The organism is Citrobacter sp. Cpo142, assembly GCF_030332425.1.
Taxonomy (GTDB): Bacteria; Pseudomonadota; Gammaproteobacteria; order Enterobacterales; family Enterobacteriaceae; genus Citrobacter; species Citrobacter portucalensis.
In genome coordinates, this window is record NZ_JAOWHW010000109.1 from 1 (window position 1) to 57671 (window position 57671).

At 51.2% G+C, this 57671-nt stretch carries 55 protein-coding genes, 1 other RNA gene and 1 other annotated feature (1 of these 57 running past the window's edge); of the genes, 28 read left to right on the plus strand and 28 right to left on the minus strand.

What is annotated here, in order from left to right:
- Positions 1–28 precede the first annotated feature (28 nt).
- Together OGY18_RS06695 and OGY18_RS06700 are read right to left on the minus strand one after the other, a co-directional pair.
- Positions 29–922, minus strand: a complete 894-nt coding sequence (locus OGY18_RS06695) for a glycosyltransferase family 2 protein (RefSeq protein ID WP_286552338.1) — start codon at positions 920–922, stop codon at positions 29–31.
- On the minus strand, positions 919–1281 hold the full coding sequence (locus OGY18_RS06700) for a GtrA family protein (RefSeq protein ID WP_286552340.1): 363 nt from the start codon (positions 1279–1281) through the stop codon (positions 919–921). Before OGY18_RS06700 ends, OGY18_RS06695 begins: the two co-directional genes overlap by 4 nt.
- A gap of 384 nt (positions 1282–1665) precedes the next feature.
- Between OGY18_RS06700 and thrS the strand changes: the two genes are divergently transcribed.
- The 14 genes from thrS to selO all read left to right on the plus strand — a co-directional run bounded on the left by thrS (position 1666) and on the right by selO (position 14447).
- Complete coding sequence (gene thrS, locus OGY18_RS06705) at positions 1666–3594, plus strand: threonine--tRNA ligase (protein ID WP_003832572.1); 1929 nt, start codon at positions 1666–1668, stop codon at positions 3592–3594.
- 3 nt (positions 3595–3597) lie between these two features.
- Entirely contained in the window at positions 3598–4140 is a 543-nt protein-coding gene (gene infC, locus OGY18_RS06710; RefSeq protein ID WP_048997935.1) for a translation initiation factor IF-3, read from the plus strand.
- Between the two features lie 96 nt (positions 4141–4236).
- Positions 4237–4434: a 50S ribosomal protein L35 gene (rpmI, locus tag OGY18_RS06715; RefSeq protein WP_003030583.1), complete on the plus strand. Its 198-nt coding sequence runs from the start codon at positions 4237–4239 to the stop codon at positions 4432–4434.
- Between the two features lie 55 nt (positions 4435–4489).
- Positions 4490–4846, plus strand: coding sequence for a 50S ribosomal protein L20 (gene rplT, locus OGY18_RS06720; protein WP_003030578.1), 357 nt, complete (start codon positions 4490–4492; stop codon positions 4844–4846).
- 120 nt (positions 4847–4966) lie between these two features.
- Positions 4967–5091 (plus strand) — a sequence feature (Phe leader region).
- A complete protein-coding gene (gene pheM / locus OGY18_RS06725) occupies positions 4972–5016 on the plus strand; it encodes a pheST operon leader peptide PheM (protein ID WP_001386830.1) in 45 nt (14 codons plus the stop codon). It overlaps the preceding feature by 45 nt.
- 124 nt (positions 5092–5215) lie before the next feature.
- A complete protein-coding gene (gene pheS / locus OGY18_RS06730) occupies positions 5216–6199 on the plus strand; it encodes a phenylalanine--tRNA ligase subunit alpha (RefSeq protein WP_003832580.1) in 984 nt (327 codons plus the stop codon).
- A 15-nt stretch (positions 6200–6214) separates the two neighbouring features.
- Positions 6215–8602 carry a phenylalanine--tRNA ligase subunit beta gene (gene pheT / locus OGY18_RS06735; RefSeq protein ID WP_032943162.1) on the plus strand — a complete coding sequence of 796 codons (2388 nt, stop codon included), beginning with the start codon at positions 6215–6217 and terminating at the stop codon, positions 8600–8602.
- Positions 8603–8606: 4 nt separating this feature from the next.
- Positions 8607–8906 carry an integration host factor subunit alpha gene (ihfA, locus tag OGY18_RS06740; protein WP_003030571.1) on the plus strand — a complete coding sequence of 100 codons (300 nt, stop codon included), beginning with the start codon at positions 8607–8609 and terminating at the stop codon, positions 8904–8906.
- A gap of 121 nt (positions 8907–9027) precedes the next feature.
- Entirely contained in the window at positions 9028–10008 is a 981-nt protein-coding gene (gene btuC, locus OGY18_RS06745) for a vitamin B12 ABC transporter permease BtuC (protein WP_003832584.1), read from the plus strand.
- A 60-nt stretch (positions 10009–10068) separates the two neighbouring features.
- Complete coding sequence (locus OGY18_RS06750; RefSeq protein WP_181508700.1) at positions 10069–10620, plus strand: glutathione peroxidase; 552 nt, start codon at positions 10069–10071, stop codon at positions 10618–10620.
- Positions 10620–11369: a vitamin B12 ABC transporter ATP-binding protein BtuD gene (btuD, locus tag OGY18_RS06755; protein WP_126318325.1), complete on the plus strand. Its 750-nt coding sequence runs from the start codon at positions 10620–10622 to the stop codon at positions 11367–11369. The genes OGY18_RS06750 and btuD overlap by 1 nt, the downstream gene beginning before the upstream one ends.
- 77 nt (positions 11370–11446) lie before the next feature.
- Entirely contained in the window at positions 11447–11911 is a 465-nt protein-coding gene (locus OGY18_RS06760; RefSeq protein WP_003832591.1) for an NlpC/P60 family protein, read from the plus strand.
- Between the two features lie 318 nt (positions 11912–12229).
- Entirely contained in the window at positions 12230–12943 is a 714-nt protein-coding gene (locus OGY18_RS06765; RefSeq protein ID WP_063941497.1) for an EAL domain-containing protein, read from the plus strand.
- A 61-nt stretch (positions 12944–13004) separates the two neighbouring features.
- Positions 13005–14447 (plus strand): protein adenylyltransferase SelO, encoded by a 1443-nt coding sequence (gene selO / locus OGY18_RS06770; protein ID WP_286547105.1) that lies wholly within the window; start codon positions 13005–13007, stop codon positions 14445–14447.
- On the opposite strand, the gene OGY18_RS06775 is transcribed toward selO, so the two are convergent.
- From OGY18_RS06775 to ppsR, 8 genes are all read right to left on the minus strand, one after another.
- On the minus strand, positions 14444–15223 hold the full coding sequence (locus tag OGY18_RS06775) for a heme ABC transporter ATP-binding protein (protein ID WP_126318321.1): 780 nt from the start codon (positions 15221–15223) through the stop codon (positions 14444–14446). The two genes, selO and OGY18_RS06775, sit on opposite strands and share 4 nt — an antisense overlap.
- A complete protein-coding gene (locus tag OGY18_RS06780; RefSeq protein WP_286547107.1) occupies positions 15216–16208 on the minus strand; it encodes a FecCD family ABC transporter permease in 993 nt (330 codons plus the stop codon). Before OGY18_RS06780 ends, OGY18_RS06775 begins: the two co-directional genes overlap by 8 nt.
- Positions 16208–17029, minus strand: a complete 822-nt coding sequence (locus tag OGY18_RS06785; RefSeq protein ID WP_286552343.1) for a heme/hemin ABC transporter substrate-binding protein — start codon at positions 17027–17029, stop codon at positions 16208–16210. The genes OGY18_RS06780 and OGY18_RS06785 overlap by 1 nt, the downstream gene beginning before the upstream one ends.
- Complete coding sequence (gene chuS, locus OGY18_RS06790) at positions 17026–18057, minus strand: hematinate-forming heme oxygenase ChuS (RefSeq protein WP_126318316.1); 1032 nt, start codon at positions 18055–18057, stop codon at positions 17026–17028. The genes OGY18_RS06785 and chuS overlap by 4 nt, the downstream gene beginning before the upstream one ends.
- 47 nt (positions 18058–18104) lie before the next feature.
- Positions 18105–20087, minus strand: coding sequence for a TonB-dependent hemoglobin/transferrin/lactoferrin family receptor (locus OGY18_RS06795; protein WP_286552345.1), 1983 nt, complete (start codon positions 20085–20087; stop codon positions 18105–18107).
- 74 nt (positions 20088–20161) lie between these two features.
- Positions 20162–20350: a hemin uptake protein HemP gene (hemP, locus tag OGY18_RS06800; RefSeq protein ID WP_003832599.1), complete on the minus strand. Its 189-nt coding sequence runs from the start codon at positions 20348–20350 to the stop codon at positions 20162–20164.
- Positions 20351–20520: 170 nt separating this feature from the next.
- Complete coding sequence (gene aroH, locus OGY18_RS06805) at positions 20521–21567, minus strand: 3-deoxy-7-phosphoheptulonate synthase AroH (protein WP_286552347.1); 1047 nt, start codon at positions 21565–21567, stop codon at positions 20521–20523.
- A 126-nt stretch (positions 21568–21693) separates the two neighbouring features.
- Positions 21694–22527 (minus strand): posphoenolpyruvate synthetase regulatory kinase/phosphorylase PpsR, encoded by an 834-nt coding sequence (ppsR, locus tag OGY18_RS06810; RefSeq protein WP_003832602.1) that lies wholly within the window; start codon positions 22525–22527, stop codon positions 21694–21696.
- Positions 22528–22855: 328 nt separating this feature from the next.
- Between ppsR and ppsA the strand changes: the two genes are divergently transcribed.
- Positions 22856–25234 carry a phosphoenolpyruvate synthase gene (gene ppsA, locus OGY18_RS06815; RefSeq protein ID WP_003832604.1) on the plus strand — a complete coding sequence of 793 codons (2379 nt, stop codon included), beginning with the start codon at positions 22856–22858 and terminating at the stop codon, positions 25232–25234.
- 67 nt (positions 25235–25301) lie between these two features.
- On the opposite strand, the gene fadK is transcribed toward ppsA, so the two are convergent.
- From fadK to OGY18_RS06840, 5 genes are all read right to left on the minus strand, one after another.
- Positions 25302–26939, minus strand: a complete 1638-nt coding sequence (gene fadK / locus OGY18_RS06820) for a medium-chain fatty-acid--CoA ligase (protein ID WP_286552348.1) — start codon at positions 26937–26939, stop codon at positions 25302–25304.
- A gap of 82 nt (positions 26940–27021) precedes the next feature.
- The gene (locus tag OGY18_RS06825) at positions 27022–27315 is read right to left on the minus strand and encodes a ferredoxin family protein (RefSeq protein ID WP_286552350.1); all 294 of its coding nucleotides are present in this window, start codon (positions 27313–27315) and stop codon (positions 27022–27024) included.
- Positions 27312–28601: an FAD-dependent oxidoreductase gene (locus OGY18_RS06830; RefSeq protein WP_115454654.1), complete on the minus strand. Its 1290-nt coding sequence runs from the start codon at positions 28599–28601 to the stop codon at positions 27312–27314. Before OGY18_RS06830 ends, OGY18_RS06825 begins: the two co-directional genes overlap by 4 nt.
- A gap of 56 nt (positions 28602–28657) precedes the next feature.
- Positions 28658–29593: an electron transfer flavoprotein subunit alpha gene (locus tag OGY18_RS06835; RefSeq protein WP_286552352.1), complete on the minus strand. Its 936-nt coding sequence runs from the start codon at positions 29591–29593 to the stop codon at positions 28658–28660.
- A gap of 21 nt (positions 29594–29614) precedes the next feature.
- Positions 29615–30379 carry an electron transfer flavoprotein gene (locus OGY18_RS06840; RefSeq protein WP_003832614.1) on the minus strand — a complete coding sequence of 255 codons (765 nt, stop codon included), beginning with the start codon at positions 30377–30379 and terminating at the stop codon, positions 29615–29617.
- Between the two features lie 506 nt (positions 30380–30885).
- On the opposite strand from OGY18_RS06840, the gene OGY18_RS06845 reads away from it, so the two are divergent.
- On the plus strand, positions 30886–31776 hold the full coding sequence (locus tag OGY18_RS06845) for an AraC family transcriptional regulator (RefSeq protein WP_032943176.1): 891 nt from the start codon (positions 30886–30888) through the stop codon (positions 31774–31776).
- Positions 31777–31830: 54 nt separating this feature from the next.
- Here the strand turns inward: OGY18_RS06845 and OGY18_RS06850 are convergent, their stop codons facing one another.
- From OGY18_RS06850 to ydiK, 9 genes are all read right to left on the minus strand, one after another.
- Entirely contained in the window at positions 31831–32982 is a 1152-nt protein-coding gene (locus OGY18_RS06850) for an acyl-CoA dehydrogenase (RefSeq protein ID WP_003832619.1), read from the minus strand.
- A gap of 13 nt (positions 32983–32995) precedes the next feature.
- The gene (locus OGY18_RS06855; protein ID WP_126318305.1) at positions 32996–34591 is read right to left on the minus strand and encodes an acyl CoA:acetate/3-ketoacid CoA transferase; all 1596 of its coding nucleotides are present in this window, start codon (positions 34589–34591) and stop codon (positions 32996–32998) included.
- Between the two features lie 155 nt (positions 34592–34746).
- Positions 34747–35505, minus strand: coding sequence for a type I 3-dehydroquinate dehydratase (gene aroD / locus OGY18_RS06860; protein WP_126318303.1), 759 nt, complete (start codon positions 35503–35505; stop codon positions 34747–34749).
- 36 nt (positions 35506–35541) lie between these two features.
- The gene (gene ydiB, locus OGY18_RS06865; RefSeq protein ID WP_126318301.1) at positions 35542–36408 is read right to left on the minus strand and encodes a quinate/shikimate dehydrogenase; all 867 of its coding nucleotides are present in this window, start codon (positions 36406–36408) and stop codon (positions 35542–35544) included.
- Positions 36409–36429: 21 nt separating this feature from the next.
- Positions 36430–37665: an MFS transporter gene (locus tag OGY18_RS06870; protein WP_286552358.1), complete on the minus strand. Its 1236-nt coding sequence runs from the start codon at positions 37663–37665 to the stop codon at positions 36430–36432.
- Positions 37666–37905: 240 nt separating this feature from the next.
- Positions 37906–39126 carry an MFS transporter gene (locus OGY18_RS06875; RefSeq protein WP_191236238.1) on the minus strand — a complete coding sequence of 407 codons (1221 nt, stop codon included), beginning with the start codon at positions 39124–39126 and terminating at the stop codon, positions 37906–37908.
- A gap of 48 nt (positions 39127–39174) precedes the next feature.
- Positions 39175–39531, minus strand: coding sequence for a YdiL family protein (locus OGY18_RS06880; RefSeq protein WP_191219431.1), 357 nt, complete (start codon positions 39529–39531; stop codon positions 39175–39177).
- Positions 39532–39688: 157 nt separating this feature from the next.
- Positions 39689–39796, minus strand: an RNA gene (rprA, locus tag OGY18_RS06885) — antisense sRNA RprA.
- Between the two features lie 183 nt (positions 39797–39979).
- Positions 39980–41089, minus strand: coding sequence for an AI-2E family transporter YdiK (ydiK, locus tag OGY18_RS06890; protein ID WP_003832632.1), 1110 nt, complete (start codon positions 41087–41089; stop codon positions 39980–39982).
- Positions 41090–41302: 213 nt separating this feature from the next.
- Between ydiK and ydiJ the strand changes: the two genes are divergently transcribed.
- The 3 genes from ydiJ (at position 41303) to OGY18_RS06905 (ending at position 45032) form a co-directional block, all read left to right on the plus strand.
- Positions 41303–44359, plus strand: a complete 3057-nt coding sequence (ydiJ, locus tag OGY18_RS06895) for a D-2-hydroxyglutarate dehydrogenase YdiJ (protein WP_063941510.1) — start codon at positions 41303–41305, stop codon at positions 44357–44359.
- Positions 44356–44766 carry a 1,4-dihydroxy-2-naphthoyl-CoA hydrolase gene (menI, locus tag OGY18_RS06900; protein WP_003030541.1) on the plus strand — a complete coding sequence of 137 codons (411 nt, stop codon included), beginning with the start codon at positions 44356–44358 and terminating at the stop codon, positions 44764–44766. The genes ydiJ and menI overlap by 4 nt, the downstream gene beginning before the upstream one ends.
- 77 nt (positions 44767–44843) lie before the next feature.
- Positions 44844–45032 carry a YdiH family protein gene (locus tag OGY18_RS06905; RefSeq protein WP_003030540.1) on the plus strand — a complete coding sequence of 63 codons (189 nt, stop codon included), beginning with the start codon at positions 44844–44846 and terminating at the stop codon, positions 45030–45032.
- A gap of 67 nt (positions 45033–45099) precedes the next feature.
- On the opposite strand, the gene OGY18_RS06910 is transcribed toward OGY18_RS06905, so the two are convergent.
- The gene (locus tag OGY18_RS06910; RefSeq protein ID WP_286552362.1) at positions 45100–45951 is read right to left on the minus strand and encodes a Vmh family MBL fold metallo-hydrolase; all 852 of its coding nucleotides are present in this window, start codon (positions 45949–45951) and stop codon (positions 45100–45102) included.
- A 122-nt stretch (positions 45952–46073) separates the two neighbouring features.
- On the opposite strand from OGY18_RS06910, the gene OGY18_RS06915 reads away from it, so the two are divergent.
- From OGY18_RS06915 to ldtE, 8 genes are all read left to right on the plus strand, one after another.
- Positions 46074–46949 carry a LysR family transcriptional regulator gene (locus OGY18_RS06915; RefSeq protein WP_286552364.1) on the plus strand — a complete coding sequence of 292 codons (876 nt, stop codon included), beginning with the start codon at positions 46074–46076 and terminating at the stop codon, positions 46947–46949.
- 488 nt (positions 46950–47437) lie between these two features.
- Positions 47438–47806 carry a Fe-S cluster assembly scaffold SufA gene (gene sufA / locus OGY18_RS06920; RefSeq protein WP_003832645.1) on the plus strand — a complete coding sequence of 123 codons (369 nt, stop codon included), beginning with the start codon at positions 47438–47440 and terminating at the stop codon, positions 47804–47806.
- Between the two features lie 8 nt (positions 47807–47814).
- A complete protein-coding gene (sufB, locus tag OGY18_RS06925) occupies positions 47815–49302 on the plus strand; it encodes a Fe-S cluster assembly protein SufB (protein ID WP_286552366.1) in 1488 nt (495 codons plus the stop codon).
- A gap of 16 nt (positions 49303–49318) precedes the next feature.
- On the plus strand, positions 49319–50065 hold the full coding sequence (gene sufC, locus OGY18_RS06930; RefSeq protein WP_286552368.1) for a Fe-S cluster assembly ATPase SufC: 747 nt from the start codon (positions 49319–49321) through the stop codon (positions 50063–50065).
- Complete coding sequence (gene sufD, locus OGY18_RS06935) at positions 50040–51311, plus strand: Fe-S cluster assembly protein SufD (protein ID WP_286552370.1); 1272 nt, start codon at positions 50040–50042, stop codon at positions 51309–51311. The genes sufC and sufD overlap by 26 nt, the downstream gene beginning before the upstream one ends.
- Entirely contained in the window at positions 51308–52528 is a 1221-nt protein-coding gene (gene sufS, locus OGY18_RS06940) for a cysteine desulfurase SufS (RefSeq protein ID WP_191236242.1), read from the plus strand. The genes sufD and sufS overlap by 4 nt, the downstream gene beginning before the upstream one ends.
- Before the next feature lie 12 nt (positions 52529–52540).
- Positions 52541–52957: a cysteine desulfuration protein SufE gene (gene sufE / locus OGY18_RS06945; protein ID WP_003832654.1), complete on the plus strand. Its 417-nt coding sequence runs from the start codon at positions 52541–52543 to the stop codon at positions 52955–52957.
- Positions 52958–53080: 123 nt separating this feature from the next.
- On the plus strand, positions 53081–54085 hold the full coding sequence (ldtE, locus tag OGY18_RS06950; RefSeq protein ID WP_126319827.1) for a L,D-transpeptidase LdtE: 1005 nt from the start codon (positions 53081–53083) through the stop codon (positions 54083–54085).
- A gap of 68 nt (positions 54086–54153) precedes the next feature.
- On the opposite strand, the gene lpp is transcribed toward ldtE, so the two are convergent.
- The 3 genes from lpp to ynhH all read right to left on the minus strand — a co-directional run bounded on the left by lpp (position 54154) and on the right by ynhH (position 56314).
- Positions 54154–54390, minus strand: coding sequence for a murein lipoprotein Lpp (lpp, locus tag OGY18_RS06955; protein ID WP_003029373.1), 237 nt, complete (start codon positions 54388–54390; stop codon positions 54154–54156).
- Between the two features lie 309 nt (positions 54391–54699).
- A complete protein-coding gene (gene pykF, locus OGY18_RS06960) occupies positions 54700–56112 on the minus strand; it encodes a pyruvate kinase PykF (RefSeq protein WP_003029366.1) in 1413 nt (470 codons plus the stop codon).
- 7 nt (positions 56113–56119) lie between these two features.
- Complete coding sequence (ynhH, locus tag OGY18_RS06965) at positions 56120–56314, minus strand: protein YnhH (RefSeq protein WP_242637968.1); 195 nt, start codon at positions 56312–56314, stop codon at positions 56120–56122.
- A 375-nt stretch (positions 56315–56689) separates the two neighbouring features.
- On the opposite strand from ynhH, the gene OGY18_RS06970 reads away from it, so the two are divergent.
- On the plus strand, positions 56690–57671 hold the 5' portion of the coding sequence (locus tag OGY18_RS06970; RefSeq protein ID WP_286552373.1) for a methionine ABC transporter ATP-binding protein. The gene runs 41 nt beyond the window's last position; only the first 982 of its 1023 coding nucleotides appear in the window; the start codon lies at positions 56690–56692; the stop codon falls past the right edge of the window.

Genomic DNA, 57671 nt, shown 5'->3' on the forward strand with positions numbered 1-57671 from the left:
AAATCGGCCCAGATCCGCGAAATTTTAATCAGCGAGTCAGCTTGGGAAGAAATGACCTGCTTATTCGCACCTTCCCTAGCACACCAATCCCGATAAGTTGAATACCTCCCAAAAAAAGTATCGATACTATGATAGATGGGTACCCTCTTACTGGGTTGTCAAAAAACAAAGTATCTACAATCATCCAAAATCCATAACTTAATGAAAGAAATGCTATAAAGAAACCAATATATGTCCACATCCGTAATGGGAAAGTAGAGAAACTGGTAATCCCCTCTAAAGCTAAATTCCACAACTTCCAGCCATTGAATTTAGTGCTGCCAGCCACTCGTTCAGCGCGGGCATATTCGACCACATCAGTTTGGCCGCCCACCCAGCTCAAAACACCTTTCATGAAGAGATTGCGCTCAGGCAGTAGCTTAATGTTCTCTACCACACTTCTGGACATGAGGCGGAAGTCACCGACATTCTCCTCGATTTGAGGGTTGCTGATTTTGTTATGCAGCTTATAGAACCACTCGGCCGTTTTACGCTTTAGCCGGCCATCGGTTGAGCGATCAGAACGCTTGGCAAGTACCATGTCCGCGCCTGCCTGCCACTTCTCTATCAAATGAGGGATAACCTCAATTGGATCCTGCAGGTCGACATCAATTGGGATAATAGCTTCGCCGGTTGCATGATCAAGTCCGGCGAACAAAGCTGGCTCCTTGCCAAAGTTGCGAGTGAATGACAGTATAACCACGAGCGGATCGGATATAGCCAAAGCGTTAATAATTGATTCTGTCGCGTCTTTGCTGCCGTCATTGATAAAAACTATCTCGACTTCATGCTGCTTAAGCCTTTCATATTCCCGAACCGTTTTATAGAAAATCGGTATTGTGGCCTCTTCATTAAAGACCGGAACGACCAACGAGATTTTCATTTCGCAACCCTAAAGACAATGAATTTTGAATAGATAAAACCGCACACCAGACTGATGGCGGAGAACACTATTAACGTGATGATAGGAGCCATGCCTGACTTGTCTGCCGCCCAACCAATTGCCGTGCTCAGGGAGCCCATGAACCCGGCATAAAGCATGTATCGTATAGTCGTAGCGGATGCGTTGAATGTGAATTTAGCATTGGCATAGAAACTGAAAGAAACGGCGATGACGAAACCTGCGAAGTTCGCCAGAGCTTGATTTGTGTGCAATACGTAAATGCATACAGCAAACACAACCCAGTGAATTAATGTGTTAATAATGCCGATAGATGTATACTTAGCAAATAGCTTTAACATTATAAAAATCAGTGAATTCTTAAAGCAGAGAAGTTTAGCATCAGTAAATGGATCGATCGATACCTGATATCGGGGGGGGGGGGATAAAAATGAGACACATAAAGCTTTGCATCGGTTTGCAAGGATTTGTGTTCATCTTTTCTTAGCCGATCGCGCCCATTTCTGCAAGACAATTTGAATCAATGTGAAACAGAGTGGTGCAATCACCACTTTTTTAGTGTTACCATCGTTTTACCGGGTGAGGGGCTGAGGATGTCAGTTTTTCATTTGTGTACCAATTTAGCGATTGTTGGTTAGATGGTTGCACAACTTACTGTAAACAAATAAATTTTCTCTTTGTATGTGATCTTACGTGTGGGTCACCACTGCAAATAAGGATATAACATGCCTGTTATTACTCTTCCTGATGGCAGCCAACGCCATTACGACCACGCTGTAAGCCCCATGGATGTTGCGCTGGACATCGGTCCAGGTCTGGCGAAAGCCACTATTGCTGGCCGTGTTGACGGTGAGCTGGTAGATGCTTCCGATCTGATTGAGCATGATGCGAAGCTCTCCATCATCACCGCGAAGGATGAAGAAGGTCTGGAGATCATTCGTCACTCCTGTGCGCACCTGTTAGGGCACGCGATCAAACAACTCTGGCCGCACACCAAAATGGCGATCGGACCGGTTGTTGATAACGGTTTTTACTACGATATCGATCTTGACCGTACGTTAACCCAGGAAGACGTCGACGCGCTCGAGAAGCGGATGCACGAGCTCGCTGAGAAAAACTACGATGTCATTAAGAAGAAAGTCAGCTGGTACGAAGCGCGTGAAACCTTCGTGAAGCGTGGCGAGACCTATAAAGTCTCCATTCTTGATGAAAACATTGCCCATGATGACAAGCCCGGCTTGTACCATCATGAAGAATATGTCGATATGTGCCGTGGCCCGCACGTGCCGAACATGCGTTTCTGCCATCACTTCAAACTGATGAAGACCGCAGGGGCATACTGGCGTGGCGACAGCAATAACAAGATGCTGCAGCGTATTTATGGTACTGCATGGGCAGATAAAAAAGCCCTGAATGCCTACCTGCAACGTCTGGAAGAAGCAGCCAAACGCGATCACCGTAAAATCGGTAAACAGCTTGACCTGTATCATATGCAGGAAGAAGCACCGGGTATGGTGTTCTGGCACAACGATGGCTGGACTATCTTCCGTGAACTGGAAGTATTCGTTCGCTCAAAACTGAAAGAATACCAGTATCAGGAAGTGAAAGGTCCGTTCATGATGGACCGTGTGCTGTGGGAAAAAACAGGTCACTGGGACAACTACAAAGATGCAATGTTCACCACCTCTTCTGAGAACCGTGAATACTGCATTAAGCCAATGAACTGCCCAGGCCACGTGCAGATCTTTAATCAGGGTCTGAAATCCTATCGCGATCTGCCGCTGCGTATGGCTGAGTTTGGTAGCTGCCACCGTAATGAACCGTCAGGTGCGCTGCATGGCCTGATGCGTGTTCGTGGCTTCACTCAAGATGATGCACATATCTTCTGTACTGAAGAGCAGATTCGTGATGAAGTTAACGCGTGCATTCGTATGGTCTACGATATGTACAGCACCTTTGGCTTCGAGAAAATCGTCGTCAAACTGTCCACTCGCCCCGAAAAACGTATCGGTAGCGATGAAATGTGGGACCGTGCTGAAGCTGACCTGGCCGTTGCGCTGGAAGAAAACAACATCCCGTTTGAGTTCCAACTGGGTGAGGGCGCGTTCTACGGTCCGAAAATTGAATTTACCCTGTATGACTGCCTCGATCGTGCATGGCAGTGCGGTACTGTACAGCTGGACTTCTCCCTGCCGTCCCGTTTAAGCGCCTCTTACGTTGGCGAAAACAACGAGCGTCAGGTTCCGGTTATGATTCACCGTGCAATTCTTGGGTCGATGGAACGTTTCATCGGTATCCTGACCGAAGAGTTCGCTGGCTTCTTCCCGACCTGGCTCGCGCCGGTTCAGGTTGTGGTCATGAACATCACCGATTCTCAGTCTGAATACGTTAACGAATTAACGCAGAAACTACAAAATGCGGGTATTCGTGTAAAAGCAGACTTGAGAAATGAGAAGATTGGCTTTAAAATCCGCGAGCACACTTTACGTCGTGTCCCTTACATGTTGGTCTGTGGCGACAAAGAGGTAGAAGCAGGCAAAGTTGCCGTGCGCACCCGTCGTGGCAAAGACTTGGGCAGCCTGGACGTAAATGAAGTGATTGAGAAGCTGCAACAAGAGATTCGCAGCCGCAGTCTTCAACAACTGGAGGAATAAGGTATTAAAGGCGGAAAACGAGTTCAAACGGCACGTCCGAATCGTATCAATGGCGAGATTCGCGCCCTGGAAGTTCGCTTAACAGGTCTGGAAGGCGAAGCTTTGGGTATTGTGAGTCTGAGAGAAGCGATCGAAAAAGCTGAAGAAGCTGGAGTAGATTTAGTTGAAATCAGCCCTAACGCCGAACCGCCAGTTTGTCGTATTATGGACTACGGCAAGTTCCTTTATGAAAAGAGTAAGTCTTCTAAGGAACAGAAGAAAAAGCAAAAAGTTATCCAGGTTAAGGAAATTAAATTCCGTCCTGGCACCGACGATGGCGATTACCAGGTAAAACTCCGCAGCCTGGTACGCTTTCTGGAAGATGGCGATAAGGCTAAGATCACGCTGCGTTTTCGCGGTCGTGAGATGGCCCACCAACAGATCGGTATGGAAGTGCTCAACCGCGTCCGTGACGATCTGAGTGAACTGGCAGTAGTCGAATCCTTCCCTACGAAGATCGAAGGCCGCCAGATGATCATGGTGCTCGCTCCTAAGAAGAAACAGTAAGGCCTTCAAGTAGCAATGTCTGTGGAGCCTACGGGTTCCACAGCCGTTGTTCGCCTACGTTTCGTTTATTAACAATGCGAAGTGGAAGTTATTAAAATGCCAAAAATTAAGACCGTACGCGGTGCTGCTAAGCGTTTCAAAAAAACCGGTGGTGGTGGATTTAAGCGTAAGCACGCAAACCTGCGTCATATTCTGACCAAAAAATCTACTAAGCGTAAACGTCACCTGCGTCCAAAAGGCCTCGTGTCTAAAGGCGATCTGGGTCTGGTTATCGCGTGCCTGCCGTACGCATAAGCCGTTAACGTTTAATTCATTTTTTTACTAAGAATATAGATACAGGAGAGCACATATGGCTCGCGTAAAACGTGGTGTAGTTGCCCGTGCACGTCACAAGAAAATTTTGAAACAAGCTAAAGGCTACTACGGTGCGCGTTCTCGCGTATACCGCGTTGCCTTCCAGGCTGTTATCAAAGCTGGTCAGTACGCTTATCGTGACCGTCGTCAGAAAAAGCGTCAGTTCCGTCAACTGTGGATTGCGCGTATCAACGCAGCAGCACGTCAGAACGGTATTTCTTACAGCAAATTCATCAACGGCCTGAAAAAAGCCTCTGTTGAAATCGACCGTAAGATCCTGGCTGACATCGCAGTATTCGACAAAGTAGCGTTCACCGCTCTGGTCGAAAAAGCGAAAGCAGCTCTGGCATAAGCCGGTGAAAAGAGGGAGCCTGGCTCCCTCTCTTTTATTTGTAGAGTAATCAATTAGTTGACAATTTATCCGTAAGCCTTTTCAATAAAGGTTGTCCGGTTTTTACCACACAAGGTAACGCAAGCATGAATGCTGCTATTTTCCGCTTCTTCTTTTACTTTAGCACCTGAACTCAGGAGGCTTGCGCGTGAAAGAAGAAACGGAAAACAGCGCCTAAAAGCCTCCCTGGTGGAGGCTTTTTTTATACGCGTCATCTTTCAAGTTGTCTCTGTATTGGCTGCATTCGCTCTTTGGCCGCGTTGATACAACTTGAATGATTTTGCGTATATACGAGCGACTAGTGAATATCGCAACATAACGAGGAAAACCATGTCACATCTCGCAGAGCTGGTTGCCAGTGCAACGGCCGCCATTAACCAGGCTTCAGATGTTGCCGCGTTAGACAATGTCCGCGTCGAATATTTGGGCAAGAAAGGGCACTTGACCCTTCAGATGACAACCCTGCGCGAACTGCCGCCAGAAGAGCGCCCGGCAGCAGGTGCGGTGATTAACGAAGCTAAAGAGCAGGTACAGCAAGCGCTGAACGCACGTAAGGCCGAATTAGAAAGCGCTGCGCTGAATGCTCGTCTGGCTGAAGAAACGATCGATATCTCCCTTCCTGGGCGTCGTATCGAAAACGGCGGTCTGCATCCTGTAACGCGTACAATCGACAGGATTGAAAGTTTCTTCGGTGAGCTGGGCTTTACCGTGGCGACCGGTCCGGAAATCGAAGATGACTATCATAACTTCGATGCGCTCAACATTCCTGGCCATCACCCGGCGCGTGCTGACCACGACACTTTCTGGTTTGACGCGACGCGTCTGCTGCGCACGCAGACTTCCGGCGTGCAGATCCGCACCATGAAAGAAAAACAGCCGCCGATCCGTATTATCGCCCCGGGCCGCGTATATCGTAACGATTACGATCAGACTCACACCCCAATGTTCCACCAGATGGAAGGGCTGATTGTTGATACCAACATCAACTTCACCAACCTGAAAGGCACGCTGCACGATTTCCTGCGCAACTTCTTTGAAGAAGACCTGCAGGTTCGTTTCCGTCCTTCCTACTTCCCGTTCACTGAACCATCTGCGGAAGTTGACGTGATGGGCAAAAACGGCAAATGGCTGGAAGTGCTGGGCTGCGGGATGGTTCACCCGAACGTGTTGCGTAATGTTGGCATCGATCCGGAAATCTATTCCGGCTTTGCATTCGGTATGGGTATGGAGCGTCTGACCATGCTGCGTTACGGCGTTACCGATCTGCGTTCTTTCTTCGAAAACGATCTGCGTTTCCTCAAACAGTTTAAATAAAGGCAGGATAAAACAATGAAATTCAGTGAACTGTGGTTACGCGAATGGGTAAATCCGGCGATTGATAGCGATGCGCTGTCAAACCAAATCACGATGGCGGGTCTGGAAGTTGACGGTGTGGAACCTGTTTCCGGCGCGTTTAACGGCGTTGTGGTAGGTGAAGTGGTTGAATGCGGCCAACACCCTAACGCTGACAAACTGCGTGTCACCAAAGTGAATGTAGGCGGCGACCGCCTGCTGGATATCGTCTGCGGTGCGCCAAACTGCCGTCAGGGGTTGAAAGTGGCTGTGGCAACCGTTGGTGCCGTTCTGCCGGGCGATTTCAAAATTAAAGCCGCGAAACTGCGCGGTGAACCATCTGAAGGCATGCTGTGCTCGTTCTCCGAGCTGGGTATTTCCGACGATCATAACGGGATTATCGAACTGCCAGCCGATGCGCCAATTGGCACCGATATCCGTGAATACCTGAAGCTTGACGACAACACCATCGAAATCAGCGTCACGCCGAACCGCGCCGACTGCTTAGGCATCATCGGTGTAGCGCGTGACGTTGCTGTACTGAACAAAGCCCCGCTGGTTGAGCCGGAAATCGCGCCAGTAGCCGCGACCATTAGCGACGTCCTGCCGATTCAGGTCGAAGCCGTGGAAGCCTGCCCACGCTATCTGGGCCGCGTGGTAAAAGGCATCAATGTTAAAGCGCCGACCCCGCTGTGGATGAAAGAAAAACTGCGCCGTTGCGGTATTCGTTCTATCGATGCCGTGGTCGACGTGACTAACTATGTGCTGCTCGAACTGGGCCAGCCGATGCACGCATTCGACAAGGACCGCATTGAAGGCGGAATTGTTGTCCGTATGGCAAAAGAAGGTGAGACCCTGGTATTGCTGGACGGAAGCGAAGCGAAGCTGAATGCAGATACGCTGGTGATTGCGGACCACAACAAAGCGCTGGCGATGGGCGGCATCTTTGGTGGCGAACATTCCGGCGTGAACGATGAAACACAAAACGTCCTGCTGGAATGTGCATTCTTCAGCCCGCTGTCTATTACCGGTCGCGCGCGTCGTCACGGCCTGCACACCGATGCATCTCACCGCTATGAGCGTGGTGTCGATCCTGCGCTGCAACATAAGGCCATGGAACGTGCAACGCGCCTGCTGATTGATATCTGCGGCGGTGAAGCGGGCCCAGTCATTGACGTGACGAACGAAGCCACGCTGCCAAAACGCGCAACCATTACGCTTCGCCGTAGCAAACTGGATCGTCTGATCGGACACCATATTGCCGATGAGCAGGTGAGCGACATTCTGCGTCGTCTGGGTTGTGACGTGACGGAAGGGCAGGATGAGTGGAAAGCGGTCGCGCCGAGCTGGCGTTTCGATATGGAAATCGAAGAAGACCTGGTCGAAGAAGTCGCCCGCGTATACGGTTATGACAATATCCCGAATACGCCGATTCAGGCGGGTCTTATCATGGGTACGCATCGTGAAGCGGATTTGTCGCTGAAACGTGTAAAAACCATGCTGAATGACAAAGGCTACCAGGAAGTAATTACCTATAGCTTCGTCGACCCGAAAGTCCAGTCGCTGCTGCACCCGGGTGAAGAAGCGCTGCTGCTGCCAAGCCCAATCTCTATTGATATGTCGGCAATGCGTTTGTCCCTGTGGACCGGCTTGCTGTCTACGGTAGTGTATAACCAGAATCGTCAGCAGAACCGCGTACGTATTTTCGAAACGGGTTTACGTTTCGTGCCAGATACGCAGGCCAACCTCGGGATCCGTCAGGATCTGATGCTGGCTGGCGTGATCTGCGGTAACCGTCATGATGAACACTGGAATCTGGCAAAAGAGACCGTTGATTTCTATGATCTGAAAGGCGATCTGGAAGCAGTTCTCGACCTGACCGGAAAACTGGCGGACATTCAGTTCAAAGCTGAAGCGAATCCAGCACTGCATCCGGGTCAGTCTGCGGCGATTTATCTGAAAGGTGAACGTATTGGTTTCATTGGGGTTGTTCATCCTGAACTGGAACGTAAACTGGATCTGAACGGTCGCACTCTGGTGTTTGAACTGGAGTGGAATAAGCTCGCAGACCGCGTGGTGCCTCAGGCGCGTGAAGTTTCTCGCTTCCCAGCGAACCGTCGCGATATCGCAGTCGTTGTGGCAGAAAACGTTCCCGCTGCGGATATTTTATCCGAGTGTAAGAAAGTTGGCGTAAATCAGGTAGTTGGCGTAAACTTATTTGACGTGTACCGCGGTAAGGGTGTTGCGGAGGGCTATAAGAGCCTCGCTATCAGCCTGATCCTTCAGGATACCAGCCGTACACTTGAAGAAGAGGAGATTGCCGCTACCGTCGCCAAATGTGTAGAGGCATTAAAAGAGCGATTCCAGGCATCATTGAGGGATTGAACCTATGGCGCTTACAAAAGCTGAAATGTCAGAATATCTGTTTGATAAGCTTGGGCTTAGCAAGCGGGATGCCAAAGAACTGGTCGAGCTGTTTTTCGAAGAGATCCGTCGTGCTCTGGAAAATGGTGAGCAGGTAAAACTCTCTGGTTTTGGTAACTTCGATCTGCGTGATAAGAATCAACGTCCGGGCCGTAACCCGAAAACGGGCGAAGATATTCCCATTACAGCACGGCGCGTGGTGACCTTCAGACCCGGACAGAAGTTAAAAAGCCGGGTTGAAAACGCAACGCCCAAAGAAGAGTGATTTAACGATACGCAGAGTATGACGCGTATAACTAAAAAGGCCGCTATGCGGCCTTTTTCCTTTTCACTACCGAATCAGCACCGTAGAATCACCTCCATCTCTTTTCAGCAGAATGGAAAACATGCTGACTTTCGCCCATCAACAGCAGCGTCGAAACGTACGCTGGATACTGTCACTGTCAGTACTTATGCTACTGGCAACGATTCTAAGCTTGTGCGCAGGAGAACAATGGATCGCTCCCGGCGACTGGTTCAGCGCCCGCGGCGATCTGTTCGTCTGGCAAATTCGACTTCCCCGTACCCTTGCCGTTTTGCTGGTAGGCGCTGCATTGGCCTTATCTGGCGCAGTGATGCAAGCTCTGTTTGAAAACCCGCTCGCAGAGCCGGGATTACTGGGCGTATCTAACGGCGCGGGAGTCGGGCTTATCGCGGCGGTGCTGCTGGGGCAGGGGCAACTCCCCGGCTGGGCGTTGGGCCTTTGCGCCATTGCCGGGGCGCTGATTATCACGCTTATTTTGCTACGTTTCGCCCGTCGACATCTGTCTACCAGCCGTCTGCTGCTGGCGGGGGTGGCGCTGGGGATAATCTGTAGCGCGCTGATGACATGGGCTATCTACTTCTCTACCTCGTTTGACTTACGACAGCTGATGTACTGGATGATGGGGGGCTTCGGTGGCGTAGACTGGCATCAGGCTTGGCTCATGGTGGCGTTGATTCCGGTACTGGTGTGGATCTGCTGTCAGTCGCAGCCGATGAATATGCTGGCGTTAGGAGAAACTTCTGCGCGTCAGCTGGGACTGCCATTATGGTTCTGGCGCAACCTGCTGGTGGTTGCCACAGGCTGGATGGTTGGCGTGAGCGTGGCTCTGGCAGGGGCGATTGGTTTTATTGGGCTTGTGATCCCGCATATTTTGCGACTGTGCGGCCTCACCGATCACCGTGTTTTACTGCCAGGTTGTGCGTTGGCTGGCGCAATCGCATTATTGTTTGCTGATGTTGTCGCGCGTTTGGTGCTGGCCTCGGCTGAGTTACCTATCGGCGTGGTAACGGCCACTATGGGTGCGCCGGTATTTATCTGGCTATTGTTAAAAGCCGCGCGCTAGAACGCGTTGGTTCGGTCTATGATTAAAAACTGAAAATCCACCTGTTGTTCTGGAGATGCTATGCAAAACACTATCCTCGATACAGAAGTGACGACCATCGACGGCGAGGTTACCTCACTGCAGCCGTATTCCGGGAATGTGCTGTTAATCGTCAACGTTGCTTCAAAATGTGGGCTGACGCCGCAGTACGAGCAACTGGAGAATCTGCAGAAAGCCTGGCACCAACAGGGCTTCAGCGTTCTTGGTTTCCCTTGCAATCAGTTTCTGGGCCAGGAGCCGGGCAGCGAAGAGGAAATAAAAACGTATTGCAGTACCACCTGGGGCGTTACCTTTCCAATGTTCAGCAAAATTGATGTTAACGGCGAGGGACGCCATCCGCTGTACCAGAAACTGATTGATGCCGCGCCAAAGGCCGTTGCGCCTGCGGATAGCGGGTTCTATGAGCGAATGGCGAGCAAAGGTCGTGCGCCGCTCTACCCGGACGATATTCTGTGGAATTTTGAGAAGTTTTTAGTGGGTCGCGATGGAAAAGTGCTGCAACGATTCTCACCGGATATGACGCCTGAGGATCCCATCCTGGTGCAAACCATCAAGCAGGCGCTGGCAAACTAATGTCTCGATTGATGCAGCTACAGGATGTCGCGGAATCGACCCGTCTCGGCCCGCTTTCTGGTGAGATAAAAGCAGGAGAGATCTTGCATTTAGTGGGACCAAACGGTGCCGGAAAAAGTACGCTGTTGGCGCGTATGGCGGGTCTGACAAACGGAGAGGGCAGTATCACTTTTGGTGATATGCCGTTGGAGGAATGGCCGGCCGCCAGGCTGGCGCAATATCGCGCCTATCTTGCGCAACAGCAAAATCCGCCGTTTGCCATGCCGGTCTGGCATTTTCTGACGCTGCATCAACCCGACAAAGAACGCACCGATCTGTTACAGGAGATCGCCGATGCGCTCGGTCTGGGAGATAAACTGGGGCGCGGCGTGAACCAACTCTCCGGCGGTGAGTGGCAGCGTGTGCGCCTGGCTGCGGTTATCCTGCAGATTTGCCCACAAGCGAATCCATTAGGTCAGCTTTTACTGCTGGATGAGCCGATGAACAGTCTGGACGTCGCGCAACAAAACGCACTGGACCGACTGTTGAGTCAGCTGTGTTTGCAGGGCATAGCGATTGTGATGAGTAGCCATGACCTTAATCACACCTTACGCCATGCGCATAAAGCCTGGCTACTCAAACGCGGGAAACTGCTTGCCAGTGGTGCACGAGATACGGTACTGACGCCGGCCAATCTGTCTGCGGCCTATGGCGTCAACTTCCGACGTTTGGATATTGAAGGGCACAGAATGCTCATATCAACCACTTAAGTGAAATGGGTTCTTGAAAATCATATAATTTCCACGCTAAATTGGCATAAAAATAAAATTCAGAGGATTCGTACTGAATGCGCTTTTGGCTCCTTTTCATCACAGCATTGTTTTTGGCGGGCTGCAGCAGCCATCGTGCGCCTGCGCCAAATGCCCGCTTGTCGGATTCTATTGCCGTTATCGCCGGTCTTAATGATCAGCTCCAAACCTGGCATGGCACACCCTATCGTTATGGCGGTATGAGTCGTAGTGGGGTGGATTGTTCTGGATTTGTTTTGATGACGATGCGCGATAAATTCGACCTGCAACTTCCGCGCGATACGCGTACGCAATCAAAGATTGGTACCGAAATTGATAAAGATGATTTGCTGCCAGGCGATCTGGTTTTCTTTAAAACCGGGTCTGGGGAAAGCGGTCTGCATGTTGGTATTTACGATACCAATAATCAGTTTATTCATGCTTCAACCAGCCGTGGCGTGATGCGCTCGTCTCTGGATAACGTTTACTGGCGTAAAAACTTTTGGCAGGCACGACGTATTTAATCCCCCGTAACTCCGAGGCTGCCATCGAGTGTGCAGCCTCAACATCACCATTTGAAAGTTAACTTTTATTTCTGCTTTTGGTTAGACAATACCCCTGAACATTAAGAGCGTATCTTGCTAAAAATATGATTTATTCCGAGATATTAAAAAGTGCAAAGCTGGATATTCGCTTATAATCAGGATAAGCTAAAAAAAAGGATTCGATTTACCGGCTAAAAAGGGAAAAATGAAAGGGCCTCTACTTGCATCAGCAGTAACGTATTTCTCCATCCTTTGCTACAGGATGCCGGATAACACCCATGCAGCGGGGCTGGCACGATGATTGTTTCACTGGATAATCTTTACCATTCTGAGTTCTCTTTTCTTCCTGCGAGAAGCGAAAAAGGCGATCTTGAATTCGTCGATATCATCACCAGTTTCGCCAGTGCGCATGGAGATGTGCGTATACCCACCGAGCTGGTCCTACCTCGGATGTCAGACGACGAACAATGTCGTTTATTTGTAGAAAAACTAGAATTAATCGAAACGTGCCAACATTTTTTTATTCAGCGAAAAGTATCCGCCTGGATTAATTTAACGCCAGCAGTTGCTAATACTTTATTATCAGATACTGAACTTGCTTCACAAGTTGAACGATTTTCATTTCTGGAGCTGACTATTAATGAAAGCTATCCGGAGTTAAACAAAGGTAAAGATAATCCAATATTGGCCGCACTTGCTGCGCGATTTCCATTAGTCCTGACAAACTATGGTTCTGGTGGTATATCAACCCGGGCAATTTTTGACGGCCTGTTCAAACGCGTCGTGCTGGATAAAAACTTTGTTCAACAAAGGATTGCACATATTTCGTTTGAACCGTTTATGCGGGCTATTCTGGCGCAACTATCGCCCAGCTGTGAGTCAATAATCATTAGCGGAATTGATACACAAGAGATGCTGGAGCGCGTCTTGCCTGTGGGATTCAGTGCCATGCAGGGAGGATTGTGGCCTGCGGTGCCTCCTGCGCAGATAATTTCGCTCGCTAAGATATAACCCTTTTATTTGCTGGTGTTTAACAGACTATTAACAGTCTACACTAGAGACAGGAGGCCCTATGACCCTGTCTTTTACCACTCGCTGGCGTGATGAACTACCAGCAACCTATACCGCGCTTTCACCCACCCCTCTGAAAAACGCGCGCCTTATCTGGCATAACGATGCGCTGGCGGAGCAATTAGCAATTCCTGCGGCGCTATTTGATATTCCGACTGGTGCAGGCGTTTGGGGAGGCGAATCGTTGCTTCCCGGGATGTCGCCTTTAGCCCAGGTTTATAGTGGGCATCAGTTCGGCGTCTGGGCTGGTCAGCTTGGCGACGGACGTGGGATCCTGCTGGGCGAACAACACCTCGCGGATGGTTCAACGTTTGACTGGCACCTGAAAGGCGCCGGACTCACGCCGTATTCCCGCATGGGTGATGGGCGTGCCGTGCTGCGCTCGACCATTCGTGAAAGCCTGGCCAGTGAAGCGATGCATTACTTGGGAATACCGACCACGCGGGCATTGTCGATTGTCACCAGCGACACGCCGGTTTATCGCGAAACGGTCGAAGCGGGGGCGATGCTCATTCGCGTGGCGCAAAGCCATATGCGGTTTGGCCATTTTGAGCATTTTTACTATCGCCGAGAGCCGGAAAAAGTGCGCCAGTTGGCTGACTTTGCGATTCGCCATTACTGGCCGCAATGGCAGGAAGAAGCCGATAAGTATCAGCTGTGGTTTAACGATGTTGTCACGCGTACTGCGACGTTAATCGCTGACTGGCAGGCGGTAGGATTTGCACATGGTGTTATGAACACGGACAACATGTCGATTCTGGGTCTGACGATGGATTACGGTCCATTCGGTTTTCTTGATGATTACGTGCCCGATTATATCTGCAACCACTCTGACAACCAGGGGCGATACAGTTTCGATAATCAACCGGCCGCCGCGTTGTGGAACCTGCAACGTCTGGCGCAAACCCTGTCGCCATTTATCCCGGTCGAGGCGCTCAATGATGCGCTGGACAGTTACCAGCTGGCGCTGTTAACTCGCTACGGTCAGCGGATGCGGCAAAAGCTCGGCTTCTTTAGCGAGCAGAAAGACGATAACGAACTGCTTGGCGAACTGTTTAGCCTGATGGCGCGAGAAAGAAGCGACTATACGCGAACGTTTCGCATGCTCAGCGAAACGGAGCAGCACAGTGCGCAATCTCCGTTGCGCGATGAGTTTATCGACCGCGCAGCATTTGACGACTGGTTCACGCGGTATCGCTCGCGCCTTCAGCAAGACAATATTGCCGATGCAGTCAGACAAACACAGATGAAGGCGGCAAATCCGGCGATGGTATTACGTAACTGGCTGGCGCAACGGGCGATTAGTCAGGCAGAGCAGGGGGATTACGCGGAACTGCACCGGTTGCACCAGGCGTTGCGTACCCCGTTTGCCGATCGTGATGATGACTATGCCAGCCGTCCACCTGACTGGGGCAAACGGCTGGAAGTGAGTTGTTCAAGCTAAGGGGCCAGAAATACCTGCGGGGAGGCGTTGGCCGGATGCTGGCCAACGTGTACCTGAGCACCGTACCAGCGCTTCAGATCATCGGCCTGTAACACAGTTTCCGGTGTTCCCTGAGACACCAGCCTGCCGTTGTGCAGCAGCACTATTCTGTCTGCCCACAGTGCAGCGAGGTTCAGATCGTGAAGCACAATGCACACATGCAGCCCACCCGAAGCGGTTAGCGTTTTTAGCATGCGCAACAAATGCTGCTGGTGGTAAAGATCCAGCGCGGAGGTCGGTTCATCAAGGAATAACCAACCGCGAGGTGCACCGTCGCACCAGAGTTGCGCCAGCGCACGGGCTAACTGCACTCGCTGTTGCTCGCCGCCGGAAAGCGCGGCGTATTGCCGGCCTGCCAGAGGCGTACATCCGGTCATCTCCATTACCTGTGCAATAAGCCCAGGTTCCGGTCGTTGGCTCCAGGGCGCGCGCCCCATCGTGATGACGGCCTCTACCGGCCAGTCAAACCCCAACTGTGTTTGCTGACGCATCACCGCCCGGTGTCGTGACAGCTTCTGGGTAGGCCACTCCTCCAGCGGTTTGCCCGACAGCACGCAGCGCCCGGTAGCCGGTTTCAGAAAACCGGTCAGCAAGCGTAGCAGAGTGGATTTCCCCGCACCGTTTGGGCCGATCAGCGCCACCAGTTCACCTTTTTTAAGGGCGAGCGATACATTGTCAATTACCGCTCTGCCAGCTACGTGATAATGAAGCTCTTCAGCGATGAAATGCTCAGCCATGCGGTCCTCGCTGACGAAAAATAAGCCATAAAAACCACGGTGCGCCGAGAAGACTGGTCAACAGTCCGACCGGCATCTCCGCAGGCGCAACCGCCGTACGGGCCAGTGTGTCTGCAATCAGCAATAAAAACGCGCCCGCCAGCACGGAACCCGGAATAACGGCCCGATGGTCTGAGCCGAGCCACATACGTATTAAATGTGGGATGACCAACCCGATAAAGCCAATCACGCCGCTTACCGCCACGGCTGAGGCAACCAGTAATGCGCTACAAAGCAGCAAAATACGCTGGATTGTACGCACATCAACGCCGAGATAATGCGCCTCTTCCTCACCCAGCTGCAGAAGATTCAGCGCCGGAGCAAGTCGCCAGATGATCAGCACCGTCGGGATTGTCAGTGAAGTGACAGCCAACAGTGTGGACCACTGCGCGGCCCCCAGACTTCCCATTCCCCATAGCGACAGCTGGCGCAGTTGCGCATCATTACTGACCCACGACAAAACGCCAACCGCCGCCCCACAGAGCGCGTTAATGGCAATGCCGACCAGCAGCAGGCGTGAGAGTGAACCGTCGCGCTGTTGGCTAAGGATAAAAATCACTACGGTTGCCGCCAGAGCGCCGAAAAAAGCGGCCAGCATTGGAGCATACAACATCAGCAGCGCGGGCAAGGAGACAGGCAGCACCACCCACAGGGCCACAGCGCAGGCGGCACCACTGCTTATTCCCAGTAATCCAGGGTCTGCAAGTGGATTGCGAAACAACCCCTGCATCACGCAGCCAGCGAGCGCCAGAGAGCCGCCAATCACCAGCGCCAGCAGGACGCGGGGCAGACGAATCGTGAGCCAGATTTGACGCAGTGCCTCATCGCCATCACGCCAGAGCAGACTTACCGGCAGGCGCAACGCGCCAAAACCGGTAGCCAGAACCGTTATTACAACCAGCATCAATGCCAACATCCACAACGAACAGGTGATCCGCCGGGACATCAGGGCAATTGCTCCGCTTTAGCACGAAGCTGCAAAATAGCCTGTGGCGTGCGAACGCTGAAGCCCAACAGCGCCATATCGTCAACCTGCAATACCTGTTTATTCCTGCCGGCAGGTGTTTGCGCAAGTCCCGGTAGCGCCCACAGGTTTGCCTCGCCACCCATTGCCTTAACGCCTTCTTGTGAAATCACTACCAGATCGGGCTGGCTGGCAATGACGCCTTCTTGTGATAGCGGCTGATAGCGATTAACGCCCTGCATCGCGTTGCGTAATCCTGCGGCACGAATCGCCGCATCGGCTCCGGTTTGCTGGCCCGCCGCCATCGCGGTCATCCCGCCATGATTGAGAATAAACAGCACACGTTTATTAAGTTCAGATGACGGGAGCGTCGCCAGTTCCTGACGTAACGTTGCGCGCAGCGTTTCGCCGTCGGCCTCCCGATGAGTAGCCTCGGCGATAACCCGAACTTTTTCATCAATCGCGTTAAGATCGTTGCTTGCCGGGATCGTGACAACCCTGACATTGCTCTGCTCGATCTGTTTTAACACCAGAGAAGGCTGCGCCTGCGCGCTGGCAAGGACCAGCGTAGGGCGTGTGGCAAGGATCCCTTCGGCGTTGAGCTGGCGCAAATAACCAACATCAGGTAACGCGGTTGCCGCAGCAGGCCACTGGCTGGTGCTGTCTCTCGCCACAAGGGAGGGTTGTACTCCCAGTGCGTATACGATCTCGGTGACATCGCCACCGAGGGCAACAACCCGTTCCTCGGACGCAGCCAGCGCCGCGAGGGGCAGCAGCGCGATCAGGGTCAGCAGTTTTTTCATGCAGCCAGTCCTTTCGGCGTCAGAGCGTCAATCTGTGCGCGCCATTGCGTCTGCTCCGGCTCGCCTTCCGTACGTTGACCATACAGTTGTGCGATTTGCGTACCGTCGGCAGCAAACAGTTCCAGACTGGTGACGTGACCATCGGCGGTCGGTTTGCGCGTCACCCACGTTTCGGCCACGCTTTCTTCCAGCAGATGCAGGGTAAAGGTTGGGTTGAAGATGTTCAGCCAGCCTTTCATCGGTACCAGTTTTTCAATCACGCCGGTAAAAATCTGTACGCAGCCGCGGTTACCCACAAAAACCATAATTTCGTTGCCATCCTGACGCGCGGTGTCGAGTAACTGCGCCAGTGCACTATTAGAAACCTTACAGGCCAGATCGTCGCCCACCAGATTAAATGCCTGTTGGCGGGTGAGTTCATGGCGTTTCAGCAGACCGAAGAACTGGTGGACATCGGTCATCGCTCGCCACTCTTGATCAACGGTCTGTGCATCGACCGTGACGGCGGCAGGCGCAGAATTGTTGGCGGGTTGCAGCACCAGCGGCGGATTTTCTGCAAAGATGAAACGGGTCAGCAACGCCGCCCATTCCTCAACGAGGGTATTTTGCGTGGTATAGACCTTCAGCAGTGCGTCTCCCTGATGGTCGAAGAACTGAATGCTCTGACGCTCACCATGGGCGGTTGTTTCGCTGATATGAAAGGTGCTGGCCCACTGATTCAGGAACAGACGCAGATCGAGGGCGCGCGGATTGAGAACCAGCCCAGCATGGCCGTTGAGGTGCTGATTGGTAAAAGCACCCACCTGCTCATGTACTGCGTATTCATTGCGGCAAATACATTTGGTTTCGCCCACTGTTTCCAGTGCGCTGAGAATTTCACGCACTTCGCCACGTAAGCGCCAGGCGTCGTGACCGACACGTGCAAAGGTCAGTTCGGCTTCGCTAATATTCATCAACCCCGCAATATCACGTGCGTATTTGCCAGGATTTTCTTTCTTCAGTTCCAGCCAGCGTGTGTAATGATTCATTGTCTCTTCCTTCCAGATTGCGGCCCCGGCGAACCGGGGAAAAGTGATTACCACTGATAACTCACGAAAATTTTGCCATTACGACCATCCTGCGGAATGCCTTGCGGCGACCAGTACTCTTTGTCGAAGGCGTTGCCCAGTACCAGCGTGGTGGTCATGCCTTTCAGCGCTTGTTGGCCCTGATAGCTCACGTAGAAATCGTTTACCGCATAGCCAGGCTGTTTAGTGTAGCTGTTGCTGATATGCGTGGAACGGTCAGCAAATGTCCCTATCCAGCCGACAGAGAAACCGCTGTGCGCAACCGGCACATTCAGTTTGCTGGTGACGGTATCCGGGTTAATGCTGGAAATGTATTCACCTGTGTCAGTATCTTTTCCGCGCGTGCGGTTATAGGCCATGTCGAGGCTGAACAGGTCGGTGGAATATTTCGCCATCACGTCCCAGCCCCAGATTTTGGCGTTGGGTACGTTATAGGACGTGGTTGTCGCAGCGGCGAAATCGACGCTGGTGGAGATGTAATCTTTCGCTTTGGTGTCGAAATAGCTGGCTTTAAATTCGAGCGCGTCGCTCGCCATCAGAAGATCGTCAAAGCGCAGGCCAAATCCGTATTCCTGTGTTTCGTTGGTTTCCGGGCGCAGGTTAGGGTTAGGTACCCAGTAGTTGGTGTAAAAACGACCAATCGAGAAGTGTTTCGCATCGTTATACATCTCGCCCATAGTCGGGGCACGGAAAGCCTGAGCGTATGAACCGAACAGCATCAGCCAGTCAGTTGGCGCAACCGTTAATCCGGCGCGGGACGACCATTTATCGGCATCGACATCTTCATAACCGTCGCTGCTGCCGCGATAAGAGTCATAACGGGTACCGCCCAGCAGCGTAACCGGCAGGTCGCGCAGGGTGATTTCATCCTGGAGCCAGCCGGAGCTGAAATCGATCTTAGCCTCCGGGAAACCAGTTGTTGCTCCTCCCGGTTGTTGTTCCTGACGATAGTATTCACCGCCGTAGGTCAACAGGTGAGATGCAAAAGAGTCGGTAAACAGACGGCTGCGGTTGTCGATCTTCCCGCCTTTGGTGGTTTGCTTGCGAAATTCGCCAGTGTTATCTGCATTCTGAGCATTAATGCGCGCTTCGGACCAGTAGATACGGGCGTCAGCGTTCAGCCAGTCATTGTCCGCCGGAGCGAGCGAGTAGGTCAGTTGCGCATCACGCTGGATCGTTGAACGGTTGGTCATCGGGTTGCTGGCATCCGCCGTGCTGGTCTGCGGGTTTTTAGGTTCCCGGGCGTCATTGTTGTAGTAACGCAGCGAACCGGCCAGCGTCTGGGCGCTGTTAATTTTCCAGCTACCTTTCGCCAGCATATTGTTAATTGCTTCGTCATTCGGCGCAGTAGTACCGTCACTCTGGCGTAAATCACCGCGATCGCGACTGGACCAGGCAAGCAGTCCGTCCAGCGTATCGGTACGGCCATATGTGCTGGCGCCCATGCCGAGACTGTGATCGCCGGTCGCCGCGGTACCGAACACGCGATAACCGCTGTTTTGCCCGACTTCCAGTAGATCTTTGGCATCTGCAGTGTCATAGGCGATCACGCCGCCTAGCGCGCCGCTACCGTACAGTAGTGCGGAAGGACCACGCACAACTTCGATGCGTTTGATAAGCGCCGGGTCGAGGAAGGTACTGTTCAGGTGTCCGGTGTCGGTTCCCTGGCGAACGCCGTCAACCAGCACCAGAACGCCGCGTCGATCGTACCCGCGCAGATTCACGTCCTGGCCGTTGGTACGGCCAGTACCGTCAAGGGTCAGGCCTGGAACCTTACGTAACAGGTCGGCAGCTGAGCTGGCGGTTTGGTTTTCTGGGGCGGTGGTGTCAATGACACTGACCATCATCGGTGCTTCAAAGGCGCTACGGGCATTGCCGGTGGCGGTAACGGTCATATCCTCGGCCGCCGCATAGGCGACGGCGGGCAGGTTACTGACAATCGCCAGCGCCAACAGCGATGGGCGCAGGGAAGCGGTGTGCAGGTAAGGCATAGCAACTCTCCATTAGGAAATCGAAAAGCGCTGGCTGCCTGGGTATGACCTGGGTGGCTGGCGAAATGTGTTGTTTATTTAGTCAGAATGAGTTTTCCGGCTTGGGTCTGGCGCAGCAGGTAGTGCTGACCATCATGTTCTATGATCACGCGTCCTTCGTTACCCAGCAGGGTTTTACTGTCAATTCGTCGGTCGTTTGGCGCGACGGAAGGCGGTGTTTTGTCTTTTGCAGGCGTTGCCGTTGTGTTATCCATACGTGACATAGTGTTTAAAAATAACAATCAATGTAACAATGATAATCATTATCATCAAACTGCAAATTTGCGGCAAGCGTTTTTGTGAAATAATTGTGACGAGAACGTTTTTTGCACAACAATCAAGGGAAAAACAAGGGATTAGCGCCGGGCAAAGTGATATTGCCCGGCGAACAGCATTAAAAACGGCTATCAACCGCAGAGGCGAGTTTTTCAACCAACAGTTCAGTATCTTCCCAGTTCAGGCATGGGTCGGTAATGGACTGACCGTAAACCAGCGGCTGGCCGCTAACGATTTTTTGCGTACCTTCACGCAGGAAACTCTCCGCCATGATCCCGGCTATTGCCGTTGAACCGTTACGAATTTGCTGGCACACGTCATCACAAACCTCCAACTGACGGCGATGCTGCTTCTGGCAATTACCGTGGCTAAAATCGACCACCAGATGCTCAGGCAGAGAAAATTCGTGCAGGGTATCGCAGGCGGCAGCAATATCTTCAGCATAATAATTCGGCTTTTTACCGCCACGCATGATGATATGCCCGTAAGGGTTACCGCTGGTCTGATAAATGGTCATCTGACCGGTTTTATCCGGCGAGAGGAACATGTGACTGGCGCGGGAGGCGCGAATCGCATCGACGGCGATGCGCGTGTTGCCATCCGTTCCGTTCTTAAAGCCGACCGGACAGGAGAGCGCGGAGGCCATTTCACGATGGATCTGACTTTCGGTGGTGCGCGCGCCAATAGCTCCCCAACTGATTAAATCGGCAATAAACTGGCCGGTCACCATGTCGAGGAATTCAGTCGCCGTGGGGACGCCCAGTTCGTTGATCTGCAACAGCAGTTTTCGCGCCAGTTCAATACCGTGGTTTACACGATAACTGCCGTTCAAATCCGGGTCGGAAATCAGGCCTTTCCAGCCTACGACGGTGCGTGGTTTTTCAAAATAGGTACGCATCACGATTTCCAGACGCGCCTGGTGCTTAGTGCGCAGCGCCTGTAATCGTGTCGCGTATTCCATCGCGGCATCAAGATCGTGAATCGAGCAGGGACCTACGATCACCAGTAAACGGGGGTCTTCACCATTTAAAATTTTTTCTATCCGACGTCGGGAGTCCGTAACATGACGGGCGACGGAGGACGAAACAGGATGCCGTTGCGCAAGCTCTGCTGGAGTGACCAGGTTGTCAATACGCGCAGTACGGAGTTCATCGGTTCTGTTCATTACTTGTCTCAGAAATTTGTTGCTTCAACGGCAGGACTACCGGGAAGTGATGTACATCACAATATCACACTCATCCTGCCTGGTGGCGAGCATAATAACAAAAAATCGAACCAATGCACTAGCATTCTAGTACATGCGGCGATTCAGTCCCATGATATCGAGGATCTTGGTAGCAATCTCTTCTACCGAATAATTGGTACTGTTCAGCCAGGGGATCTGGTTTTTCCGATAAAGCGCTTCCACCTCAGCAACTTCCATACGGCACTGACGCAGCGAGGCATAACGGCTGTTCTCACGGCGTTCTTCGCGGATGGCCGCCAGGCGCTCAGGGTCGATAGTCAGACCGAACAGCTTATGCTGCAACGGCTTCAGGGAAGTGGGCAGCACCAGATTATCCATATCATCGGCAATAAAGGGGTAGTTGGCCGCGCGGATACCAAACTGCATGGCCAGATAAAGACTCGTCGGGGTTTTACCGCAACGGGAAACGCCGAGTAGGATCACCTGGGCCTGATCGAGGTTGCGCAACGAAATACCGTCGTCGTGGGCGAGGGTGTAATCAATGGCAGCAATGCGCGCGTCGTACTTGTTGAGGTTACCGGGATTCAGACCGTGCGTGCGATGGGCGATTGGCGTAGGGTCGAGCTTCATTTCGTGTTGTAGTGGGGCAACCAGCGCCTGCACAATATCCTGACAAAATCCCTCGCTTTGCAGAATGATCGAGCGAATTTCCGGCAGGACGATGGAGTAAAACACCAAAGGGCGCACGCCAGTTTGTTGGTAGATAGCGTCAATCTGGTCTTTAACCGCGCGCGCACGACTCTCATTTTCCACAAACGGCAGCGTAATACTGCTGATCGTGACAGGAAATTGCGACATCACCGCGTGACCCAATACCTCGGCGGTGATGGCCGTACCATCAGAAATATAAAATACGTGACGATCAACAGCATTATCCATTTTGCTCATCCTGGGGCAGATATAATTCTCTGAAAGCATAAATTAAAATTCGCCAGAAGCGAATATTGCTGCATCTATTTTATAAAATGAAACGGTATTTTTATATTTACTGAAAAGTACATTTCATTTTTCGGAACAAATGTTTATACCGGTCGTTTTTGTGGTGATCCCGTGTGGTTCGCGGGTTTGCGCAAATGCGGAAACAATCTGAAAAAATAAAAAATAAAGTTGCTTGAACGATTCACCGTTTTTTTCGACGGAGTAAATATGCCAAGATAATTACGCAAAATTGAGTTTCCTAACCTCGTTCATATATAAGGATTGTTCGATGTCCAACAATGGCTCGTCACCGCTGGTGCTTTGGTATAACCAACTCGGCATGAATGATGTAGACAGAGTTGGAGGCAAAAATGCCTCCCTGGGTGAAATGATTACTAACCTTTCAGGTATGGGTGTTTCCGTACCGAATGGTTTTGCAACGACCGCCGATGCGTTTAACCAGTTTCTGGACCAGAGCGGTGTAAACCAGCGCATTTATGAGCTGCTGGATAAAACGGATATCGACGATGTCACTGAGCTTGCTAAAGCCGGGGCACAGATCCGCCAGTGGATTATCGACACTCCTTTCCAGCCAGAGCTGGAAAATGCCGTCCGCGATGCCTACGCGCAGCTGTCAGCGGACGATGCCAATGCCTCTTTTGCCGTGCGTTCTTCCGCTACCGCAGAAGATATGCCAGATGCGTCATTTGCCGGTCAGCAGGAAACCTTCCTCAACGTCCAGGGATTTGATGCCGTACTGGTTGCCATCAAACACGTATTTGCCTCGCTGTTTAACGACCGCGCGATCTCTTATCGTGTTCACCAGGGCTATGACCACCGTGGCGTAGCGCTCTCTGCTGGCGTTCAGCGGATGGTGCGTTCTGACCTCGCGTCCTCAGGCGTAATGTTCTCCATCGATACCGAATCCGGTTTCGACCAGGTCGTCTTTATTACGTCTGCCTGGGGTCTGGGCGAAATGGTCGTGCAGGGCGCCGTTAACCCGGATGAATTCTACGTGCACAAACCGACCCTGGCGGCTAACCGTCCGGCGATCGTCCGTCGCACAATGGGTTCGAAAAAAATCCGCATGATTTACGCGCCGACCCAGGAACACGGTAAGCAGGTGACCATTGAAGATGTCCCGCAGGAACAACGTGACATTTTCTCCCTGACTAACGAAGAAGTGCAGGAACTGGCGAAGCAGGCGGTACAAATCGAGAAGCACTACGGTCGTCCGATGGACATCGAATGGGCGAAAGACGGTCATACCGGCAAGCTGTTCATCGTTCAGGCGCGTCCGGAAACCGTGCGTTCCCGCGGTCAGGTGATGGAGCGTTATACGCTGCATGCGCAGGGTAAAATTATTGCTGAAGGTCGCGCCATCGGTCACCGCATTGGCGCGGGCCCGGTCAAAGTCATTCATGACATCAGCGAAATGAACCGTATCGAACCAGGCGACGTACTGGTTACCGACATGACCGACCCGGACTGGGAACCGATCATGAAGAAAGCGGCGGCGATTGTCACTAACCGTGGCGGTCGTACCTGTCACGCGGCAATCATTGCCCGTGAACTGGGGATCCCCGCCGTAGTAGGCTGTGGCGATGCGACCGAGCGCATGAAAGATGGTGAAAAGGTAACCGTCTCCTGTGCCGAAGGCGACACCGGTTATGTTTACGCTGACATGCTCGACTTTAGCGTGAAGAGTTCCAGCGTGGAGACCATGCCGGATCTGCCGTTGAAGGTGATGATGAACGTCGGTAACCCGGATCGGGCTTTCGACTTCGCCTGTCTGCCAAACGAAGGCGTCGGCCTGGCGCGTCTGGAATTTATCATCAACCGTATGATTGGCGTGCACCCGCGTGCGTTGCTGGAGTTTGATGACCAAACGCCTGAGCTGCAAAATGAAATCCGCGCCATGATGAAAGGTTTCGATTCTCCGCGTGAATTCTACGTAGGTCGTCTGACGGAAGGGATCGCGACGCTGGGTGCGGCGTTTTATCCAAAACGCGTCATCGTGCGTATGTCGGACTTTAAGTCCAACGAATATGCCAACCTGGTCGGCGGTGAGCGTTATGAACCGCATGAAGAGAACCCGATGCTGGGCTTCCGTGGGGCGGGCCGTTATGTTGCCGATAGCTTCCGCGACTGCTTTGCGCTGGAATGCGACGCAGTAAAACGTGTCCGTAACGACATGGGCCTGACTAACGTTGAAGTGATGGTACCGTTTGTACGTACCGTTGCTCAGGCGAAAGCGGTGGTGGAAGAGCTGGCACGCCAGGGGCTGAAACGCGGCGAGAACGGACTGAAGATCATCATGATGTGTGAGATCCCGTCTAACGCCTTGCTGGCCGAGCAGTTCCTCGAGTACTTCGACGGCTTCTCCATCGGCTCAAACGACATGACGCAGTTAGCGCTGGGTCTGGATCGTGACTCTGGTGTGGTTTCTGAACTGTTTGATGAGCGTAACGACGCGGTGAAAGCACTGCTGTCGATGGCGATTCGTGCAGCCAAGAAACAGGGTAAATACGTGGGTATTTGCGGCCAGGGACCTTCTGACCACGAAGACTTCGCGGCCTGGCTGATGGAAGAGGGGATCGACAGCCTGTCGCTGAACCCGGACACCGTCGTACAAACCTGGCTGAGTCTGGCTGAACTGAACAAGTAATATCATGCCTTATCCGGCCTATTCAACGTAGGCCGGATAAGATGCGTTAGCATCGCCATCCGGCGCTTTATCCTGTAATACTCTCCACGCTCAAACGCTGAATGATATCCTTACGCAGCTGGTATTTTTGTACTTTACCGGACGCCGTGCGCGGTAATTTCTCCACGATCACAATGTGCTCAGGGTATTTGTACTTTGCCACCCGCTTGCGGCTAAAAAAGGCCACCACTGATTCCAGCGACAACGAATGATGCGGCGGTTTTAGCACCACATAAGCACATGACCTTTCACCTAATCGTTCGTCCGGCATCGCGACAACACAAGCATCGTGAATGCGAGGATGCTGCAATAAGATATCCTCAACTTCGCGGCTGCTGATGTTTTCTCCACCGCGGACAATGATATCTTTTTTCCGTCCGGTGATTTTGATGTACCCCGCATCGTCCATTCGGCATAAGTCGCCGCTGTAATACCAGCCGTCTTGATCCAGCGCGCGGGCGGTGAGTTCGGGTTCATCGAGGTAGCCCATAAACACATTGGGACCACGCGAAGCTTCTTCACCTTCTACCCCCGCGGGCAACGTATTGCGCGCTTCATCGACGACTTTAATTTCAACACCTGCAGCGGCATATCCGTCCGTATTCATCATGCGAGAAAGCGAATCATCGAGATTGACCAGCGCATGTGGTGAACTCTCAGTCGAGCCATAAATGCTTAATAATTTTATGCCGAGCTGCTGGCAGTCATGGGCAATCTTCTGGGGAATGGTTGTGCCCCCACATAAGAAAAAGCGTAGTGATGAGATATCGCTTGGCCGCTTTTCCATGCTACACAACATGTCGTAGACGAAGGGTGTTGCGCCGAGCACACAGGTACAGCGCTGTTGCTCCAGCAGATCAAGACAGGCGGTTGGGGTGAAAATATCTAACAATACGCTGCGTGCGCCGATTAAAAACGGTGCGGTAACGCCATGCAGGAAACCGGTAGCATGTCCCAGTGGTGCGGGCATCAAAAACACATCCTGCCAGGTGAGATTGAGGCGGGCACAGTAGGCACGCTCGCTGGCAAGGATGTTGTTGTGGGTCAGCATTACGCCTTTTGGCATTCCCTCGGTACCGGAGGTAAACAACACCGCCGCCAATTCATCGGCGTGAACATTAATCGTCTGGGTTAAAGGCGGAGCTAAAAGCAGTTGACTGAGCGCCAGCGAGGTAGTTGCCGGAGCCAGTTTATCCACGGCAACGATCTGTTGCAGATGCGGCAACTGGTTTTGTAAGGGGAGGATCAGATCGACCGGTCGGGTCTGTTTAAACAGTGTCGGTGCGAAAAAAATCTTCGCTTTACACTTATTCAGCACCCATACCAGCTCTGCTTCACGCCACGCTGGCAGCAGCGGTACGGAAACGGCCCCGGTTTTCAGGCAGGCCAGGTAGATAATCGTAAACTCGCACCAGCCTGGTAACTGGAAGGCAATGCGATCGCCGGGTTGAATACCGCAGGCTAAAAACCAGGTTGCCAGGCTGCTGGCCGCGTTGTCGAGTGCAGCATAGGTGTATGAAGCGCCATGGTTATCAACCACGGCGATTTTATCTGGCATGGCTCTGGCAGTTTGGTTCCAGTAATCGCCAAGCGAAGCATCTCCCCATAAACCCTGTTGCCGCCAGACTTCGCGACGTTCGGCGTTAAACGTTAGTGTGATACTCATGAAGTTATTCCCAGGATGATTTCGGCATACATCTGACCGGATGGCCGGCGTGGCCGATCCGGTGTACTACAGGCAAAATCCATTAGCCGTAGCGAAAATCAACGCCAAATGTTCCGACCGGATATTCCCATTGGTCGAGGATCGTGTCGCCGCACAGTACTCGACACGTTCCGCACTCCAGGCAACCAGCAGAATCAAAATGAATGTTTCCACTCTCATCCTGCTTATACAGCCCGGCGGGGCAGGCTTTCAGCAGCTTGCAAAATTCATTAAGGTCTGGATGTTCGGCCAGGATAATGTGCGGGTGGCCTTCATCGACATTGAATTTATTGACGCCCAGTTTGACGTCAACGTTAACGGTATTGTCCTGATTCATAGTGCAGTTGCCCCCTTGATACCGTCTTTCAGTAAGTTCATCAGCCCGATTTGTTTTGCGTGGGACATAATCATCTTGCGAACCGGTTGATTTGGACGTCCGTCAACGGTGAACATATCGCTCATGATATCGGCCACCATACGTGGGTACTGGGTGAACAGACGTGGGTTTTCCATTAGCGCCGGGATCTTGCGAAAATGCTGTAAATCACGCATCACACAGCCTTGTTCGAGCGCGCGTTTGTAGTCCATCAGGCTGCTGGCAGAGAAATCCTGGCGTTCTTTTGCTGCAATGGCTGTTTGGGCAGCGGCTTCTGCGGAAGCGATGGCCAAATCCATACCTCGCACCGTGAAACCCAGGTTCAAACAGAAACCGGCGGCATCGCCCACGATCATCACACCGTCATCGACCAGCTTTGGAACCATTGCCAGACCGCCTTCCGGAACCATATGCGCGGAATATTCCAGTAGTTCACCACCGGCAATCAATGGCCGAATAGTTGGATGTTGCTTAAAGTCTTCCAGCATTTGTGGAATACTTTTTGTGGCATGAGCAATATCCCCCAGACCGCACACCAGACCCAGAGAGATGGAGTCCTGGTTGGTATACAAAAATCCGCCTCCCATCAACCCATCAGACGGTGAGCCTGCAAACAGCCAGGCCGCGCCTTCATTACCTGAAAGGTTGAAGCGATCTGCAATGACCGCTGGAGGTAAGCCGATCAGCTCTTTTACGCCAACGGCATAGTGATGTGCAGAAGAGGGCGGAACCATCCCCAGGGACCGCCCCAGCATAGAGTTGACGCCATCGGCCAGGATGACAATATTGGCTTCGAGGATATCGTCACCGGCCTGAACTCCGGTAACCTTATTTCCTTCGCGGATCAGGGCATCGACGCGCACGCCGGGGATGAACTGCACGCCAGCTTGTTCCGCTTTTTCCATTAGCCATGGGTCAAGTCTGTTGCGCAAAACGGTATACGAATCCTGCGTTGGTGCGTCAGCTTTTTCACGATGGAAATCGAGAGTGACGGCGCTTTCTTCGGTCAGAAAGGAGATTTTTTCGCGGGTGACTTTACGCTCGAGCGGCGCTTCCTGCGCGAACCCCGGCATGATGCGCTCAAGACTATGTGCATAGAGTCTTCCGCCGGTCATATTTTTACTACCTGCACTGTTTCCGCGCTCGATGACCAGCACGTCCAGTCCGGCCTGAGCCATCACGTAGCCTGCAACCGTACCCGCCACGCCAGCACCGACCACAATGGCATCAAATTTTTCATCTGACATGCTTTATGCTCCCTTCCCGCTGCGAGGGCAGCGGGATATGTGCGTTAAAAGTGGGGTTAGCGGCTGAGATGCTCGATAAGAGCCGGAACGACTTTGTAGATGTCGCCGACCAGTCCGTAATCGGCGTAATTGAAAATAGGGGCTTTCTTATCTTTGTTGATGGCGACAATGACTTTCGCGCCGTTACCGCCGACCATATGCTGAATTTGTCCTGAAATGCCGAGGGTGAGGTAAAGGTCCGATTTCAGTAACACGCCAGAAACGCCGATGTAGCGTTCGCGTTCCATCCAGTTTTCGCCTTCGGCAATCGGTCGTGAACAACCCACTTCTGCACCCAGTACAGATGCCAACTGGTGCACCATCTCCAGATCGTTTTGCGCAACCAGGCCGCGGCCCACACCCACCACACGTTTGGCTTTGCTGAGATCCACACTGCTCACGGATTTGGCGCGACGTTCCTGGCACATAATTTCATGGTGTGGTGCGATGTAAGGTGCAGAGACAACAGGGCAGGTATGTGAAGCATTAGCCTCTACCGGTTCAAGTACGCCAGGAGCAAGGGTGATAATTGCCTGAGTTGTTTTGATTTTTTCTTTGCCGAATGCCAGGCCACCGTACATACGGTGTTCTGCGAACAGTGAGCCATCATCAAGCGTTACCGACGTGGCGTCATTTACCATCGCTGCATTGAGTTGAATACTTAACCGTGCACCAAGGGATTTAGCGCGTTTAGTAGCTGGCATCAGCAATAGCCCGGTATGTTCTTGTATCAGGGCGGCGATGGTCTCGGCAAAATTTTCAACACGCTGTAAACCAGACGTTGTTTCAAGCACGACAATCTCATCGGCACCCAGAGGTTTAACCTGATTGGCCTGTTCGTTGCCTTGTACAATAAGGTATACCTGTTCACCCCACAGGCGTGCGCCGGACATCAATTCTGCATAGCGTTCTACGTTATCGCTGAACACCCATACGTTAGCTAATTTACTCATGATAATTTCTCTCCGTTGGGCTTAGTTCAGGGCTTTTTTCAGATGTTCAGCCAGCTCGGCGATGGCTTCTGCTGAGTCATTTTCCAGAATGATGTGCTTACGTTCTGTTTGTGGCGGAACGGTGAGGCTCACCAGTTCTGCTAACGGTGAGGCAGGTGTCCAGCCAATATCGCTGGCTTGCCACGGTGTGACCGGTTTTTTACCTGCGCCCAGAATGGCTTTCATCGAGGGAATACGCGGCGTGTTGATATCCGAGGTTACGCACAGCACGGCGGGGAGCGACAGTTCAATCACTTCAACTTCGTCTTCCAGCGTACGTTCAACCACAATGCGATCGCCGTTACGTTGGATGTTGCTGACGGCGTTAATCACCGGAAGTTGTAAGAGTTCGCCAACCAGTAAGCCAACCTGCTGGGCGTAGATGTCTCCAGACCCTTCGCCGAACAGCATCAGGTCGAATTCAATGTTTTTGGCCGCGCAGGCCAGCGCCTGAGCCGTGTCTCGCGGTAATGAATGCTCCAGTTGGGGATCCTGCACCATAAACAAACTGTCCGGCCCGCGGGACAGTACGTCTTTACGCACTTTGGAGTTTTGCAGTAGCGAGCCGCCAACCGTTAAGGCGACAATTTCATCACCTTCCGCGCTAAGTTGCGTCGCGGCCTCTATTGCATTCAAATCAAACTGACTGATTTTGGCATCGGCCCGGTCAAAGTTAAGCGAACGTTGTGGGGTAACAACAATGTCCTGTTCTTCAGGCACCAACTTAAAGCAGGTTATTAGTTTCATGGCATCTCCAGTGATTCTCGTGTGGATGATGACGGGGAGTGCCATCATCAACAGTAGGGAAAATTGACTGAAAATAGTGTGCGGCAGAGGGAGACTGTTTTCGACGGGGCAATCTGTTTTCATTCCCAACAATCTTGCAAAAAAAAGGACTTTAGGAATGCTGAGTTTATGAACGTAAAGAAGACGTCGGGTGTTAAAGTGATAAACATGGAAATAAAATCGAGGCGCTTTTTTGAGAAATGGATCATATTTTTATGCGATTCTGCACGCACTTTGTTTCTGGTGTGTAAATTATTATTGCTGACTTAATAACATTTATACTTTCCTATTATTTTAAAATAAAAACAATTTGCACGAGCAGCGTGCTGGAGTTGGAGGTGTCATCTTGCAGACGACGCAAATAATTTTGTTTCGCCTGGACAGAATAACGTTGTATAACGTCATCATCGTTTTTACTTTTCGATATTAATTATCCGCAAAATAACTGCCTTTCGGTGGAGGTTGTCATGTATCAACGCTGTTTTGATAATGCCATGGAGACCCTTTTTGAACAGGGGAAAACCCCGAGATTTTCGCGATTCGTCATCAGTGATGATCCTAACTGGGAGTCGGGCCATCATGTTCATGACAATGAAACAGAGCTTATCTATGTAAAAAAGGGTGTCGCAAGACTAATTATCGACTCTTCGCTGTATGTCGCGCATGCGGGTGACATCGTGGTGATAGAACAAGGGCGGTTACATGCGGTTGCTTCCGATAGCAGCGCACCTGCAACCACTTACACCTGTGCGCTCTACGGCTTTCGTTTCAACGACTGGCAGGAGAACCAACTCTTGCAGATGCACTCGTGTCCGGTTATTAGCGTCAGCCAGGGCAAAGAGGTTATTAAAAGTATCTTTAATGAACTGAGTGTTATGATCCCGCAGAGCAAGAATAACCTGACGTCTTCCGCTTATGACGCCTTCGCTTATGCATTAACAGTTTTATATTACGAAAACTTTAAAAATGCTTATCGTTCTGAGCAGGGATATATTAAAAAAGATATCTTAATTAAAGATGTGTTGGTTTATTTAAATAACAATTTCCGAGAGAAAATTACGCTGGAACAGTTGTCTAAGAAATTTCGTGCCAGCGTGAGTTATATCTGTCACGAGTTTACTAAGGAATATCGTATTTCGCCGATTAATTATGTGATTCAGCGGCGAATGACAGAGGCAAAATTTGCCCTGACGAATACGGAGTCCTCGTTGGCAGAAATTTCCTGGCGGGTAGGGTATGAAAATGTCGATCACTTTGCCAAACTCTTTCAGCGGCATGTGGGTTGTACCCCCAGCGATTATCGTAAGCAGTTTAAAAATAACCTTGTAGAACAGGAATGTCTGATGCCAGAAATATGATTCACCTGGCACGTGCCGGATAACGCATTTGCGCTATCCGGCAAGCATTACTGCTTACTTATTCTGATAATCTTTCAGGATTTGGCGACCCGCGACGTAAATCATGATTTCATCTGTACCACCGCCAATGCGTTCACAGCGGACATCACGCCAGAAGCGGGAAACGCGTGCTTCGTCGGTGTAACCCAGCCCACCCATAATCTGAATGGCGTCATCAATCACTTCCATTGCAGTACGTGCACAATACAGTTTTGCCAGCGCTGCACTGGTGCGCAGAGACTGTTCCTGATCGGCCTGCCAGGCGACTTTTAACACCATATTGCGCATGTTATCGATTTTAATCGCCATCAGCGCCAGTTTTTCCTGGATCATCTGATTGTGACCAATTGGCTTACCGAATGCGATGCGCTGGTTGGCGTAACGGGCGGCATCTTCGAAGGCGCATTCAGCAAAACCGGTACTGCGCGCAGCGTTGATCAAACGTTCCATCTCGAAGTTGTACATGACGTTGAGGAAACCCATGCCTTCCTCTCCGACCATATCACTTTCATCCACTTCAACGTCATCAAGATAGACTTCGCATGTGCTGAGCATATGCCAACCGATTTTGTGCAGCGGATTAACCTTAATGCCGGGTTTCTTCGAATCGACCCACCACAGCGTAAAGGCTTTTTTCGGATCTTTTGGTTCTGGATCGCGGGCCAGTACCAGCATATATGGATACTCTTTCGCGCCGGTGATAAAGGTTTTCTGCCCGTTGAGATAGACCTTACCGTTTTTGCGAGTGTAACTGGTGGTCGCGCTGTTGTTGTCGGAACCCGCTCCCGGTTCGGTTAATGCCAGCGCATACGCTGGATCGCCAGTTTCCATGGTGCTTTCTGCGGTCTTACGCAGCTGTTCGGCGGATCCAAAACGACGCATACTGTGAATGCACTGACCGTTAGTGATCAAAAAAGCGGGTGCGCCGCATTTTGAAACTTCCATCAGCGCCAGCATCTGTGTGACGTAATCCGCCGGGATGCCACCAAACTCTTCCGGAACGCCCAGCATCGAAATACCGTTGTCCGCCAGGGCACGCATAAACTCTTTCGGGTAGGTCGCCGTCTGATCACAGGTACGGAAATATTCTTCCGGGAAATTGCTGGTAATCAGTTCTCGAATACTGGCAAGTAGCAGTTCTTGTTCTTCAGTTAAAGAAAAGTCCATCATGGTACTCCTTTTAATTGGCGGCGTCGGGTAATACAAAACCCATCGAGGCATCGATAAATAATCTTTCGTCCATCAACTTCAGATTTGGCGAAATAATTGGCGTGAAATCCATCTTGTCCAGGATGTCTTCCTGTAAAGAGACTCCCGGTGCAATTTCGATTAAATGAAGACCATCTGCTTTTAACGTAAATACAGCGCGTTCAGTGATGTAACGCACATCAAGTCCACGTTCGAGAGCAATTTTTCCGCTGAAAGTTACTTCAGGTAATTCGTTGACGAATTTTTTCACCCGACCTTCCTGCACAATATTTAACTTGCCATCGGCAACTTCCGTTTTCAGACTTCCGGCAGTTAACGTGCCGCAGAAAATAATTTTTTTGGAGGTGGCGCTAATATCGATAAAACCGCCAGTACCCATGATTTTGCCATTGAATTTATGTACGCCGACGTTGCCGTGGCGATCCACTTCGGCAAAACTTAAATAGCACACATCCAGCCCGCCACCGTGATAGAAGTCAAACTGGGAGGTCATATCCAGAATGGCGCGGGTGTTGACGTTGGCACCGAAAGCAATACCTTGAGAGGTGATGCCGCCAATCGGACCCGTTTCGACTGTCAGAATAAAATCGTCAGCACAGCCTTCTTCGCGCGCGACGAGACCAATGCCATCCGCAATGCCTACACCAACGTTGCCGACCGCACCTTTGCGCATTTCAAACAGGGCGCGTCGGGCCACCAGTTTACGCTGATTGAGCGGCAGGGAAGTTTGCTGACTGTCATCAAGAACAAAATCGCCAGAGATAAAGCGGTTAACCGGCGCGCCACCGTACAGTTGCGTTTGGTCGGGGTCGATGACCACAATATCGACCAGATAGCCTGGAATACGTACCGACTTCGGATGCAACGTGGCTTTCTTCACCATTTTTTGCACCTGCATCATAACAATGCCGCCGTTATTGTGTACGGCCTGGGCAATCACCAGCGCATCGAGATACATAACTTCATCTTCAAAGGTGGCGTAACCTTCACTGTCACAGGTGGTGGCGCGAATAAAGGCGATGTTTGGCGCAATGGCTTTGTAATACAGGTACTCTTTGTTATCAATTTCCACCAATTTGATCAGATCTTCGGTGGTCACTTCATTCAGCTTACCGCCCTGTTGGCGAGGATCAACAAATGTACCGATGCCGATATCACTGAGGATACCTGGCTGGTGAGCCGCCGATGCACGCAGGGTTTGGGTTAATACACCCTGAGGATAGTTATAGGCAGCAATTTTATTTTGTTCCGCCAGGTCGGAGATTCGTGGTGATTGTCCCCAGTGTCCGCATAATGCCCATTTGACTAAGCCTTCCTGTGCCAGCGGGCTAATTCCCCGGTCGGCACGGTCACCCAGACCTGTAGGACTAATCAACGCTAAATTTCGTGGTGACTGAGAGTTTTTATATTTTTCAGCCAGTGCATTAATTAATGTTGTTGCTTCGAGAATACCCCCGCCTGCACCTAATACACAAAGAGTTGCTTCATCAGGAATATAATTGACTGCATCTGCAGCGGATAATACGGGTACCCGACCATCTATACGATTTGGCCTTGAAAATTTCATGTGAACTCCAGATTATATGCGTGCGTCTACCTGTCGCTATATTCGACAATAATATTGTGAGTTATATAATAACGCTTAATTACCGGCCAGATATCCGTGGTTAGACGAATATCTGGGGTAGGGCAATACTGATATTTATATGGATATATCTGTAATTAAGCCTGATGCAATATTGTCAATACAGTACGCAGGTCGGTGACCGAAATTTGTCCTGGTGCGGAGGCTTTTTTTACTGCCCCAAAGGTTGCCGCTGAACCGAAAACCTCACCAGACAGACGTGAAATCACCCCTGTTTTAGCCATCGACATGGTGATTATCGGGCGATCGGCATAGCGTTCTTGCATTTCCAGCGTGGCACTAAGCAGCGTCAGAACATCCGCTTTATTTTGCGGCATCAAGGCAATTTTCGGGATATCTGCGCCCAGTTCCTGCATTTTACGCAAGCGCTGAACAATCTCTTCCGCGGCTGGTGTCTTATGAAAATCGTGATTGGACATAATCACAAAGACATTTTTCGCGTGCGCATGCTCGACGGTCGCTTTGACCAGTTCGTCTCCGGTAAACAGTTCCAGATCGATCATATCCACCAGACCGCTGTCTACTGCCGCGCGGTTAAGTGCAATATAGTGCTCAACAGACAGAGCCTGTTCACCGCCTTCTTTGGCGCTACGGAAGGTGAAAAGCAGTGGTTTGTCAGCCATCACATCGCGGATGGTGCGCGCAGCTTCCAACACCGCCTCAATGGAAGAGACATCGGTGAAATGGTCTACGCGCCATTCCAGAATGTCGAAATCCGCTTCGCGATAGGCCAGCGCTTCGCTTTTTACCGTTGCGATGTCTTTACCCATCAGCGAGACAATGATCTTCGGCGCACCCTCGCCAATAACGAGGTTTCTTACGGTTACGGTTTTCATTGATTACCCTTTAACTATTGTACAAATGCTTGCCCGTCAGGCGGCAAAACCCATAACCTGTTTCACATACTCCAGTGGGAAATCTTTCCCGGTCCAGAGCTTGAACTGTTCAGCCCCTTGCCACAACAACATGCCGTAACCATCAATTGTTTTGCAACCAGCACTTTGTGCCTGCTGCAATAATTTGGTCATATGCGGGTTGTAGACGCATTCGGTTACCAGCAGTTCCGGACGCAGCAGGGAAACGTCGGTCACGAGAGATTCATTTTCCAGCGGCTTCATGCCGACTTTAGTGCCGTTGGTCAAAATATCTGCGCTGGCAAGTGCGTCAGCAAAAGCCTGGCGATCGGCGAGATCGATAACGGTGACCACGCAGTCGGTGTTTTCATTGACGCGTTTGGCAAACTCCTGCGCTTTGGTAAAAAATTCATCCTGGCGGTTAAAGAGTTTAATTTCTTTGATGCCTTCAATCGCTGCCTGTGCACCAATGGCCGTCGACGCACCGCCTGCGCCCAACAGTACCATGGTTTTACCTTTGATATCGAAACCACTTTCCTTAATTGCACGAATATGGCCCGTGCCATCGGTATTGTAACCACGCAGGTAACCATCATCATTGACGATAGTGTTAATTGCGCCGACCAGCTTGGCTGCAGGTGTTAATTCATCAACATATTCACATGCCAGCTGCTTGTTGGGCATTGAGACCCCGGTACCCCGCATCTTTAAGGCCTTCAGCCCGGCAATGGCATTAGCAAACGTTGAGTTATCGACTTCAAACGCCATGTAAGTGAATGGCAATCCCGCTTTTTCTAATGCCTTATTTTGCATTTCAGGCGACAGACTGTGTCTGATAGGGTAGGCCATCAAACCAATCAGTTCATATTTTGCAGTTACGTCCATTTGATACTCCTTCTAAACAATTTATTGAAAATAACGCTCGCCCAACCGCACATCATTTTTGGGGATATCAAATACGCGGTAGTAACGAATAAAGACGATGATGGCGGTGACAAAAGCCAACAGAGCAAATGCAAGGTCCAGCAAAATAATGTATTGCAGACCAATGTTAGAGAGGTATCCGGTGATTAATGGGATAATAAAGTTAGCTACGCCACCCATCATCATATAAATACTGGTGACTTTGGCTTTGCTCCTGGGAAAGAACTCCGACATCACCGAAACACCGAGCTGTAAAATACCGCCAGCGGCAGAGAATCCAATGAGAAATGAACCTGCGTTACATACCAACGGAGATGGGTATAAATAGATGACGGCTGCGGTGATGGTTGCCAGTCCGGCGTTAAATACATTCGCCCAAATAGGCCGTACCCATTTTTTCAACAGTGCGGCAAAGATAAATACGCAGACCAACGAACCCATACTGTAGTAAGAGATTGTTTTCAGGGCGTCGGATTCTGCCATACCGGCAAAGGCCATCGCATATTTCGGCATCCAGACTACGATGACGTAAAAAGTCGAAAAGGCAGCAACACCAAACATGACGGATGCCACACCTTCCAGCCAGACCAACGGTTTACTGTTCATCTGTGGCAGATCTTTCGCGATGCCAGCATCCACCATCTGGCTGGGGAAACGACTTTTTAGCAGCATCAGGGTAATGACTACAAACAACGCACCCGGGATAATGACCGCATAACCGTACCAGATATGGTTGAGCAGCATGGTGCTGACGACGATGGGATAGATCATCTGCCCAAACGAGACCATAGCTTTTACCAGGATAACGGCTGAGCCAGAGGCTTTAGGGAAGCATTCCATTAACGCCGGGTACCCACCGGTATCCAGTGCCGAGTTTGCCACGCCAACGCAAACGGCCAGAATAAAGGCAATCATCAGATTAGGGCTGGCGGGAATACCGAAGAAGAACAGTATATAAAGAATCGCCCCTAACAGAATGATAGCCCGACGACCAAATTTATCTGAGAGCACGCCAAAGAATAAGATGCTCACCAGTCGCCCCAGACCAATGCCTGAAATCAAATAGGCAATTCCTGCATTGTCGGTGGAAAACTTTTCTGCAAGAGCGGTCATATTTTGCGCCAGTGTTATGACGCTAATACCGTGTAGGAAATAACTTAAATAAATACAGGTTATCGCCAAAAGAAATGGCGTATTAAAGGTCTTGCTTTGAGACATTTTCACAACTCCTTGCGGATTTTAAAATTGTTCTGTGCTCGTCGATATTGTTTAAATTGCGGCGACCTTGTAATTAATATACCGGGCGGCAGCCACAGAACCTACATAGCATGGCGTTTAAGTTACCAGGTATATTGCATAACACACTGTGAAATTGAACTCTGCCAGCCGGTGTTTTGCTGATGTTTTAAAATATATGCCAATTATTTTGCAGAAGGGGGGAACAATATTGCATCCACGCTATTCTACGGCTTGTATCATTTTTAGCTGATGCTTTGACGCGATGTGGCTGCGATAACCAATAAACAACGCCAACAGGAACCCGACAGCAGCTATGCCAGTATCAAACCACATGATGTGAGCAATACTGGTTTCTGAGAGTTTTGCTGTTATCAATGGAATGGTGAAGGTCGCAATGCTGCCCGCGCTATAGTAAATCCCGGTCGCTTTACCCTTCGCATGCGGAAAGCGTGCGGCCATAAGCGTTAAACCGATTTGCACAACGCCCCCGGCGGAAGAAAAACCGATGACAAACGCAAATATAATGACCACGTAGGGTGTCGGATGCAGACAAACCATCAGCAGTGCGACAAATGAGATAAACGTATACAGCATCAGCATCGATGTCGCGCGTTCTGCTTTTCGCGCCAGCGGGGCGGTGATCAGCACACACAGTAGAGAGCCGCAGGTATAAATGCTTAACAGTTTGATAGATAACGTATAGGACATTCCGGCGACAAACTGTCCGTATTGCGCCAGCCACTGGCTTACCAGGTAAAATGTTGCCATTGCGATGTAGCCGTACAGGGTGTAACTGGCAAGGTCGAGCAGGGAGCAACGATGTTCAGGTTGTGCGGTTTCCCGTTCTGCAGGTTGAGCCCGGATGACGGTATGAGGCCCGGGGTGTGGCGGAAACCGACAGCGAAACAAAAACACGCCGTTGAGTATCATAACGGCTGCAGCCAGCAGGAAGGACCAGCCAAACCAAAGTTCGGCCCACACCAGCAGACTGATAATCATTGGCAGCAGGAATTGACCGCTGGAGACGAAGGCTTTTATCAAAATATTGGCCGTGCTGGGTGAGCGGGGGAACGCCTCCATCAGGCTGGGATAGGTTCCGGCATCGAGAAAACTGTTTGCCATTCCTGCTAAAAAACCAAAAGCATAGGCAAGAACAATACTGTGAGTATTTATGATGCCAATAAAGAAAATCAGGTAGCAGGTCATACCAAGGATAATAAATGGTCTGCGACCGTAGCGATCGGAAAGCATCCCTGCCACTAATAAAACGCTTAAGCGGCCGATACCGAGTGAGGAAATAACAATCGAGACGCCCGCAGCATTGGTTTGCCACTGTTGTTCCAGCGAAGACATATTGAGGCTCATCAGAATGACCCCCATGCCGTGAACCAGGTAATTTAGGTACAGCCCTATCGCAGTGGAGAAATAGGTGTTTTTCATAATGTGTTACTCAGCGAAGAGGCTAAATAGGTATGGCGTTGCAATCTCTTAACACATACGCTCGAGATCGTGAGCATAGAGTTCAACAGCAGCCGACTGATAGATTTTCCAGTCGAGAAAACCATCTTGGTGATAAACCGCCTGAAAAGCGTTCAGATCGGGGAAAAAACGCATGGTGTTATTACCGATACGGTTATTTATTTTGTCGATAATTGCATTAATTCTTAACTTCCTCCTGGCTTTCATTTCTGAACAAATGCGGATGATGTCTTCTGGAATTTCTCTTTCACCCTTTTCCCATTGCTGCCAGGCAGCAACATTGTTATCGCGCGCGATATACCTGGCGCTTTCTTCCACCGTCATAGCAAAAATATGGCGGATCGCCTGTAGCTCTAATGCGTTCATTATTTGGTCACTTCATAAAAGACGTTAGAATAGTAATAACATTGCTGTGGATATTTCGGCTTGAAGAGAGTCACAGTATTTTGTGCAATATTATTTGTTCCTTGACGGGGAAGATAATGTGTTGGTGCGTTAAGGTTGGTGGAGTGGCGCGTGAAGGATAAAAAAAAGCCCATCGTGGGAGATGGGCAAAGACTACACACAGCAATTCGTTGTTTCACTCAGGGGATTTCCATGCTTATAAATCAATGTGTTGATCTAAAGCCATGGGCTAATAGTAGGCATAGTGATTTTTTACGTCGATCAGATTCATCTCAATAGTTTAAAAACTGTAAAGGATTTGCGACACAAATGATTATTTTAAGAAAGACAAGGTTAGGTCTAATCCCGCAAGAGGGAGGATTGGTTAGTATTGTTAAACAATCAGGCGGCGCTGCCGCCTGATGTTGGATTACTTATTGCGTTCGATTTCAGCAATTTCTTCGAGGATTTCATCCGGATTGGTACCTGGCGCAGGGGCTTCGTTTACCCAGGCGGAGAACAGACGCCAGGAAACGGCCAGTACCACTGGGCCGATAAACAGACCAATCATGCCGAAGGCAATCAGTCCACCGATGACCCCGGAGAGAATCAGGATCAGTGGCAAATCGGCACCCATACGAATCAGCATCGGTCGAATCACGTTATCCAGTGTTCCGACCACGCCGCTCCACACCAACAGCACGGTACCCCAGGTGGAATCCCCCGTCCAGTATAGCCAGATAATGGCCGGAATCAGCACCGGCAACGGCCCCAGCTGCACCAGACAAGACAGGATCATCAATACCGCCAGCAGCGTGGCGTAAGGCACGCCGGTTACCGCCAGACCAATTCCCCCGAGCACTGCCTGCACCAGAGCGGTGACCACAACGCCTAATGCGACTGCGCGAATGGCTTGCGCGGCCAGCAGAATGGCAGCATCGCCACGTTTAGAGGCAAGACGGCAAGCGAAGTGACGAATACCTAATGCGACCTGTTCACCGCGCCAGTACAACAGGGCACTGAACAGCAGCATCAGACCACAGTGCATCATAAAGCGGCCGATATGCGCGGCCTGACCGACGAACCAGGTGGTGGTGGTACCGATATAAGGACGAACCTTGGCCATAATGGCCGAGCCGCCCATATCCAGTAAGCTGTGCCATGCGCCATACATTTTGGCACCCACCAGTGGAATGCTGTTCAACCATGCCAGATCCGGTAGCGTCATATCACCTGCGGTTACGGCATGGATTAGCGGCCCGCTGCCATCGACGATACTGTTAACCAGCAGCGCGATGGGGATGATGAACAACAGCACTAACAACAGCGTCATCACCAGTACGGCAAGTGAACGGCGTCCCCAGAGCAATTTTTGTAAGCGTAGCAGGATAGGCCAGGTCGCAATGACAATCGTGCCTGCCCAGGCAAAACCAAGGATAAAGGGCTGAACAATCCAGAGACAGGCCACAATCAGGATGGCTAAAAACAGCACCGATAGCAGCACTTGTGCAATATCCCTGGGCTGACGGAAATTTACCATAAATACTTTTCACCTTTGTCTTTGCGCCAGAACGTTGACGCGACGTGAATACTTAAATGACACCCTGTAATGATGAGCAATTTCAGCGGTTTTGAACAGGCGGATTCTGCCTGTAAATCTGCTGAGCGTATTAGAAAAAAATGTGATACAACAAACAAAGCAACACGCAAACGATTAAATTCACAACACAGACCGCAGGAAAGGGTCACTATAATGATTCCACAAATTTCTCAGGCGCCAGGTGTCGTTCAACTGGTGCTCAATTTTTTGCAGGCACTGGAGCAGCAAGGATTCACGGGTGATACGGCAACGAGCTATGCCGATCGTCTGACAATGTCGACGGATAACAGTATTTATCAGCTGCTTCCTGATGCTGTCGTTTTCCCTCGTTCAACCGCAGATGTGGCGCTAATCGCCCGTCTGGCGGCAGAACCGCTTTTCTCGTCGTTGATTTTTACCCCACGCGGCGGCGGCACCGGGACCAACGGTCAGGCGCTGAATCAGGGCATTATTGTTGATATGTCCCGCTATATGAGCCGCATTATTGAAATCAACCCGCAAGAAGGTTGGGTGCGGGTAGAAGCCGGGGTGATAAAAGACCAGCTCAACCAGTTTCTGAAGCCATACGGCTATTTCTTTGCCCCCGAATTATCCACCAGTAACCGGGCAACGCTCGGCGGGATGATCAACACCGATGCGTCCGGGCAAGGATCGTTGGTTTACGGTAAAACTTCCGATCATGTGTTGGGCATCCGTGCGGTGCTGATGGGCGGTGATATTCTGGATACCCAGCCCATGCCGGTCGAGCTTGCCGAAATGCTGGGTAAAAGCAATACCACGATTGGCCGTATCTATAAGACCGTTTATGAGCGTTGTCGTGATAACCGACAGCTGATCATGGATAAATTCCCGAAACTTAATCGCTTCCTGACGGGTTACGATCTGCGGCACGTCTTTAACGATGAGATGACCGAATTTGATTTAACCCGCATTCTTACCGGCTCTGAAGGTACGCTGGCGTTTATCACCGAAGCCCGCCTTGATATCACGCCACTGCCCAAAGTCAGACAGTTAGTTAACGTTAAGTACGATTCGTTTGATTCGGCGTTGCGTAACGCGCCGGTGATGGTGGAAGCGCGCGCACTGTCGGTAGAAACCGTCGACTCCAAAGTACTCAATCTGGCGCGTGAAGACATCGTCTGGCACTCGGTAAGCGAACTGATTACCGATGTAGCGGATAAAGAGATGCTGGGCCTGAATATTGTCGAGTTTGCCGGTGACGACGAAACCTTGATTAATTCGCAAGTCAGCGCACTCTGCGAACGCCTGGATGGGTTAATCGCTCGTCAGGAAGCGGGCGTTATTGGCTGGCAGCTGTGTACCGAGCTGGCGGGTGTCGAACGTATTTACGCCATGCGTAAAAAGGCCGTCGGTCTGCTGGGCAATGCAAAAGGTTCAGCGAAGCCAATTCCATTTGCCGAGGATACCTGCGTTCCACCGGAGCATCTGGCTGACTATATTGCCGAGTTTCGCGCGCTGCTCGACAGCCATGGTCTGAGTTACGGCATGTTCGGCCACGTGGATGCTGGCGTGCTGCACGTCAGACCGGCGTTGGATATGTGCGACCCGCAGCAGGAAGTGCTGATGAAACGCATTTCTGATGATGTCGTCGCGCTGACGGCAAAATATGGCGGTCTGTTGTGGGGTGAGCACGGGAAAGGTTTCCGTGCGGAATACAGTCCGGCATTTTTCGGTGATGAACTGTATCGTGAACTGCGCAAAGTGAAATCGGTGTTTGATCCGCAAAACCGGCTCAATCCCGGCAAAATCTGTCCACCGGAAGACGTTGATGCGCCGATGATGAAAGTGGACGCGGTGAAACGCGGAACGTATGACCGTCAAATCCCGCTGGCCGTACGCCAGGAGTGGCGTGGGGCAATGGAGTGTAATGGCAACGGGTTATGCTTTAACTTCGATGCGAAAAGCCCCATGTGTCCGTCGATGAAAATCAGCCTTAACCGTATCCATTCTCCGAAAGGGCGAGCTACGCTGGTACGTGAATGGCTGCGTCTGTTGGCCGATCGCGGGATCGATCCTGTGCAACTGGAAAAAGAGCTACCGGAGAAACGCGCCAGTTTACGCACGCTGATTACCCGTACCCGCAACAGCTGGCATGCACGCAAGGGCGAATACGATTTCTCGCACGAAGTAAAAGAGGCGATGTCAGGGTGCCTGGCGTGTAAAGCCTGTTCCACACAGTGTCCGATTAAAATTGATGTGCCGGAGTTTCGCTCACGCTTCCTGCAGCTGTACCACACGCGTTATCTGCGCCCGTTGCGCGATCATATGGTGGCGACCGTTGAGAGCTATGCACCGCTAATGGCGCGGGCGCCTAAAACGTTTAACTTCTTCATCAATCAGCCGCTGGTGCGAAATCTGGCTAAAAAGCACATTGGAATGGTTGATTTACCGCTGTTGTCTGCGCCGTCGCTGCAACGCCAACTGGTGGGACATCGTTCCGCCAATATGACGCTGGAACAGCTCGAATTACTCAGCCTCGAGCAAAAAGCCCGTACGGTGCTGGTGGTGCAGGACCCTTTCACCAGCTATTACGATGCGCAGGTGGTCGCTGATTTTATACGTCTGGTAGAAAAACTGGGTATGCAGCCGGTACTGCTGCCGTTTTCGCCAAATGGCAAGGCGCAGCACATTAAAGGCTTTTTAAACCGTTTTGCCAAAACGGCGAAAAAGACATCCGAGTTTCTTAACCGTGTAGCGAAGCTGAATATTCCGATGGTGGGAGTTGATCCGGCGCTGGTGCTTTGTTATCGCGATGAATACAAGCTGGTGCTGGGAGAACTGCGGGGTGATTTCCATGTGCTGCTGGCCAACGAATGGTTATCGAAAGCTGTGGAAACACAGCAGTCAGTCGCTGTTGGCGGTGAACCGTGGTACTTCTTTGGCCACTGTACCGAAGTGACGGCTTTGCCGGGCGCGCCTGCACAGTGGGCGACTATTTTTGCTCGCTTTGGCGCAAAGCTGGAGAACGTCAGCGTGGGGTGCTGTGGTATGGCTGGCACCTACGGGCACGAAGTGAAAAATCACCAAAACTCATTGGGGATCTATGAGTTATCATGGCACCAGGCAATGCAACGATTGCCGCGTAACCGTTGTCTGGCTACAGGGTACTCCTGTCGCAGCCAGGTTAAACGCGTTGAAGGTACGGGCGTTCGCCACCCATTACAGGCACTGCTGGAGATTATAGGATGATCTGGAAACGTGAAGTCACACTCGAGGCGCTCAATGCCATGGGTGAAGGAAATATGGTTGGGTTGCTCGATATTCGTTTTGTGCACATTGGCGACGATACGCTGGAAGCGACGATGCCGGTGGACCATCGTACCAAACAACCCTTTGGGTTGTTGCACGGCGGCGCATCCGTGGTGCTGGCGGAAAGCATTGGTTCGGTAGCGGGATACCTGTGTACACAGGGTGAGCAGAAAGTGGTGGGTCTGGAGATCAACGCCAACCATATCCGTTCTGCGCGGGAAGGGCACGTCAGGGGCGTATGTCGCGCGTTACATACTGGTTCTCGTCACCAGGTGTGGCAAATAGAAATCTTCGATGAGCAGGGACGATTGTGCTGCACGTCGCGTCTGACGACCGCAATTTTGTGATGCATATTGCTTTTGGTCATTATCTGCACAGGGAATGGTGTTATACTGTGCAGGTTTTGAACACAAGCGAGGATGATATGTCTACCCAATTAGACCCGGCCCAACTGGCAATAGAGTTTTTACGTCGTGATAAAACCGATCTTTCACCGGCTCAGTACCTGAAAAGGCTGAAACAGCTTGAGCTGGAGTTTGCAGATCTGTTAGCACTCTCTTCAACTGAACTGAAAGAAGAGATCTATTTTGCCTGGCGCATGGGCGTTCATTGATTCCGGTATGCTTATCGTAACGAAACCCCGACATGCGTTCGGGGTTATTTTTTGCCTTAAATCTTCATTACCACTTCATCTCGCCACTGTTAACCTTCGCACTTAGTTCCAGCGAGCTTACGTCTGCAAGGCCTGGCCATGCTGCCGTCATGGTTTTAATCACATAGTCCGATCCTTTCTTCGCCCCTAGCGCCTGCTCAAACGACTGCAAATAGTCCTGAGTGAAGCGGATCGCTTTATCGCCGGTTGGGCGTTCACCAATGTAATGACCCGGGACCACCTGAGTGGGCTGTAAGCTCTGCATTTCGCTCAGCACGCTACGCCATGCACTACGTTGTTGTTCAGACTGTGTATCCGCCGTCCAGACGTGAATACCTGAAGCCACGCCTGTGCCGCCAATAATGGCTCGATTCGCCGGGATCCAGATATACGCTGCATAATCGTTGGCGTGACGCAGTTCCAGCGTTTCGCCATCAACCGTGAACTGCGTTTGCGTAGTCGCCTGCGGAACGGTGAGCGATGTTGGCGCGCCGTCCTTCATTTGCGAGCCCCAGAACTGCAGCTTGGCCTCTTTGGTGGCGCGGATATGGTCTACCACCTGCGGCGTTGCCAGGACTTTTACCTGTGGGAAGGCTTTGACGATGGGTTGCAGACCAAAATAGAAATCCGGATCGCCGGAAGTGATCACGATAGCCTTCAGCGTTTTACCGCTGGCGCGAATCATCTGAACCAACTGTTCGCCATCTTTGGTGCTGAACTGGGCGTCAAACAAAATCGCCTCTTTTGGGCCAGACACCAGCGTCGAAGAAACCGGGAAAATAGCCTTATCCTGTGGATTATAGACGTCCAGCTGTAGCGGCGCGGCGAAAGCTGAAGACGCAAACAGAGGTAACAGCAGAGCCAGAGTTTTAATTTTCATACCAGGTAACCTTGTGCAGGAAATTGTCTTTTGATAGTTCCCGTATTTTAAGGCAATTCGGATCTGTTAGAATTCCCTCATTAGGACATGCTGAGTTTCATAAAACGATCGGATGGGATGCAATGGACAGAGTGATGGCGGCAACGGTATTCAACCATATCTGTGATTTGGGCAGTCTGAGCGCTGCCGCGCGTGCGCTGGGGCTTTCCCGTCCGATGGTCAGTCGTTACCTCGACGAGATGGAAAAATGGGCAGGTGCAAGGCTTATCCATCGCTCATCGCGTCGCTTGACGATCACGCCAGCGGGTGAAGAGGCATTACTGAAGACGCGTTCTCTGGCGCAACTTTCGCTGGACATAGGTGCCGCCAGTGGAGCGCAAATTCCCTCCGGCACGCTACGTGTGGCCTGCGCCCATTTTACTGCCATGCATATTCTTGCTCCGGTTCTGCCGTCGTTTATGGAGCAATATCCGCAATTACGTATTGAGGTGGAGATCAATAATCAACCGGTAAGCCTTGTGGGGGAACGCATCGATGTGGCGATCCGCATAACGGAAAATCCCGAGCCAGGAACCATCGCCCGTCGGTTGGGCGACTGTAAATCGGTTCTTTGTGCGTCTGTCGAGTATCTGCATCAGCATGGCACGCCTGAGACAATCGACGATCTCACACGGCACAATTGCCTGTACTACAGCGGTTTTGCCGGACAATCCTGGCACTTTCTGGATGCCCAAGGCCAGGCAGTTTCCGTTGCAATCAGAGGCAATTTGAGCGCCGGGATATCTTCGCTGCTCTGCGAGTCGGCGCTGGCAGGAATGGGGATCGCGTTGGTGCCAGAGCTGGAGGTGCGAGAAGGGCTTGCGCAGGGAAAGCTAATTCGATTACTGCCAGAACTTCAACCTAAATGCCTGCCGATATATGGTTTATACCTTTCGCGTGAACATCAACCCGCAGGGCTACGCCTGCTGCTGGACACGCTCAGTGAGGCACAGTGTTAAATATGTGATTGAACGCGTTTATAAAAGAGTCAAACCGCAATTAGTGTTAAAAAAAACTAATCAGTGTATGAGATTCTTCTTATCGCCCCTTCAAGAGCTAAGCCAATATGAGTGCCGGAGATAAGCGCCGGATGGGGCCGGAACCCTTAAGCCTGCCAACAAGCAGACTTAAGGGTTTTTTGTTGCTTGTTTATTATTTGAATTGTTTTTCCCTACCTTCATCCCCACCTATCCCTTAAATAGACATTTTCTATACATCTTTTGTCATTTGACCTGACTGAACGATTGGATTTTCATAATCCATTATTAATCAATGCATTGAACAAAATAATCCATCCCTGTAAACCCTCGCTGCAGGGTCTATGCTTAGTAAAAGTAGCCAAAAAGGGCGATTAACCCGAATGCCCCTGCTGTTGAGGGGTTGAAGTGATAATCATTATCACTAACATGATGTTATAGCTTTAAAGCTAGTGACTCGAGGTAACCCTATGGAATTGCATTCAGGAACATTTAACCCGGACGATTTTGCCTGGCGTGGACTGACGTTAACGCCAGCGGCTGCGGCGCATATCCGTGAGCTGGTGGCAAAGCAACCTGACATGTTGGGCGTACGGTTAGGCGTGAAGCAAACGGGGTGCGCGGGATTCGGCTACGTGCTGGATACCGTCCGCCAACCCGAAAAAGACGATCTGCTGTTTGAAACGGAGGGCGCCAGACTTTACGTACCGTTACAGGCGATGCCGTTCATTGACGGCACAGAAGTCGATTTCGTTCGCGAAGGATTAAACCAGTTATTTAAATTTCATAACCCGAAAGCCCAGAACGAATGCGGCTGTGGCGAAAGTTTTGGGGTATAGGCGGTACTATGTCTCGTAATACTGAAGCAACTGACGATGTCAACACCTGGGCTGGCGGGCACCTTAATTACAAAGAGGGCTTCTTCACCCAACTGCAAACCGATGAGCTGGCAAAAGGGATCAATGAAGATGTCGTGCGCGCGATTTCGGCAAAACGAAATGAACCCGACTGGATGCTGGAATTTCGCCTGAATGCCTTTAAAGCGTGGCTGACCATGGAAGAACCACACTGGCTTAAAGCGCATTACGACAAACTGAATTATCAGGAGTACAGCTATTACTCCGCACCTTCCTGCGGTAACTGCGATGAAACCTGTGCGTCTGAACCGGGAGCGGTACAGCAAACGGGCGCGAATGCATTTTTAAGCAAAGAGGTTGAGGACGCATTCGAACAGCTTGGCGTGCCGGTACGTGAAGGCAAAGAAGTGGCGGTTGATGCTATTTTCGACTCGGTATCGGTAGCGACTACTTATCGTGACAAACTGGCGGAACAGGGCATTATTTTCTGTTCGTTCGGTGAGGCGATCCATGACCATCCTGAGCTGGTAAAACAATATCTGGGAACGGTCGTTCCGGGTAATGATAATTTCTTTGCCGCGCTGAATGCGGCAGTGGCGTCCGATGGGACGTTTATCTATGTGCCGAAAGGCGTGCGTTGTCCCATGGAGCTCTCGACTTACTTCCGAATTAATGCGGAAAAGACCGGGCAGTTTGAACGCACCATTCTGATTGCGGATGAGGGCAGCTACGTCAGTTATATCGAAGGTTGTTCAGCTCCGGTACGTGACAGCTACCAGCTGCATGCAGCGGTGGTGGAAGTCATCATCCACAAAGATGCTGAAGTGAAATACTCGACGGTGCAAAACTGGTTCCCTGGCGATGGTAACACCGGCGGCATTTTGAACTTCGCCACCAAGCGTGCGCTGTGCGAAGGCGAAAACAGTAAAATGTCGTGGACGCAGTCGGAAACCGGCTCGGCCATTACCTGGAAATACCCAAGCTGCATTCTGCGTGGCGATAACTCCATCGGCGAATTCTATTCCGTCGCGCTGACCAGCGGACACCAGCAGGCCGATACCGGCACCAAGATGATCCACATCGGCAAGAACACTAAATCGACCATTATCTCGAAAGGGATTTCCGCCGGGCACAGCCAGAACAGCTATCGCGGTTTGGTGAAGATCATGCCGACCGCCACCAATGCCCGCAACTATACCCAATGCGATTCGATGCTGATCGGCGCGGACTGCGGGGCGCATACCTTCCCGTATGTCGAGTGTCGTAACAATAGCGCCCAGCTTGAGCACGAAGCCACAACGTCGCGTATTGGTGAAGACCAGCTGTTTTACTGCCTGCAGCGCGGGATTAGCGAAGAGGATGCCATTTCGATGATCGTGAATGGTTTCTGTAAAGACGTGTTCTCTGAACTGCCGCTGGAATTTGCCGTGGAAGCGCAAAAACTGCTCGCCATCAGCCTTGAACACAGCGTCGGTTAAAATTTAAGGAAAGCACATGTTAAGCATTAAAGATTTACAGGTCAGTGTCGAAGATAAGGCGATTCTGCGTGGGCTCAGCCTTGAGATTCGCCCCGGAGAAGTCCACGCCATTATGGGACCGAACGGTTCCGGGAAAAGTACGCTGTCTGCCACGCTCGCTGGCCGTGAAGACTATGAAGTCACCGGCGGGACGGTGGAATTTAACGGTAAGGATTTACTGGAACTGTCGCCAGAGGATCGGGCCGGTGAAGGGATCTTCATGGCATTCCAGTATCCGGTGGAAATCCCTGGCGTTAGTAACCAGTTTTTCCTGCAAACGGCACTGAATGCGGTGCGAAGTTACCGTGGCGAAGAGTCGCTGGACAGGTTCGACTTCCAGGACCTGATGGAAGAGAAAATTGCGCTGCTGAAGATGCCGGAAGATTTGCTCACGCGCTCGGTTAACGTCGGTTTCTCCGGTGGTGAGAAAAAACGGAATGACATTCTGCAAATGGCCGTGCTGGAGCCTCAGCTATGCATTCTTGATGAGTCAGATTCCGGGCTGGATATTGATGCGCTGAAAATCGTTGCGGATGGCGTGAACTCGCTGCGTGACGGGAAACGCTCATTCATTATCGTCACTCACTATCAGCGCATCCTGGACTATATCAAACCCGATTTTGTTCACGTTCTCTACCAGGGGCGAATTGTGAAGTCCGGCGATTTTACGCTGGTCAAACAACTGGAGGAGCAAGGTTATGGCTGGCTTAGCGAACAGCAGTAACGTGCTGCAACAGTGGCACCATCTGTTTGAGACGCAAGGGGAGACACGCTCACACCATGCGCAGCAGCACTTGCAACAGATGCTGCGCCTGGGGCTGCCAACGCGTAAACATGAGGACTGGAAATACACGCCGCTGGAGGGATTAACCAACAGCCAGTTTGTCAGTCATGTCGCTGAGATAACGTCAGCCCAATGTGCAGCGTTGTCGCCGACAATTGATGCTGTACGACTGGTGTTTGTTGACGGGCAATTCTTTCCAACGCTCAGCGACAGCACAGACGGTAGCGGTTTTGACATTACCATTGACGATGCGCACCAGGCGCTGCCAGCGGCTATCCAACCGGAAGTGTTTTTGCACCTTACCGAAAGCCTGTCCCGTAGCGTAACGCACATTCAGGTGAAGCGTAACCAGCGCCCCGCGAAACCGCTGCTGCTGCTGCATATAACCCAGGGGCTGGCGGGCGACGAGGTGAATACGGCGCACTATCGCCACCATCTGGAGCTGGCGGAAGGCGCAGAAGCCACCGTCATTGAACACTATGCCAGCCTCAGCGAGCGTCGCCATTTCACTGGCGCACGCTTAACGATGAACGTCGCGGCAAACGCCCATTTGCGCCATATCAAACTGGCGTTCGAAAATCCGCTCAGCCACCACTTCGCGCATAATGACATTCAATTGGGCGCGGATGCGACTGCCGTTAGCCATAGTTTCTTGCTTGGTGATGCGGTATTGCGCAATAACACCAGTACGCAGCTTAACGGCGAAAACACCACGCTTCGGCTGAACAGTCTGGCGATGCCGGTGAAAAATGAAGTCTGTGATACACGGACCTGGCTTGAGCACAATAAAGGGTATTGCAACAGTCGCCAGCTGCATAAAACGATTGTCAGCGATAAGGGGCGGGCGGTATTCAATGGTCTGATCAACGTCGCCCAGCACGCTATCAAAACCGACGGTCAGATGACCAACAATAATCTGTTGCTCGGAAAGCTGGCGGAGGTGGATACCAAGCCACAGCTCGAAATCTACGCCGACGACGTGAAATGCAGCCACGGGGCGACGGTAGGACGGATCGACGACGAGCAGATGTTCTATCTGCGTTCACGCGGAATCGGTCAGCAGGATGCTCAACACATGATTCTCTATGCGTTTGCCGCTGAGCTGACGGAAGCCCTGGGCGATGAAACGCTGAAACAACAGGTACTGGCGCGGATCGCCCAACGCTTGCCGGGAGGCGCAGCATGACATTTCCCATTGAAAAAGTACGGGCTGATTTTCCGGTCCTGATGCGTGAAGTGAACGGTTTGCCGTTGGCGTATCTGGACAGTGCTGCCAGCGCGCAAAAACCCAATCAGGTGATTGATGCTGAAGCAGAGTTTTATCGTCACGGCTATGCGGCAGTCCACCGCGGTATTCATACGCTGAGCGCCCAGGCCACGGAAAAAATGGAAAATGTGCGCAAGCTTGCCTCGTTGTTTATTAACGCCCGCTCAGCGGAAGAGCTGGTGTTTGTTCGTGGTACGACGGAAGGCATCAATCTGGTGGCGAACAGCTGGGGCAGCAGCAATGTGCGAGCGGGCGATAACATTATCATCAGCGAAATGGAGCACCACGCCAATATTGTGCCCTGGCAGATGCTGTGTGCCCGCGTAGGGGCAGAGCTGCGCGTTATCCCGCTCAATGCCGATGGTACGTTGCAACTGGAGACGCTGCCGACGCTGTTTGACGAGCGCACGCAACTGCTGGCGATTACCCACGTGTCTAACGTGCTTGGTACCGAGAACCCGTTATCGGAAATGATTGAGCTGGCGCATCAATACGGCGCAAAAGTGCTGGTGGATGGCGCACAGGCGGTGATGCATCATCAGGTGGATGTCCAGGCACTGGATTGCGATTTTTATGTTTTCTCCGGGCATAAACTTTATGGACCAACCGGTATTGGCGTTCTGTATGCCAGAGAGTCGCTGTTGCAGGAGATGCCACCCTGGGAAGGCGGTGGTTCAATGATTGCGACGGTGAGTTTGAGTCAGGGAACAACGTGGGCCAAAGCCCCCTGGCGTTTTGAAGCCGGAACGCCAAACACCGGAGGTATTATCGGACTCGGCGCGGCTATTGAGTATGTTTCAGCACTGGGGCTTACTGAAATCAGCGAATATGAACAGTTCATGATGCGCTATGCATTGGAGCAGCTGGCAGATGTACCTGATTTGACGCTCTACGGGCCGGATAACCGCCTGGGTGTGATTGCATTTAACCTTGGTAAACATCACGCCTTTGACGTCGGCAGTTTTCTTGATAACTATGGAATAGCCGTGCGGACGGGACATCACTGCGCTATGCCGCTGATGGCCTACTATAACGTTCCTGCTATGTGCCGGGCGTCGATTGCAATGTACAACACCCATGAAGAAGTGGATCGCCTGGTAACGGGCCTCAAGCGTATTCATCATTTACTGGGCTAACAGGGAGGCGTTATGGCTGCGCTACCGGATAAAGAAAAGTTGTTGCGTAATTTTCTGCGTTGCGCTAATTGGGAAGAGAAATACCTGTACATTATTGAGCTGGGTCAGCGTTTGCCGGAATTAAACGACGACCTACGCTGCCCGGAAAATAGCATCCAGGGATGTCAAAGTCAGGTATGGATTGTTATGAACCAGAATGGCGAAGGGATTATTGAATTACAGGGCGACAGTGATGCGGCAATTGTTAAAGGACTTATTGCCGTGGTATTCATTTTGTATGATCGCATGACGGCCCAGGATATTGTGAATTTTGATGTGCGTCCGTGGTTTGAAAAAATGGCGCTCGCACAGCACCTCACACCGTCTCGTTCACAAGGGCTGGAGGCGATGATTCGGGCTATTCGCGCCAAAGCCGCAACTCTTAGCTAAACTGATAAAACACGTTAACTTTCAGACCGACTTGAAAGCGTTCGTGTAAGGCAACGCAGTGACTCGTAAGCCGGATTGGGCGCTCGCCGCGGTCCGGCAAGAACGCCAGGGGGGTGAGTGAGTATGAAACGCGCGTCTGTTATTACGTTAATGCTAATCGGCGCTTACAGCGCTATTCAGGCCGCATGGGCGGTCGATTATCCTTTGCCCCAGGCGAATAGCCGCCTTGTTGGGCAAAACCAAACCTACACCGTGCAGGAAGGCGATAAAAATCTACAGGCGATAGCCCGTAAGTTTGATACCGCTGCCATGCTGATCCTTGAAGCCAACAATACTATTGCCCCCGTACCTAAACCCGGAACCCTGATTACTATTCCCTCACAATTACTGCTGCCGGATGCACCACGCGAAGGCATTATTGTGAATCTGGCGGAACTGCGTCTGTATTACTTCCCGCCGGGAGAGAATATTGTTCAGGTATTCCCAATTGGTATCGGTTTGCAGGGGCTGGAAACGCCGGTAATGGAAACCCGGGTTGGGCAGAAAATCCCGAATCCTACCTGGACCCCTACACCAGGCATCCGTAAACGCTCTCTGGAGCGCGGCATCACATTACCGCCTGTTGTACCTGCCGGGCCAAATAACCCGTTAGGACGCTTTGCACTGCGTCTGGCGCATGGAAACGGTGAATATCTGATCCATGGCACCAGCGCGCCGGACAGTGTGGGCCTACGTGTGAGTTCTGGTTGTATTCGCATGAACGCGCCGGACATTAAAGCACTGTTTGCCCAGGTCCGCACAGGCACGCCGGTCAGAGTGATTAATGAGCCGATAAAATATTCGATTGAGCCGAACGGCATGCGGTATGTCGAAGTGCATCGACCGCTGTCACCGGAAGAGGAACAAAACGTCCAGACCATGCCGTATGTGCTGCCAGCCGGTTTTACCCAGTTTAAAGACAATAACGCGGTAGATAACAGTCTGGTGGAAAGGGCGTTGTATCGTCGCGCAGGTTATCCGGTCACCGTCACTGCCGGGCAAGCATCGGTCGCGAGCAATGGGCCAGAAGTGAAGTCTGCGCAAAATGGCGTGCCGGGAGAGGATGCTGAGGTGCGCGCTACGCAATAACAGGGAAGGGGAATTCAGAGCAAAAAAAATGGCGCACAATGTGCGCCATTTCTATTACACAGATACTATTACTTGCGGTATTTAGTAGCTGCGTTGTCCAGACGCTGGTTAGCGCGTGCTGCGTCATCTTTAGCAGCCTGAACGTCGGAACGCATTGCGTTCACGTCGTTGCTCAGCTGGTCAACTTTAGCGTTCAGAGTCTGAACGTCAGAAGACAGCTGATCGATTTTAGCATTGCTGGAGCAACCTGCCAGCAGAGTAGAACCCAGGATTACCGCGCCCAGTACCAGTTTAGTACGATTCATTATTAATACCCTCTAGATTGAGTTAATCTCCATGTAGCGTTACAAGTATTACACAAAGTTTTTTATGTTGAGAATATTTTTTTGATGGGAATGCACTTATTTTTGATCGTTCGCTCAAAGAAGCATCGAATTGTGCAAAAACGGCTAAAAACCCGAGTGAAAACAGAAAGCTTCCATCGGATTCATCTTAGATAATCACGGATTAGATAGTGAAATCCGATTTGATTTTTTATTAATTGTGGCTATCGATTAAATAAAAAAAGCGCCACCAGGGCGCTTTTTTAAGCAAATTAATTCGCGTTGGAATTATTACAGCACGTGAACGGATGCGGTGTTGGTGGTGCCGCTCGGAACCAGTGCACCAGAAACCATAACCACAACGTCACCTTTCTGAGCCAGACCGCTTTCCAGAGCGACTTCTTTACCCAGACGATAGAAATCATCGGTAGAGCTGATTTCTTTAACCACCTGTGCAACAACGCCTTTGCTCAGCACCAGCTGACGCGCGGTAGTTTCGTTGGTGGTCAGCGCCAGGATGGTGGCATCCGGGAAGTATTTACGTACTGCGCGAGCAGATTTACCACCCTGGGTTGCGACGACGATCAGCGGCGCGTCCAGTTTTTCAGCAGTTTCAACCGCGCCACGGCAAACGGCTTCGGTGATGCGCAGTTTGCGGCTGTCGTTGTTGAAGTCCAGACGGCTGGTCATCACACGGTCAGTACGCTCACAGATGGTCGCCATGATGGTAACGGCTTCCAGAGGGTATTTACCTTTTGCAGACTCGCCAGACAGCATTACTGCGTCGGTACCGTCGAGGATGGCGTTCGCTACGTCACCGGCTTCAGCGCGGGTCGGACGCGGGTTTTTGATCATGGAGTCCAGCATCTGGGTCGCAGTGATAACGACTTTACGTGCACGGATACATTTTTCGATGATCATCTTCTGCGCGAAGATAACTTCTTCAACCGGGATCTCAACGCCCATATCGCCACGCGCAACCATGATGCCGTCAGACGCTTCGAGAATTTCGTCGAAGTTGTTCAGGCCTTCCTGGTTTTCGATTTTGGAGATGATCTGGATGTTTTCGCCGCCGTGCGCTTTCAGGTGCTCACGGATTTCAACGACGTCAGAACGTTTACGGATAAAGGACGCTGCAACGAAGTCAACGCCTTGCTCGCAACCGAAGATCAGGTCTTGTTTGTCTTTTTCAGCCAGTGCTGGCAGCGCGATGGAAACGCCCGGCAGGTTAACGCCTTTGTTTTCGCCCAGGTCGCCGTTGTTCAGCACTTTACAGATAACTTTGTTACCTTCGATGGCGGTAACTTCCATGCCGATCAGACCATCGTCAACCAGAACGGTGTTGCCGACGGACAGATCTTTAGTGAAGCCTTCATAAGTAACAGCAACGATTTCGTTGTTGCCTACGACAGATTTGTCGGTGGTGAAGGTGAAGGTCTGGCCCGCTTTCAGGGAAACGTCGTTACCGCCTTCCAGTTTGATGGTACGGATTTCCGGACCTTTGGTGTCGAGCAGGATTGCGGCTTTCTTGCCGGTTTTGCTCATGACGTTGCGCAAATTCTTGATGCGCTGACCGTGTTCTGCGTAATCACCGTGGGAGAAGTTCAGACGCATGACGTTCATGCCCGCGTCCAGCATTTTGGTTAACATCTCTTCGGATTCGGTTTTCGGACCGATGGTGCAAACAATTTTCGTCTTTTTCATGACAGTCTTAGTCTTTAAGTTGAGAAGGATATGGAAATCTGGCTCCCGCCGCGCACGGACGGGAAGCTAAACCTGAGTTACGAAAGTTGTGATGCCTCGCTCTAAGGATAGGTGACATCGAAAGAGCGTGCAGAGGAATGTGTGCTTGTGTTTCAGCCCAACGGGATGGTGAGTTTTGTAGTCGTTGAGTTTTACAGGTCAATGTGCTGAAACCATTCAAGAGACAATTGGCGCGCATTATACGCTGAAAATTATCAAAAAGGAAAATGGAAACAGCGTTTCAAAACACTTCTGTGCAGTTTTACAATAAATATTCATTAATTTGTTCATCGGTATGGATAAAGAGGTTATCGGGCGTTGCGTTCTGTTGCGCAACAAACTGCATTTAACATCCTGATGACTATGTTTTATACGGTTGACGTTGATCTTGTACTATATTTCTAAAAGTTATATCAAATTCGTTTTAATTCATTCTAAAAGCCAATTCCACTGATTACACTCGTTTGGACATCCATACTGCTAAACAGCTAAAAGCGATAGCAGAAGAACAATAAGCAGCAGCGGATACCCAAACGACATGATTGTCCTGAAAAATATTTCGAAAGTGTTTACGCCAGGCAGGCTTGCCATCACCGCTGTCGATAACGTCAATCTGACGGTTGAACAGGGGCAGATTTATGGAATTATTGGTTACAGCGGGGCAGGTAAAAGCACCTTAATTCGTTTGCTCAATGGTCTCGAAAAACCGACCTCCGGCAGCGTGACGATTAACGGCCACGATATCTCTGACGCCAGTGGGGAATCGTTACGCCAGGCGCGACTGAAAATCAGCATGGTGTTTCAACACTTCAATTTGCTGTGGTCGCGGACCGTTAGCGAAAATATTGCTTTCTCTATGCAAATCGCCGGTGCGTCCAAAGCGTCCATCAAAGCGCGGGTTGCTGAACTGATTACGCTGGTTGGGCTGAGCGGTCGTGAAAATGCGTATCCTTCCCAGCTCAGCGGTGGGCAAAAGCAGCGTGTAGGAATTGCCCGCGCGCTGGCGAACAATCCGGATGTCCTGCTGTGTGACGAAGCCACCTCGGCGCTGGATCCGCAAACTACCGATCAGATCCTCGATTTACTCCTCGATATTAACCGTCGATTCAAATTGACCATTGTGCTGATCACTCATGAAATGCACGTAGTACGCAAAATCTGCGACCGCGTCGCGGTAATGGAAAACGGCAAGGTCGTTGAGGAAGGTGATGTGCTCAGCGTCTTTACCCATCCTCAGCAGCCTATTACCCGACAGTTTGTTCGTCAGGTGAGCCAGTACACCGAAGAAGACGAGTTTAATCCGCAACTGGCAAGCGAGTTGGGTGGGGTGGTTATCAAATTAACCTTTACCGGGCAACGTACCCATCGGCCTGTGGTTGGGGAATTGACCCTGCGCTATGGCCTGCCGTTCAACATCTTGCACGGCAAGATGACGCAAACCGCACACGGCGTGTTTGGTCAACTTTGGGTGCACGTGGTGGCCTCTGAGGAACAATTGAACAATATTTTGGCCGACCTGC

Excerpts from the sequence above, each read along its gene's own strand:
- OGY18_RS06765 (WP_063941497.1), top strand. The coding sequence starts at position 12,230 with ATGATTGTTTCACTGGATAATCTTTACCATTCTGAGTTCTCTTTTCTT.
- OGY18_RS06780 (WP_286547107.1), bottom strand. The coding sequence starts at position 16,208 with ATGTCCCGGCGGATCACCTGTTCGTTGTGGATGTTGGCATTGATGCTG.
- OGY18_RS06700 (WP_286552340.1), bottom strand. The coding sequence starts at position 1,281 with ATGTTAAAGCTATTTGCTAAGTATACATCTATCGGCATTATTAACACA.
- sufS (WP_191236242.1), top strand. The coding sequence starts at position 51,308 with ATGACATTTCCCATTGAAAAAGTACGGGCTGATTTTCCGGTCCTGATG.
- OGY18_RS06850 (WP_003832619.1), bottom strand. The coding sequence starts at position 32,982 with ATGGACTTTTCTTTAACTGAAGAACAAGAACTGCTACTTGCCAGTATT.
- btuD (WP_126318325.1), top strand. The coding sequence starts at position 10,620 with ATGTCTCGATTGATGCAGCTACAGGATGTCGCGGAATCGACCCGTCTC.
- sufC (WP_286552368.1), top strand. The coding sequence starts at position 49,319 with ATGTTAAGCATTAAAGATTTACAGGTCAGTGTCGAAGATAAGGCGATT.
- ydiB (WP_126318301.1), bottom strand. The coding sequence starts at position 36,408 with ATGGACGTAACTGCAAAATATGAACTGATTGGTTTGATGGCCTACCCT.
- rplT (WP_003030578.1), top strand. The coding sequence starts at position 4,490 with ATGGCTCGCGTAAAACGTGGTGTAGTTGCCCGTGCACGTCACAAGAAA.
- ihfA (WP_003030571.1), top strand. The coding sequence starts at position 8,607 with ATGGCGCTTACAAAAGCTGAAATGTCAGAATATCTGTTTGATAAGCTT.
- OGY18_RS06855 (WP_126318305.1), bottom strand. The coding sequence starts at position 34,591 with ATGAAATTTTCAAGGCCAAATCGTATAGATGGTCGGGTACCCGTATTA.
- OGY18_RS06880 (WP_191219431.1), bottom strand. The coding sequence starts at position 39,531 with ATGAACGCATTAGAGCTACAGGCGATCCGCCATATTTTTGCTATGACG.
- pykF (WP_003029366.1), bottom strand. The coding sequence starts at position 56,112 with ATGAAAAAGACGAAAATTGTTTGCACCATCGGTCCGAAAACCGAATCC.
- OGY18_RS06825 (WP_286552350.1), bottom strand. The coding sequence starts at position 27,315 with ATGAATCAGGACAATACCGTTAACGTTGACGTCAAACTGGGCGTCAAT.
- OGY18_RS06750 (WP_181508700.1), top strand. The coding sequence starts at position 10,069 with ATGCAAAACACTATCCTCGATACAGAAGTGACGACCATCGACGGCGAG.
- OGY18_RS06905 (WP_003030540.1), top strand. The coding sequence starts at position 44,844 with ATGTCTACCCAATTAGACCCGGCCCAACTGGCAATAGAGTTTTTACGT.
- OGY18_RS06915 (WP_286552364.1), top strand. The coding sequence starts at position 46,074 with ATGGACAGAGTGATGGCGGCAACGGTATTCAACCATATCTGTGATTTG.
- ydiJ (WP_063941510.1), top strand. The coding sequence starts at position 41,303 with ATGATTCCACAAATTTCTCAGGCGCCAGGTGTCGTTCAACTGGTGCTC.
- OGY18_RS06830 (WP_115454654.1), bottom strand. The coding sequence starts at position 28,601 with ATGTCAGATGAAAAATTTGATGCCATTGTGGTCGGTGCTGGCGTGGCG.
- OGY18_RS06875 (WP_191236238.1), bottom strand. The coding sequence starts at position 39,126 with ATGAAAAACACCTATTTCTCCACTGCGATAGGGCTGTACCTAAATTAC.
- rpmI (WP_003030583.1), top strand. The coding sequence starts at position 4,237 with ATGCCAAAAATTAAGACCGTACGCGGTGCTGCTAAGCGTTTCAAAAAA.
- btuC (WP_003832584.1), top strand. The coding sequence starts at position 9,028 with ATGCTGACTTTCGCCCATCAACAGCAGCGTCGAAACGTACGCTGGATA.
- sufB (WP_286552366.1), top strand. The coding sequence starts at position 47,815 with ATGTCTCGTAATACTGAAGCAACTGACGATGTCAACACCTGGGCTGGC.
- OGY18_RS06695 (WP_286552338.1), bottom strand. The coding sequence starts at position 922 with ATGAAAATCTCGTTGGTCGTTCCGGTCTTTAATGAAGAGGCCACAATA.
- OGY18_RS06760 (WP_003832591.1), top strand. The coding sequence starts at position 11,447 with ATGCGCTTTTGGCTCCTTTTCATCACAGCATTGTTTTTGGCGGGCTGC.
- OGY18_RS06775 (WP_126318321.1), bottom strand. The coding sequence starts at position 15,223 with ATGGCTGAGCATTTCATCGCTGAAGAGCTTCATTATCACGTAGCTGGC.
- sufE (WP_003832654.1), top strand. The coding sequence starts at position 52,541 with ATGGCTGCGCTACCGGATAAAGAAAAGTTGTTGCGTAATTTTCTGCGT.
- ydiK (WP_003832632.1), bottom strand. The coding sequence starts at position 41,089 with ATGGTAAATTTCCGTCAGCCCAGGGATATTGCACAAGTGCTGCTATCG.
- selO (WP_286547105.1), top strand. The coding sequence starts at position 13,005 with ATGACCCTGTCTTTTACCACTCGCTGGCGTGATGAACTACCAGCAACC.
- chuS (WP_126318316.1), bottom strand. The coding sequence starts at position 18,057 with ATGAATCATTACACACGCTGGCTGGAACTGAAGAAAGAAAATCCTGGC.
- OGY18_RS06795 (WP_286552345.1), bottom strand. The coding sequence starts at position 20,087 with ATGCCTTACCTGCACACCGCTTCCCTGCGCCCATCGCTGTTGGCGCTG.
- sufA (WP_003832645.1), top strand. The coding sequence starts at position 47,438 with ATGGAATTGCATTCAGGAACATTTAACCCGGACGATTTTGCCTGGCGT.
- thrS (WP_003832572.1), top strand. The coding sequence starts at position 1,666 with ATGCCTGTTATTACTCTTCCTGATGGCAGCCAACGCCATTACGACCAC.
- OGY18_RS06840 (WP_003832614.1), bottom strand. The coding sequence starts at position 30,379 with ATGAAACTAATAACCTGCTTTAAGTTGGTGCCTGAAGAACAGGACATT.
- ppsR (WP_003832602.1), bottom strand. The coding sequence starts at position 22,527 with ATGGATAATGCTGTTGATCGTCACGTATTTTATATTTCTGATGGTACG.
- OGY18_RS06845 (WP_032943176.1), top strand. The coding sequence starts at position 30,886 with ATGTATCAACGCTGTTTTGATAATGCCATGGAGACCCTTTTTGAACAG.
- hemP (WP_003832599.1), bottom strand. The coding sequence starts at position 20,350 with ATGTCACGTATGGATAACACAACGGCAACGCCTGCAAAAGACAAAACA.
- OGY18_RS06870 (WP_286552358.1), bottom strand. The coding sequence starts at position 37,665 with ATGTCTCAAAGCAAGACCTTTAATACGCCATTTCTTTTGGCGATAACC.
- fadK (WP_286552348.1), bottom strand. The coding sequence starts at position 26,939 with ATGAGTATCACACTAACGTTTAACGCCGAACGTCGCGAAGTCTGGCGG.
- pheS (WP_003832580.1), top strand. The coding sequence starts at position 5,216 with ATGTCACATCTCGCAGAGCTGGTTGCCAGTGCAACGGCCGCCATTAAC.
- ldtE (WP_126319827.1), top strand. The coding sequence starts at position 53,081 with ATGAAACGCGCGTCTGTTATTACGTTAATGCTAATCGGCGCTTACAGC.
- aroH (WP_286552347.1), bottom strand. The coding sequence starts at position 21,567 with ATGAACAGAACCGATGAACTCCGTACTGCGCGTATTGACAACCTGGTC.
- lpp (WP_003029373.1), bottom strand. The coding sequence starts at position 54,390 with ATGAATCGTACTAAACTGGTACTGGGCGCGGTAATCCTGGGTTCTACT.
- sufD (WP_286552370.1), top strand. The coding sequence starts at position 50,040 with ATGGCTGGCTTAGCGAACAGCAGTAACGTGCTGCAACAGTGGCACCAT.
- OGY18_RS06910 (WP_286552362.1), bottom strand. The coding sequence starts at position 45,951 with ATGAAAATTAAAACTCTGGCTCTGCTGTTACCTCTGTTTGCGTCTTCA.
- ppsA (WP_003832604.1), top strand. The coding sequence starts at position 22,856 with ATGTCCAACAATGGCTCGTCACCGCTGGTGCTTTGGTATAACCAACTC.
- OGY18_RS06785 (WP_286552343.1), bottom strand. The coding sequence starts at position 17,029 with ATGAAAAAACTGCTGACCCTGATCGCGCTGCTGCCCCTCGCGGCGCTG.
- OGY18_RS06835 (WP_286552352.1), bottom strand. The coding sequence starts at position 29,593 with ATGAGTAAATTAGCTAACGTATGGGTGTTCAGCGATAACGTAGAACGC.
- menI (WP_003030541.1), top strand. The coding sequence starts at position 44,356 with ATGATCTGGAAACGTGAAGTCACACTCGAGGCGCTCAATGCCATGGGT.
- aroD (WP_126318303.1), bottom strand. The coding sequence starts at position 35,505 with ATGAAAACCGTAACCGTAAGAAACCTCGTTATTGGCGAGGGTGCGCCG.
- pheT (WP_032943162.1), top strand. The coding sequence starts at position 6,215 with ATGAAATTCAGTGAACTGTGGTTACGCGAATGGGTAAATCCGGCGATT.